At 60.5% G+C, this 57671-nt stretch carries 47 protein-coding genes (2 of these 47 only partly in view); 31 read left to right on the forward strand and 16 right to left on the reverse strand.

Annotated elements, in window-relative coordinates; translation table 11 throughout:
* Both HCG46_RS14760 and HCG46_RS14765 read right to left on the reverse strand, forming a co-directional pair.
* Nucleotides 1-1933, reverse strand: partial view of an EAL domain-containing protein gene (locus HCG46_RS14760; protein WP_168686609.1) — the 5' portion only. It extends 359 nt beyond the left edge of the window; only the first 1933 of its 2292 coding nucleotides appear in the window; it begins with the start codon at nucleotides 1931-1933; its stop codon lies off the left edge, out of view.
* Between the two features lie 127 nt (nucleotides 1934-2060).
* Nucleotides 2061-3056, reverse strand: coding sequence for an ABC transporter substrate-binding protein (locus tag HCG46_RS14765; RefSeq protein ID WP_023014426.1), 996 nt, complete (start codon nucleotides 3054-3056; stop codon nucleotides 2061-2063).
* A 414-nt stretch (nucleotides 3057-3470) separates the two neighbouring features.
* Between HCG46_RS14765 and HCG46_RS14770 the strand changes: the two genes are divergently transcribed.
* Nucleotides 3471-4172 (forward strand): nitroreductase family protein, encoded by a 702-nt coding sequence (locus HCG46_RS14770; protein ID WP_022999268.1) that lies wholly within the window; start codon nucleotides 3471-3473, stop codon nucleotides 4170-4172.
* Between the two features lie 84 nt (nucleotides 4173-4256).
* On the opposite strand, the gene HCG46_RS14775 is transcribed toward HCG46_RS14770, so the two are convergent.
* Genes HCG46_RS14775 through HCG46_RS14805 form a run of 7 tightly spaced genes read right to left on the reverse strand, consistent with a single transcriptional unit; the run spans nucleotide 4257 to nucleotide 11789 of the window.
* Nucleotides 4257-6092, reverse strand: coding sequence for a V-type ATP synthase subunit A (locus HCG46_RS14775; protein WP_168686610.1), 1836 nt, complete (start codon nucleotides 6090-6092; stop codon nucleotides 4257-4259).
* On the reverse strand, nucleotides 6089-6835 hold the full coding sequence (locus HCG46_RS14780; RefSeq protein WP_168686611.1) for a hypothetical protein: 747 nt from the start codon (nucleotides 6833-6835) through the stop codon (nucleotides 6089-6091). The genes HCG46_RS14775 and HCG46_RS14780 overlap by 4 nt, the downstream gene beginning before the upstream one ends.
* A gap of 1 nt (nucleotide 6836) precedes the next feature.
* Nucleotides 6837-7538 (reverse strand): hypothetical protein, encoded by a 702-nt coding sequence (locus tag HCG46_RS14785; protein ID WP_075283396.1) that lies wholly within the window; start codon nucleotides 7536-7538, stop codon nucleotides 6837-6839.
* A 24-nt stretch (nucleotides 7539-7562) separates the two neighbouring features.
* Nucleotides 7563-8012 (reverse strand): ATP synthase subunit C, encoded by a 450-nt coding sequence (locus tag HCG46_RS14790; protein ID WP_006939055.1) that lies wholly within the window; start codon nucleotides 8010-8012, stop codon nucleotides 7563-7565.
* A complete protein-coding gene (locus HCG46_RS14795; protein ID WP_168686612.1) occupies nucleotides 8009-9802 on the reverse strand; it encodes a V-type ATP synthase subunit I in 1794 nt (597 codons plus the stop codon). The genes HCG46_RS14790 and HCG46_RS14795 overlap by 4 nt, the downstream gene beginning before the upstream one ends.
* Complete coding sequence (locus tag HCG46_RS14800) at nucleotides 9799-10422, reverse strand: V-type ATP synthase subunit D (RefSeq protein WP_022999273.1); 624 nt, start codon at nucleotides 10420-10422, stop codon at nucleotides 9799-9801. The genes HCG46_RS14795 and HCG46_RS14800 overlap by 4 nt, the downstream gene beginning before the upstream one ends.
* Nucleotides 10422-11789 (reverse strand): V-type ATP synthase subunit B, encoded by a 1368-nt coding sequence (locus HCG46_RS14805; RefSeq protein WP_168686613.1) that lies wholly within the window; start codon nucleotides 11787-11789, stop codon nucleotides 10422-10424. The genes HCG46_RS14800 and HCG46_RS14805 overlap by 1 nt, the downstream gene beginning before the upstream one ends.
* A gap of 675 nt (nucleotides 11790-12464) precedes the next feature.
* Between HCG46_RS14805 and HCG46_RS14810 the strand changes: the two genes are divergently transcribed.
* Both HCG46_RS14810 and HCG46_RS14815 read left to right on the forward strand, forming a co-directional pair.
* Nucleotides 12465-14252: an ethylbenzene dehydrogenase-related protein gene (locus HCG46_RS14810; protein ID WP_286185348.1), complete on the forward strand. Its 1788-nt coding sequence runs from the start codon at nucleotides 12465-12467 to the stop codon at nucleotides 14250-14252.
* 62 nt (nucleotides 14253-14314) lie between these two features.
* Entirely contained in the window at nucleotides 14315-15331 is a 1017-nt protein-coding gene (locus HCG46_RS14815; protein WP_168686615.1) for a 2Fe-2S iron-sulfur cluster-binding protein, read from the forward strand.
* A 50-nt stretch (nucleotides 15332-15381) separates the two neighbouring features.
* Here HCG46_RS14815 and HCG46_RS14820 read toward each other — a convergent pair whose 3' ends face one another.
* The 3 genes from HCG46_RS14820 to HCG46_RS14830 form a co-directional block, all read right to left on the reverse strand.
* A complete protein-coding gene (locus HCG46_RS14820) occupies nucleotides 15382-18162 on the reverse strand; it encodes an EAL domain-containing protein (protein ID WP_209009461.1) in 2781 nt (926 codons plus the stop codon).
* A gap of 125 nt (nucleotides 18163-18287) precedes the next feature.
* Nucleotides 18288-19082 (reverse strand): substrate-binding domain-containing protein, encoded by a 795-nt coding sequence (locus HCG46_RS14825; protein ID WP_228870388.1) that lies wholly within the window; start codon nucleotides 19080-19082, stop codon nucleotides 18288-18290.
* A gap of 453 nt (nucleotides 19083-19535) precedes the next feature.
* The gene (locus HCG46_RS14830; protein ID WP_168686616.1) at nucleotides 19536-20570 is read right to left on the reverse strand and encodes a LacI family DNA-binding transcriptional regulator; all 1035 of its coding nucleotides are present in this window, start codon (nucleotides 20568-20570) and stop codon (nucleotides 19536-19538) included.
* Between the two features lie 228 nt (nucleotides 20571-20798).
* Between HCG46_RS14830 and HCG46_RS14835 the strand changes: the two genes are divergently transcribed.
* The 9 genes from HCG46_RS14835 (at nucleotide 20799) to HCG46_RS14875 (ending at nucleotide 30811) form a co-directional block, all read left to right on the forward strand.
* The gene (locus tag HCG46_RS14835) at nucleotides 20799-22034 is read left to right on the forward strand and encodes an ABC transporter substrate-binding protein (protein ID WP_022999280.1); all 1236 of its coding nucleotides are present in this window, start codon (nucleotides 20799-20801) and stop codon (nucleotides 22032-22034) included.
* Nucleotides 22035-22178: 144 nt separating this feature from the next.
* Complete coding sequence (locus HCG46_RS14840; RefSeq protein ID WP_022999281.1) at nucleotides 22179-23069, forward strand: sugar ABC transporter permease; 891 nt, start codon at nucleotides 22179-22181, stop codon at nucleotides 23067-23069.
* A 110-nt stretch (nucleotides 23070-23179) separates the two neighbouring features.
* Nucleotides 23180-24064: a carbohydrate ABC transporter permease gene (locus HCG46_RS14845; protein ID WP_031268755.1), complete on the forward strand. Its 885-nt coding sequence runs from the start codon at nucleotides 23180-23182 to the stop codon at nucleotides 24062-24064.
* An 11-nt stretch (nucleotides 24065-24075) separates the two neighbouring features.
* Nucleotides 24076-25167, forward strand: a complete 1092-nt coding sequence (locus HCG46_RS14850; protein ID WP_055656889.1) for an ABC transporter ATP-binding protein — start codon at nucleotides 24076-24078, stop codon at nucleotides 25165-25167.
* Nucleotides 25168-25198: 31 nt separating this feature from the next.
* Complete coding sequence (locus tag HCG46_RS14855) at nucleotides 25199-25945, forward strand: sugar phosphate isomerase/epimerase (protein WP_168686617.1); 747 nt, start codon at nucleotides 25199-25201, stop codon at nucleotides 25943-25945.
* A 9-nt stretch (nucleotides 25946-25954) separates the two neighbouring features.
* On the forward strand, nucleotides 25955-27076 hold the full coding sequence (locus HCG46_RS14860; RefSeq protein ID WP_168686618.1) for a Gfo/Idh/MocA family oxidoreductase: 1122 nt from the start codon (nucleotides 25955-25957) through the stop codon (nucleotides 27074-27076).
* 11 nt (nucleotides 27077-27087) lie between these two features.
* Nucleotides 27088-28134, forward strand: a complete 1047-nt coding sequence (gene mgrA / locus HCG46_RS14865; RefSeq protein ID WP_022999286.1) for an L-glyceraldehyde 3-phosphate reductase — start codon at nucleotides 27088-27090, stop codon at nucleotides 28132-28134.
* Entirely contained in the window at nucleotides 28131-29729 is a 1599-nt protein-coding gene (locus tag HCG46_RS14870; RefSeq protein ID WP_168686619.1) for a glycoside hydrolase family 43 protein, read from the forward strand. Before mgrA ends, HCG46_RS14870 begins: the two co-directional genes overlap by 4 nt.
* A 23-nt stretch (nucleotides 29730-29752) precedes the next feature.
* On the forward strand, nucleotides 29753-30811 hold the full coding sequence (locus HCG46_RS14875; RefSeq protein ID WP_168686620.1) for a sugar phosphate isomerase/epimerase: 1059 nt from the start codon (nucleotides 29753-29755) through the stop codon (nucleotides 30809-30811).
* A 441-nt stretch (nucleotides 30812-31252) separates the two neighbouring features.
* Here the strand turns inward: HCG46_RS14875 and HCG46_RS14880 are convergent, their stop codons facing one another.
* Nucleotides 31253-32467 carry an ROK family transcriptional regulator gene (locus tag HCG46_RS14880; RefSeq protein ID WP_168686621.1) on the reverse strand — a complete coding sequence of 405 codons (1215 nt, stop codon included), beginning with the start codon at nucleotides 32465-32467 and terminating at the stop codon, nucleotides 31253-31255.
* A gap of 114 nt (nucleotides 32468-32581) precedes the next feature.
* Between HCG46_RS14880 and HCG46_RS14885 the strand changes: the two genes are divergently transcribed.
* From HCG46_RS14885 to HCG46_RS14905, 5 genes are read left to right on the forward strand one after another with little or no spacing between them, the layout of a single operon-like run.
* Entirely contained in the window at nucleotides 32582-33808 is a 1227-nt protein-coding gene (locus HCG46_RS14885; RefSeq protein WP_228148121.1) for an extracellular solute-binding protein, read from the forward strand.
* A gap of 25 nt (nucleotides 33809-33833) precedes the next feature.
* Complete coding sequence (locus HCG46_RS14890; protein WP_205838500.1) at nucleotides 33834-34727, forward strand: sugar ABC transporter permease; 894 nt, start codon at nucleotides 33834-33836, stop codon at nucleotides 34725-34727.
* Entirely contained in the window at nucleotides 34724-35563 is an 840-nt protein-coding gene (locus tag HCG46_RS14895) for a carbohydrate ABC transporter permease (RefSeq protein WP_168686622.1), read from the forward strand. Before HCG46_RS14890 ends, HCG46_RS14895 begins: the two co-directional genes overlap by 4 nt.
* A gap of 23 nt (nucleotides 35564-35586) precedes the next feature.
* Nucleotides 35587-36729 (forward strand): sn-glycerol-3-phosphate ABC transporter ATP-binding protein UgpC, encoded by a 1143-nt coding sequence (gene ugpC / locus HCG46_RS14900; RefSeq protein ID WP_152504959.1) that lies wholly within the window; start codon nucleotides 35587-35589, stop codon nucleotides 36727-36729.
* On the forward strand, nucleotides 36726-37679 hold the full coding sequence (locus tag HCG46_RS14905) for an ROK family protein (RefSeq protein WP_168686623.1): 954 nt from the start codon (nucleotides 36726-36728) through the stop codon (nucleotides 37677-37679). The genes ugpC and HCG46_RS14905 overlap by 4 nt, the downstream gene beginning before the upstream one ends.
* 14 nt (nucleotides 37680-37693) lie before the next feature.
* On the opposite strand, the gene pcaQ is transcribed toward HCG46_RS14905, so the two are convergent.
* Entirely contained in the window at nucleotides 37694-38614 is a 921-nt protein-coding gene (pcaQ, locus tag HCG46_RS14910) for a pca operon transcription factor PcaQ (RefSeq protein ID WP_055656875.1), read from the reverse strand.
* A 92-nt stretch (nucleotides 38615-38706) separates the two neighbouring features.
* Here pcaQ and pobA point away from each other — a divergent pair, with 92 nt between their 5' ends.
* The 7 genes from pobA (at nucleotide 38707) to HCG46_RS14945 (ending at nucleotide 44830) form a co-directional block, all read left to right on the forward strand.
* Nucleotides 38707-39876, forward strand: a complete 1170-nt coding sequence (gene pobA / locus HCG46_RS14915) for a 4-hydroxybenzoate 3-monooxygenase (RefSeq protein ID WP_077291255.1) — start codon at nucleotides 38707-38709, stop codon at nucleotides 39874-39876.
* Nucleotides 39876-40667, forward strand: coding sequence for a 3-oxoadipate enol-lactonase (gene pcaD / locus HCG46_RS14920; RefSeq protein ID WP_055656872.1), 792 nt, complete (start codon nucleotides 39876-39878; stop codon nucleotides 40665-40667). The genes pobA and pcaD overlap by 1 nt, the downstream gene beginning before the upstream one ends.
* A complete protein-coding gene (gene pcaC / locus HCG46_RS14925) occupies nucleotides 40660-41064 on the forward strand; it encodes a 4-carboxymuconolactone decarboxylase (protein ID WP_022999298.1) in 405 nt (134 codons plus the stop codon). The genes pcaD and pcaC overlap by 8 nt, the downstream gene beginning before the upstream one ends.
* Before the next feature lie 13 nt (nucleotides 41065-41077).
* A complete protein-coding gene (pcaH, locus tag HCG46_RS14930) occupies nucleotides 41078-41806 on the forward strand; it encodes a protocatechuate 3,4-dioxygenase subunit beta (protein ID WP_055656871.1) in 729 nt (242 codons plus the stop codon).
* Nucleotides 41807-41808: 2 nt separating this feature from the next.
* Nucleotides 41809-42429 (forward strand): protocatechuate 3,4-dioxygenase subunit alpha, encoded by a 621-nt coding sequence (gene pcaG, locus HCG46_RS14935; RefSeq protein WP_168686624.1) that lies wholly within the window; start codon nucleotides 41809-41811, stop codon nucleotides 42427-42429.
* Nucleotides 42430-42625: 196 nt separating this feature from the next.
* The gene (locus HCG46_RS14940) at nucleotides 42626-43462 is read left to right on the forward strand and encodes a 3-keto-5-aminohexanoate cleavage protein (protein WP_168686625.1); all 837 of its coding nucleotides are present in this window, start codon (nucleotides 42626-42628) and stop codon (nucleotides 43460-43462) included.
* A 54-nt stretch (nucleotides 43463-43516) separates the two neighbouring features.
* Entirely contained in the window at nucleotides 43517-44830 is a 1314-nt protein-coding gene (locus HCG46_RS14945; RefSeq protein WP_168686626.1) for a lyase family protein, read from the forward strand.
* A 13-nt stretch (nucleotides 44831-44843) separates the two neighbouring features.
* On the opposite strand, the gene HCG46_RS14950 is transcribed toward HCG46_RS14945, so the two are convergent.
* Nucleotides 44844-45743 carry a LysR family transcriptional regulator gene (locus HCG46_RS14950; protein WP_168686627.1) on the reverse strand — a complete coding sequence of 300 codons (900 nt, stop codon included), beginning with the start codon at nucleotides 45741-45743 and terminating at the stop codon, nucleotides 44844-44846.
* A gap of 202 nt (nucleotides 45744-45945) precedes the next feature.
* Between HCG46_RS14950 and xdhA the strand changes: the two genes are divergently transcribed.
* The 6 genes from xdhA (at nucleotide 45946) to maiA (ending at nucleotide 54579) form a co-directional block, all read left to right on the forward strand.
* Nucleotides 45946-47409 carry a xanthine dehydrogenase small subunit gene (xdhA, locus tag HCG46_RS14955; protein WP_168686628.1) on the forward strand — a complete coding sequence of 488 codons (1464 nt, stop codon included), beginning with the start codon at nucleotides 45946-45948 and terminating at the stop codon, nucleotides 47407-47409.
* Between the two features lie 17 nt (nucleotides 47410-47426).
* Nucleotides 47427-49769, forward strand: a complete 2343-nt coding sequence (xdhB, locus tag HCG46_RS14960; RefSeq protein WP_168686629.1) for a xanthine dehydrogenase molybdopterin binding subunit — start codon at nucleotides 47427-47429, stop codon at nucleotides 49767-49769.
* Between the two features lie 3 nt (nucleotides 49770-49772).
* Entirely contained in the window at nucleotides 49773-50627 is an 855-nt protein-coding gene (xdhC, locus tag HCG46_RS14965) for a xanthine dehydrogenase accessory protein XdhC (protein WP_205838501.1), read from the forward strand.
* A gap of 68 nt (nucleotides 50628-50695) precedes the next feature.
* Nucleotides 50696-52279 carry a xanthine/uracil/vitamin C permease gene (locus HCG46_RS14970; protein WP_168686630.1) on the forward strand — a complete coding sequence of 528 codons (1584 nt, stop codon included), beginning with the start codon at nucleotides 50696-50698 and terminating at the stop codon, nucleotides 52277-52279.
* Between the two features lie 66 nt (nucleotides 52280-52345).
* Nucleotides 52346-53725 carry a guanine deaminase gene (gene guaD / locus HCG46_RS14975; protein WP_168686631.1) on the forward strand — a complete coding sequence of 460 codons (1380 nt, stop codon included), beginning with the start codon at nucleotides 52346-52348 and terminating at the stop codon, nucleotides 53723-53725.
* A 209-nt stretch (nucleotides 53726-53934) separates the two neighbouring features.
* Nucleotides 53935-54579 carry a maleylacetoacetate isomerase gene (maiA, locus tag HCG46_RS14980; RefSeq protein WP_055656853.1) on the forward strand — a complete coding sequence of 215 codons (645 nt, stop codon included), beginning with the start codon at nucleotides 53935-53937 and terminating at the stop codon, nucleotides 54577-54579.
* A gap of 7 nt (nucleotides 54580-54586) precedes the next feature.
* On the opposite strand, the gene HCG46_RS14985 is transcribed toward maiA, so the two are convergent.
* The gene (locus HCG46_RS14985; RefSeq protein ID WP_168686632.1) at nucleotides 54587-55633 is read right to left on the reverse strand and encodes a FecR domain-containing protein; all 1047 of its coding nucleotides are present in this window, start codon (nucleotides 55631-55633) and stop codon (nucleotides 54587-54589) included.
* Nucleotides 55634-55834: 201 nt separating this feature from the next.
* On the opposite strand from HCG46_RS14985, the gene HCG46_RS14990 reads away from it, so the two are divergent.
* Nucleotides 55835-57671, forward strand: the 5' portion of a protein-coding gene (locus HCG46_RS14990; protein ID WP_168686633.1) for an adenylate/guanylate cyclase domain-containing protein. It continues 383 nt past the right edge of the window; only the first 1837 of its 2220 coding nucleotides appear in the window; it begins with the start codon at nucleotides 55835-55837; the stop codon falls past the right edge of the window.

Consider the following 57671-nt stretch of genomic DNA (forward strand, 5'->3'; position numbering starts at 1 on the left):
TGAGAATGGTGTTCCGCGTCTGCGCGCTTTCCTCCAGCATCAGGTCCTCGGTGATTTCGAGAACAAGCCTTTCCGGAGGAAAGTCGTATTTCCGCAGCAGTGCCTCGACCTTGTCCGCGAAACCTGTGGCCTGGATCTGGCTTGTGCAGACATTGACCGACACGCCGGTCTGCATCCAGCTGCAGGCATCGTGAAGCGCCCGCTCCAGCACCCAGGCACCGATCACAGGCATCAGTCCAGCATCCTGGGCAACCGGCAGGAACATCGCCGGCGGCACCAGGCCGCGGCTTGGATGCCGCCAGCGGATCAGGGCTTCATAGAAGGCCAGTTCGCCCGACCGGGCGTCGACGATCGGCTGATAGAACAGGTCGAATTGCTCTTCGCGCAGGGCTGAATCGAGATCCACACGGATCTCGCGCCGTTCGCGCAGAAGGTCGTCCATCCGCTCGTCGTAAATCCGGAACGAGCTTTTCTGCTCCATCTTGCAGCGCTGCAGGGCGATATCGGCAGCGCGAACAAGGCCTGTCAGTGTCTGGCCGTGCTCCGGGAAGCGGGCAATGCCCGCGCTTACGGACGTTTCAATACGCTTGCCTTCATAGTCGAACGGCTGCCGCAGCTTTTCAAACAGCTTGCCTGCTTCCTCAACGGCCTGCTCCGGTGTTTCCCAACGCTCCGTCAGGATCAGGAATTCATCGCCACCGCTGCGCGCGACCAGGTCGAACGGGCCGAGCACCGATCTGATGCGTTCGGCCTGAGCGACCACCAGGCTGTCGCCCACGGTGTGCCCGTAGATGTCGTTCACCTGCTTGAGGTTGTCGACGTCGAGATAGATGATCCAGGCGCCACGCTGCTGATCCTTGCGCAAGGCCAGCCTTTTCGTTGCTGTGGCGTGGAAATATCCGCGTGTGACGAAGCCTGTCAGGGAATCGTGATTGGCGGCGTAACGGGCTTCCTGTTCACGGGCTGCCAGCCGTGCCCTGGCGTTGGCATTCTGCCGGAGGGCAATCAGGGCCACCGTCAGAATGACCCCGAGTGACAGCAGGAGAACGGGTATCGAAGACAGGATGATCCCCGACGACTGGCTCATCGGATACCATGCGAGATAACCAAGCAGCGTGCCGGCCCCGTTCTGAACCGGGGTACCGATCATGCCGTCGGGAATTTCCGAAGCGAATTTCAGATTGTCGAGGGCGAGGCTGGACAGAAGATTGCTGAGATGCGCCGCATCGATCTCGAATGCGTTGACGAGAACGTTCGGCGGCCCGAAGGACATTTCGATCCCACCCGGATCCGGTACGATCGCAAAGGCCGCGACGATGAAGGGGTGATCGTTGATCTCGACGATGTCGATGGCCGAAATGTCGGCCAAAGCCCCGGTGAAGCGGACTTCGCCTGGTTCTGACCGGACCAGGGCTTTGACGTAATTGCCGCGTATGCTGTCCAGCGTGCCGGTAATGCCCGTCTGGATACTCTTGGAAAAGTCTTCCGCTCTCTCCTTGCCGTGGAAGTTGGAAGAAAAGAGGACCTTGCTGTCCGGACCGAAAAGCACTGTGTAGTCGTGGGCAAAATCCAGGGCCATGTCGACGCCGAACCTGGCCTCGATCCAGTCAGGCGACAGATTGGTATCGATATTCTGATAGGCGGCGTTGGAAGCGGCGTAGCGCTCCATTTCACGCAACAGCAACTGCTTGTGGTTCTGGAAGACACGCGCGACTGATTTGGTCTCCCGCATCGCAGCTTCGCGCTCCGCGACCAGCACCTTGAACAGCACGGCGCCGAAAGAAAAAATCACCGCGCAGAACATCAAAATGATGACGAGGCTGGAAGAAATGCCGAAAACGCCCGCGGTCATCCGGCGCGGTTCGTCGGATACTGTCTCCGCCGCGGAATGAACCAGGTCGAATTTGTCTGTTTTTCCAGACAGATCGCGCATTTCGCTTTCAAAATCCCAAGCTTTTGTCAGCGAAGCAGTCTGGGTTCAAACCTTTAATTTTTAGTGCCTTGGCAGGCATCAGGCAAAGGCAGCCGGAATGATTTCCGCCCCGGCTGCCCGATTGACGTTACATCTTGTCGGTGACGACCGTTGTTGTAGCGCCTTCCGGCTCCTTGGTGATGACCGGGTCGGACCCGCCGGACAGGAGGGACTTCACGGTGCGCTCATAGGCAGACATGTCCAGTTTGCCGTCAGATCCATCAACCAGCTTGTTGATTTCGCCGACCATGCGGATCTGATGCTTTTCTGTCTGCGCGCCAGTGGCGTCGTTTTCCAGAACGATTTCAGCAGCTTCTTCCGGGTTTTCGGCGGAATAGGCCCAGCCCTTCATGGAGGCTTTCACGAAGCGGGCGAGCTTGTCGACCATTGCCGGGTCGTCCAGGCTGGATTCCAGAACGTAGAGACCGTCTTCCAGCGTGGCGACACCCTGGTCTTCGTATTTGAAGACGATCAGGTCTTCTTCCGGAATGCCGGCATCGATGACCTGCCAATATTCGTTGTAGGTCATGGTGGAGATGCAGTCGGCCTGCTTCTGCAGCAGCGGATCGACGTTGAAGCCCTGTTTCAGGACGGTCACGCCTTCGTCGCCACCGTCGGTCGGAATGCCGAGCTGGCTCATCCAGGACAGGAACGGATATTCGTTACCGAAGAACCAGACGCCGAGTGTCCGGCCCTTGAAGTCTTCCGGCGAGGTGATGCCGGTTTCCTTCAGGCAGGTCAGCATCATGCCGGATTTCTTGAACGGCTGTGCGATGTTGACAAGCGGCACACCCTTTTCGCGCGATGCAAGGGCGGACGGCATCCAGTCGATGATCACGTCGGCTCCGCCACCGGCGATAACCTGCGGCGGCGCAATGTCCGGACCGCCCGGCTTGATCGTTACGTCCAGGCCTTCTTCGTCGTAAAAGCCCTTGTCCTTGGCCACGTAATAGCCGGCAAACTGGCCCTGTGTGACCCACTTAAGCTGCAGTGTCAGCTCGTCCGCGGCGTTGGCCGCACCTGACACCAGGCTTGCGCCCAGGACAGACGCGAGCGCCAGACTTTTCAATGCCTTCATTGCCATTCCCCTACTGGTTATGGGCGAGCCGCTGTCGGACTCACCCTTCTCTGGAACTTCAAACCCTAACCGGTGCGGACCTCGGAGCGGTTCCCGGCCGCCTGATCCTCTTCCGGTTGTTTGGCCGCATCCGGACGCCGGGGCATTTTGCCTTCTCAACGAACAGTGCTGACCAATTGGTCAAGAAAATCTAGAAAGGTGCCATGTCACTGGTCAAGGTTATTTTTTCATCAAGGCCATTTGGCGTTTCAAAGACGAGCATAGGCGGGCTTGGTTCAAGTTGTGAAGCCGGTGGATCGGATTTTTAGTTGCCTGACGCCCGGTCAGTCGATCCATACTTAACGGTGCATAGTGGGAGGAGATTGCGCGGCCCGGATTCCTTGCGAATCCGCCGGTCGGCAATGCAAATGGACAAAAAACATGATTTCCAAATCAGCCCTGGATTACCAACCGTTGCCGCTGCCGGACCGGCGAATTTACGACGACAAGGAAATGCTGGCCCGTGCACAGGACTTTTATGACGATGTGCGGACCCGCCATACGGTTCGCCATTTCTCGGACCGTCCTGTGGACCGTTCCATCATCGAAGCCTGCATCCGCGCTGCCGGAACCGCCCCGAGCGGCGCCAATCACCAGCCATGGCATTTCGTGGCGATTTCCAATGCCGACCTGAAGCACAAGATCCGCCTGGCTGCCGAGGAAGAGGAACGCAAGTTCTATGATGGCGGCGCGGGCGACGAATGGATCAAGGCACTGGAGCCCATCGGCACCGACGCGGACAAGCCGCATCTGGACATCGCCCCCTGGCTGATCGTGATTTTCGCGCAGCGCTGGGGCACCTTCGACGACGGCACCCGCTACAAGCACTACTACGTGCCCGAAAGTGTCGGTATCGCCACCGGCCTCCTGATCACCGCACTTCACCATGCGGGGCTTTCAACCCTGACGCACACGCCCAACCCGATGAAATTCCTCAACGGGATCCTGAACCGCCCGGAAGCGGAAAAGCCGGTCATGATCCTGGCCGTCGGCCATCCCGCGGAAGACGCCACGGTACCGGCTGTCGCCAAGATCAAGAAGCCGCTGGAAGAGATCCTGAGCGTGTTCGAGGACCAGGAATAGCTTCAGAACCAAGTGCGTTTCCAGAGTGTCACCCCGGGCGGACAACGCGAAGCCCGGGGCTTACTCGCCCACAATACACGGCGATCACCCCGTCACATGTGTCGGGGCAGCGCTGACATTGGCCTTTATCTTCTCCAGCAGTTCCTTGCGGTCCGGGCTGCCGTCGGCGGCGTAGTTGAGGTTCTTGAAGAGCGATGTCTGTTCGGTGAAGAACTTGCGGACGGCTTCCTTGTCGTCAAAGGCAAAGTCGGTGCGGGCGATCCGGTAGACGAGATCGAAGGTTTCCTGCTGGCGCTTGAGCGGCGCCGACACGTCGACATCGTCAAAGGCATCCTGCTGCAGGTAGACCATGTCGAGGAACAGCGCCTTCTGCTGAAGGATGAAATCGTCTGTCGAGACGCCCTCTTCACCTGTCACCTGCATCATGCGGGTGATCTCGTCACCCTTGCGCAGGAGTTCAATCATCTCCGAAACGCGGGGAACCCAGTCCGGGCCGATATTGTTCTGGTACCAGTCGTTGAGCTGAATGTGATACCGAGACCAGGACAGCAGCGGGTCGACCGCCGGATAGAAGCGCTTGTAGGCCCGTTCGGACGAGAGGCCCAGGAAGGTCTTGACCGTGCCGAGGGTCGACTGGGTGACCGGTTCCTCAAAATTGCCGCCGGCCGGTGACACCGTGCCGATCATTGTGAGACTGCCGGTTTCGCCGCTGGTGGTCCGCAGGACCCCCGCGCGTTCGTAGATGCCCTTGATGGCGCTGTCGAGATAGGCGGGAAACGCTTCCTCTCCCGGAATTTCCTCCAGCCGGCCGGAGGTCTCACGCATGGCCTGTGCCCAGCGGGAGGTACTGTCGGCGATCAAAAGCACGTCATAGCCCATCTGCCGGTAATATTCGCCAAGGGTAATGCCGGTGTAGATCGAGGCCTCGCGCGCCGCCACAGGCATTGAAGACGTGTTGCAGATGATGACCGTACGATCCATGAGCGTGCCATCTCCGGAGGGGTCCGGCTGGTGCGGGAACTCGGTGATCGTTTCGACCACCTCGCCGGCACGCTCGCCGCAGGCAACCACGATCACGATATTGACCGCCGAGAAACGCGAAATCAGCGATTGCAGCACCGTCTTGCCCGCGCCGAAGGGACCCGGAATGCAGCCCATACCGCCACGGGCGATGGGAAAGAACGTGTCGATCAGGCGCAAGGTGGTGATCAGCGGCTCGCTTGGATAAAGCCGCTCGCTCTGACCGGCCTTGACCAGCCCTTCCGGGATCGCCCGGCGAACCGGCCAATGCTGGACCATGGTCAGGTCGCGGGTTTCGCCACGATCGTTCTTGAGCGTTGCCACCACCTCGTTGATGGTGAACGTACCTTCGCGTATCCGGTCCACTGTCCAGGAACCCGTCGTGACGAAGGGAACCATGATCCGGTGCTCGAACCTGCCTTCCGGAACCGTGCCGAGCGTTTCCCCGGCTTTGACCACATCACCGGATTTCACCTTGGGTTCAAACGACCATTTGCGGTTCTGGTCGAGAGCGTTGGTGAGCACCCCGCGTGGCAGGAAGAAGCCGTGCTCGGCCGCAATATCGGCCAGCGGGTTCTGCAAGCCGTCAAAAACCGTGCTGAGCAGGCCCGGTCCGAGAGCAACCGACAGCATCTCGCCGCTCTGGATCACCTTGTCACCGACGCGCACGCCCGCAGTGCTTTCGAACACCTGTGCTTCGGCGGACTTTCCGCGCACGCGCAGCACTTCGGCCTTCAGGTATTCCCGCGGCTTGCCATCACGTTCGGGACCATGGGGGATAATATAGACCACCTCGTTCTTGATGAGAGGGGCAGAGCCGAGAGGCGACAGTGTGACGAGATCGTCCTGCACGGCGACGATTTCCGCGGTCGGTTCGGGCAACTGAACATGGCTCGTCATGAAGGGGCTCCCTCAAGGGCAGAAGTGAAGTCTGAGAAAAGATCCGGCCGGCCGGCTTGACTGCCGTCATCCGTCTTGCCGTCAAGGGCTGACGCCACGAGCGTGGCCAGCCGGGCACGTGCATCGGCCTCGTTGTAGCGCGACCAGCGTTCCACGATCACCCAGCGCAGCACGTAGATCGCAACGGCCTCGAAATCGAATTCATGCAGGTTGCCGTAATGGCCCATCTGTCGGAAGACCTGGGTGAGGACAAGACGTTCCATGGCGATGTGATCGCCCGCCCGCATCCGTTGGTGAGCCTCGCCCACCCACGGCATGAAATGGCCGAGCCCAAAGGCCGGGTCGCTCCAGTTGGCCTTGACCTGTGCGCACCAGCGGCCGAAGCCCCAGTTCTCGATATCTCCGGCGCTTTCCTGTCCATCCCGGCGTCGACGCAGCGCTGCAATCAGCGTCCGCGTTTCCATGCGTGCCCCGACAAGATGTTGCAGATCCGGATAGGCAGCCAGATCGGCAAGAACCTTGTTTGCCCGCCGGATCACATCGATGTCGCGATCATAACCGGCAACACCGGCCCAGGCCGTCACCTCAACCATCTCGCGCAGCAGGCTCGCATGCGCGGGCTCCAGCATTGACAGCCGCTGCTTCAAGCGGAACCCCGAGATCGGCACGTCCTTGCGCGAGAACAGCTTGCCAAGATGGGGCAGGCTGGACACCAGCGCGATATATTGGTGCGGCCGGCTCATGTCAGCGCAGCACCCCTTCCATCACCGCTCTGAGGCGCGGTTGCAGGTGCCGCTTCAACAGTGTCGCGATCGCTTCTTCGGTCAGATCGATGGAAACGTCCCTGTCGGTCAACTTCACCTTGATGCCGTCAAAGCCCGGTGCAGTGGAGAAGGTGACCCCTTGCCGCAACGCTTCGCCCGCAAGCGCAATCACGAAGTGGGTGAGGGTTCCCGGCTCGACCGCCTCGGGCGATTGCTTCAACTCCTCGAAGGTGACGACCTTCTCAGGCAGGACGATCTCCATCGGTTCAGCGTCGCTGACCGACGCATTGTCCTTTGCGTTGGCGGCCATCGCCAGAATGAGGTTTTTCAGGAATTCCTGGTCGGCAAGTGTGGTTGCCACCAGCCGGCCGGCTTCCTGCTGAATGCGGTCGCCCAGCTCATTGCGCAGGCTGAGGACAAGATCGCGCGCGGCAACCTTCAGCCCGTCTTCCGTCGCCGCCTTTTCCCTGGCCGCTTCCGCTCTTGCATCAGCCAGCAGGCTGTCCGCCTTCTGCCTTGCTTCCTCAACGATCGTTTCCGCCTTTTCCCTGGCCTTGGCCAGGATGGCATCCCCCTCCGACTGGCCCGCGGCCACGCCTTCGGACTTCAGCCGTTCGATAAGCGCCTGGACACCGGCACCAGCGGCGTTCTCCAGGTCGTCTGCTGCGTCATGTTTGGACATTGCCGCCTCCTGTTCCTTCTGGCCCTAAGCGGGGATCGAGCCGGACAGGACCAGCGCGAAGACGAGAGCAAAGACCGAAAAGCCTTCCAGCACCGCCGCCGGTGCGAGGGAAATGCCGAAGATTTCCGGCTTGGCCTTTGAGGCATGAATGGCCGAGGCGAGCACCTCGCCCTGGCGAATGCCGGTGTAGAGCATGGTGACGCCGGACAGGAGGCCGATTCCGAAAAGCGCGGCGCCATTGGCTGCATCAATGGTGGGCTGCTGCAACGAGAACATGATCACGATGCCGTAGATCACCTGGGACGACGGCATCAGCGAAACACCGATGAACCGGCCATAACCACCGTCGCTGTCCAGCATGGCGCCGATCGCGGCACTGCCGCCAAGGGCGCAGCCCCAGGCGCTGCCGATGGCGCCGAGGGCGACCGGCGCGAACAGCCCAAACCAGCCGAGAGCCACAACGAATTCGTTCACAGGCGTGTCTCCTCTTTCTTGAACGGACGGAAAGGCGTGCCCTCGTCCTTCAAACCCCAATTGAAAAATTCAATGACATTCAGACGCAGGCCATGCACGCAGCCGGCGATCAGCCCCAGCCCGATATTGATGGCGTGCCCGAGCACGAGAACCGCGATGGCGATCAGCAGACCGACGCCAGGAACCGCGTGGTTGAGCTGGCCCGAGAGCGAATTGATGGTTTCGGCAAGCGACGCTGCCGCAAGCCCCAGCGCAAACAGGCGCATGTAGCTGAGAACATCAGAGAAAATGTTGACGATACGGGCCAGCGAGGCGAGGCCATCGAAGACCCTGAGGCCGCCGGTCTTGAGCGATGTCACCTTGCGGTCGCTGCCGAAGATGCCGACCAGCAGAAGCCCAGCAACCACCGCGACCGGGCCGGCAACCGCAATGGAAGTGCCCTGCCCCAGAAACGTTGCCAGGCCACCGAGTGCCACCAGACACCAGCCGACAGGCTGCAGGCGACCGCTCAGGCTCGGTTCGTGCCAGGCGCGCATCAGGTTGGCGATGACGATATGGGTCACGCCGATGGTCAGCGTGATCTTCATCATCGTGTCGACGTCCTTCAGATGCAGCACCTTCAGGCGCGCGAGAAACGTGCCTTCGGGAGGCGCGACACCGAAGTAGCTGCCCGTTGCCACGCCAAAGGCCGCCGTCGAGATCATGAGCCAGACGGACATGCGGAACATGCGCCGGCCCAACGCCGAACCTTTGAAGCGCGCCCGGAACAGGTACAACAGCAGAAGAAGAAGCAGGCCATAGCCCGCGTCCGTCATGATCATGCCGAAGAAGATCACGAAGGAAACATAGACGATTGCCGAAGGGTCCCACCCCCTGTAGCCGGGGGTCTGATAGAATTCGACCAGATCCTCCCCCGCTTCCAGCGCCGGGCTGTTGTCGAGAAGCGTGGGCGGCGCATCGGCCTCTTCGACATCCGTCACCAGCAGGGCGATGCCGAGACTGTCCGAAAGCGTGCGGACTTCCGCGACCTGGTCCTGCCGCGCCCAGGCCTGAAGCACGAAGACCTGTTCGGTGTCCGCTGTTTCGAGCGACGCCCTGTGGCGGGCGGAATGGTCGCGGGCGGCGGCAAGGTTCTGCGCCAGCACGAACCGCCATTTGGTGAGAGCCTGACGCTGCAGTTCCAGCTCTTCCAGTTGGATGGTCGCATCTTCATGTTGACGCCGAAGCACCGAGAGCGCCTCGGCCCCCACGTGAACGCGCGGCACCGGCATGGCATTTGCCGCCGGTTCTTCCGGAGAAAGCAACACGATGTAGCTGCGGTACTTGTCGCGGTGGACGATCTCCAGGATCTTGTCGGAAGGATCGATCAGCTTGATCTTGGCGTTGGGCACCACGTAGAACCACAGCCGGTGCTCGCCGATTTCGGCCAGGTCGGAAAAGCTGAATTCGCCCCAGGGCTCCACATCCTGAATGCGCTGGTCAAGGCGCGCCACCCGGTCTTCGCAGTCACGGAGTGCCTTGCGGTTGGCAAGCGTCTTTTCGACCACCGTTTCCAGGTCGAAGTCGTCAAGATGGGTGACCGGACGACGCTGCGCCTTGCTGTCCATGAGCCAGCGCAGGGCTTCGCTCGCCTCGCGCCCCCGGCCTGCGGGAACGGCTTCCAGTTCCTTTTGTGCCGAAGTCAGGGGGATCAGATGCAGGGCACCGAATTCCTGCGTGGCTTCCAGCACCTTGTCCTTGTCCTCAAGGATGCCGACCAGATTCACCTTGACGAGCGGGACGATGGTCATAGTTCGGCCACCGAGGTTTCAGCGCCGCGCGCTGCCGTCTTGCGTTTGGAGATCTTGGCACGGACCACGGCATCGCGTTCCGCGTCCGCCAGGGCCATGCGGATTTTCTTGATGTTGCGTTCCGCCTGCGGGATCAGTACCTTTTCGAACAAGTTGACCCGGCGAGAGATAACCGCTTCTGCCTCGATAAGCCGGGCAATACGCTCCTTGGCGATCTCCCGTTCCTTGTTGAGCCGCAACAGTTCCTGCATGCCTGCGACATAGGGGTCGACCCAATGCGGGCGCGCCAGACGGGAATAGGGTTTCGTCTCGACCTCGATATCCTCCAGGACCGGCAACCGGGTGCCGGAGAGGTTCTGCTCGCCGACGACGGCCTGCTTCAGCACCACGAGCCCTTCCAGCGGGACATGCTTGTTGGCCATCATCGGAAGGGACCGCGCAAGAGCGTTGAAACGCTCCTCATACTCCGCCTCGAGGCGGACGGCTGCTTCCTTGGCCTTGGCGCGCTCGGCCATGATCTGGAGCCTCTTCAGCTCAAGAGACGGCAGGAAGCGCTTGTATTCCGAGAGCTGTCCGCTTTCCCGGGCCAGAGACGACTTGTTGAGGGCCAGCCTTGCCATCAGGCAGCCTCCTCGTCAGACGCTCCGCCGGCAGGTTTGCTTTTCGGGAAATACTTGTCGATCAGCCCCTGTTTCATCAGCAGCTGTTCCGGCTGGAAGCATTCGGCAAGCGTCTGCCAGCACAGGTCGAGCGCCTCCTCCAGGGGCATTGCGACATTGATATCCATGAAACGCCGCCGGAAAAGGCCGCCAAACTTCAGAAGCTGGTGGTCGTATTCCGACAATTCGAACGCCATGGACTGCTTCTGCTCCGCATCGCGTGCGCCGGAATAGAAGCGGATCATGGTGTTCATGATCTGGTTGTGATCCTCACGCGTCACTTTGCCGATCACATGCTGTTTCAAACGGGACAGCGAGCCGAAGGGATCCAGAACGCCGCTGTGCAGATAGAACTGGCCCTCGGTGATGTAGCCGGTGTTGTCCGGCACCGGATGGGTGACGTCATTGCCCGGCATTGTCGTGACCGTAAGGATGGTGACCGAGCCTGAGCCCTTGAAATCGCAGGCCTTTTCATAACGGCGGGCCAGCTGGGAATAAAGATCGCCCGGATAGCCCCGGTTGGCGGGCACCCGCTCCATCGCGATGGAGACTTCCTTCATGGCATCTGCGAAGGCGGTCATGTCGGTGAGCAGCACCAGCACGCGCTTGCCTTCCTCAACGGCGAATTTTTCCGCAACCGCAAGGGCCATGTCCGGAACCTGCAAGCGCTCGACCACCGGATCCGACGCCTGGTTGATGAACATGACCGTGCGCGGGAAAACGCCCGCATCCTCGAACTGCTGCCGGAAAAAGGCATAGTCATCGAAGATCAGCCCGAGGCCGCCGAACACCACGATATCGGCATCTGCCTGGATGCCGATACGCGCCAGAAACGGGTTATAGGGTTCGCCGGAAACCGAGAAGATCGGGATCTTCTGACTTTCCACGAGGCAGTTGAAGATATCGATCATCGGCACATCTGTGCGGATCATGCGCGAAGCAAGCACGCGTTTCATCGGGTTGGCCGACGGTCCGCCGATCGGGACGGAAGGGTCGCTGGACAGATCCGGGCCCCGGTCAATCGGCTGCCCCGCACCGTCGAATACACGGCCCAGGATATTGTCCGAATAGGTGACCTTGGCCGGCTCACCCAGAAAGCGTACGGACGAATTGTTGGCGAGGCCCTTGGTACCGGAATTGACCTGCAACGAAACCATGTCCCGGTCGATGTTGATGACCTGTGCGAGAGACGTCGCACCATTGCCTGAATCGACCAGTGCCAGATCACCCAGGCACGGGCGCCCCTCCGACTCGCTCTTCGAAGAAGACACCTGAATGCGAATGATATCGCCAACGATATCGACAATCCGTGTGTGGGAGACCAGCATTAACGCCCCCTTGGGAAGGAAATTAACTCACATCGGGCCAAACCCGTTCTGCTGCAACGCAAACCATCTTAGGCGGGTTTTTCGATCCCACACAACCTGAACTGTTGCCCGGCACCCAACTTGCTTCAACCAAAATGAAGTTAAGAGAGAAATGATTGCGTTCGTATGACTTGCATCAAAGTGCTCATGCCAGAGGCAGCAGGCTTACTCCCGCATTGCCGCAACCCCATTTCTCTTGCGTTAACGGCGGACCGACTTCGCTGTTCCGCTTAATTCCGGCATAAGCCCAGGGAAAAGCAGCATTCAGGAAGACGTGTTGTTGCGCTGCACAAATTTAAAGCAACGTTCAAACGATCCACTTGATATTCTACCTATATATTGGAATATCAATTCTCCAATTTCCCGATCATTCTTCATGATCGTTTCTTTTTCACGATCACGCGCCTTCCCGCCAATATTGTTCTTCAGTCATCTGATTTTTTTCCCAAGAGGAAGATTTTTAAGCATGCGCAAAACCACCCGGATAGGTTTAAGGCCAGTTGTATTCGCCATTTTTTCTTCACTTTTGTTAAAATGTGATATTTTTTAGGCAAAGCGCTTTGAAATTTCCCGACATCCGGTTGCACAACCTATGCCGGTAACCCGGTCGCATTGCTGGCGGCCTTGGAGGAAAAGTTGACGGACCAAGTGACTGATCACGCCCTGGAACTGCCTTCATCGTCCAATTCATCCAAGAAATCCCAAACAGGCCGGCACGCCAATGGCGCGGATAGCGCGGCGAAAAGACCCGAGGACCGCAGCCCTCCGGTACGCAGCGACATCGGCACGATCCTCCTGCACTGGACACTGGTTGTTGCAATCGTCACCAGCCTGCTGACCGGCATGCGCCTGTCGGCGGATGCGGAACACGCCTGGTTCTCCAAGCTTTTCGAACCGATCCTGCCACAGGGTGAAATCTGGACCTGGCACTATGTGTCGGCGATATTCGTTCTGGCGGTTATCTTTGCCTATGCGGCCTACATGACGCTTGGCCGCCTGAAACGGCGCATTTCCTCCAAGAAGATCGTTGTGCTGACGCTTCCCGCCAGCACCAAGCTGCGCCTGGCCGCGGTCAACGTCATCGCCTACTGGATCCTGTTCGGGGCCGTGCTCACCCTGTCGGCAACAGGTGTCCTGCTTTACATCGGTCATGGTGGCATCTGGGTGACGGTGCATTACACGGCCGCCCTCGTGGTGCTGACCTATATCGTTGCCCATGTGGTGCTGCATTATTGCTATGGCGGTGTTGCCCAGCTGCTGCGGCTGTTCCGACCGCAGGCGCTGCGCCGCTTCCCGGGCATGAGCCGTCACCCACTGGCCCTGGCGACTGCCCTGGGCGCAATCGTGCTTGTTGGCGCCGTCAGCCTCGATTTCGGCACACGCGACAGTCTTGTCGTTGCCAAGGGCACTACCCTGCCGGAGCTGGACGGCACTCTGGACGATCCGGTCTGGCAGGACGCGGCCCCTGTTTTCATCCGAACACAGCAAGGCTCGAACCTGGACGGAACGGGAGAATCAACCGTCGAAGTACGTGCCGTCCAGGTGGGGGACAAGATCGCGTTTGCCTTCCGCTGGGAAGACAAGAACCGGTCGTTGAAGCGGCATCCGCTGATCAAGCGTGAAGACGGCTGGCACATGCTGAACAACCGGGCCGATATTTCCGACGAGACCGCATACTACGAGGACAAGTTCTCGGTTGCCTTTTCCACCACTGACACCTTTGGTGGCGGTGGCGCCACCCACATGGGTCCGAAGCCCCTAAGTGACAAACCAGGCGCTTTCAACTACCGCGGCCTGCACTACACGACCGACGGCAGTCTGGTAGACGTGTGGCAATGGAAAGCGGCGCGCGGCGGCATGCTGGGACGCGTCGATGACATGCACTTCGCAACACCGGTGGAACCGAACGAAGCCCAGGCTGCCGGCAAGAGCCGCTACAGCGCCGGCTACAATCCCGACGAAGGCAAGGCTTTCTACGTCTACAACTACATCGGCGATCCCGTGACCCACTACCACGGGACCGTCGGCGTGCGCCGGCTTCCGGCTGACTATCAGAAAATGACATCACTGATGGGCACCATCGATCTTTCCACCGAAGCGAGCGAAGACGAGGGGTCGCAATGGTGGATGTTCGAAAACGAAAGCGTGCCGTACTCGCCGGAAAAAGATGCGGAGATCCCGGTCGGGACGGTTATTCCGGGGGTTCTCATCGAGGGTGAATACTCCGGCAGCCGGGCAGATTTGCTGGGTGGGTCCAGGTGGCAGGACGACCATTGGACGCTTGAAGTCGTCCGGGACATGGATACCGGCCAGAGCCAGGACCTTGCCATGACGGACGGTCTCTTCATGTGGGTCTCGGCGTTTGACCACAACCAGACCCGCCACACCCGCCATTCCCGTCCCGTGCGGCTGACCTTCAATTGAGGCCTGCCCTTCCCGCCTTTCCTGTCTTTTCCGGACGTTTCTTTCATCGGATGTAATCACCCATGTCGAAAAGCACCTGTACGGTCACTATCAACGGGAAGGCCATCAAGGCCAATGTCGGCGACACGCTGATCGACGCCGGGCTGGGCGGACGCCTCGTCATCCCGCACGACTGCTGTTCCGGCCAATGTGAAACCTGCCGGGTCCGCGTTTTGAGCGGGCAGATCGATGACATGGGCACCCGGGAAAAGGAAACCGTGCTCGGATGCCTTTCCGTTCTGGAAGGCGATGCCGAGATCGCCTATGACCCGGTGCCGCTGGTGAAGACCACAAAGGGAACGGTGGAAAGCATTCGGCCGATCAAGGACGGATACCTGGAAGTTCGGGTCAGGACGGCGCGACCCGTGCCCTGGCTGCCGGGGCAGTATCTGCGCGCGACCTTTGCAGGATATCCGCCACGTGACTACAGCCCGACGACCCCGCTCAACCTGGATGCGGAAGAGAATGTCCTTGTGTTTCACATCAAGGTCTACCCGGACAGCATCGTATCGTCGAAGCTGGGCAAGGAAATTGCCAAGGGACATGCCGTCAAGCTGCGAGGCCCGTTCGGCAATGCGTTTTTGCGGCGGCAGCAGAACCCGATCCTGCTCACCTCGACCGGCACCGGGTTCGCACCGATCTGGTCGATCGCCGTTGCCGCAAGCCTGGGCCAGACCGGCCGTGAAATCCGCATCATTGCCGGGTCGAGAACCCGGGACGGGATCTACATGCGCGACGCGGTACGCTGGCTGCAAGGCCGGGGCATTCCGATCACGCTGACGGCAGGCGATGGCGACGACGAGACGGTGAGCAAGGCGCGCCCGCATGAACTGGTCGGACAACTTACGCCCGATCACGTCGTCTATTCGGCCGGTGCACCGTCACATGTCGACGCCATGCGGGAGATAGCACTAGGCGCAGGGGCAACCTTCTACGCCGATCCGTTTTTTGTGGCGGAAGAAGAGAGCGGCCTGCTGGCCCTTGCTGGAAACCTTATCCGAAAGGCATCCGCACCGTTCACCTCGGCTTCCGCCGGCTGACGCCAGGGCGCTACACCTGCCTCTCCTGAAAGTGAGTGGGTGTTGCCGGACTATTGCGCGGCGGTTGTCAGAGACCGTTCGCCCGCATAGATCAGCTCTTCGGTGCTGGCGACAGGCATGGGTCTGCCCAGATAGTAGCCCTGCGCTTCCGTGCAGCCGATTTCGGTCAGCATGTCGAGAAGCTGCTTGGTCTCCACACCTTCGGCGGTGGTGGTCATGTTGAGATTGTTGGCGAGTTCGATGACCGCTTTCACGATGGAAATGGAGTCGTCCGAATAGGCCATCGAGCGGACGAAGGACTGGTCGATCTTGATCTTGTCGAACGGGAAGCGGCGCAGGTAGCTGAGAGAGGAATAGCCGGTTCCGAAATCGTCCATGGACACCTTCACGCCAAGCGACTTGGCCTGGTGCAGCGAATCCAGAACGTCTTCGGAATCGGTCAGAAGCACGCTTTCGGTCACTTCCAGTTCAAGACGGTCGGCCTTGAGACCCGTTTGCGTCAGGGCATCGATCAGCACCGGACCAAATGCATGGCCACGCAGCTGCCGGGGTGACAGGTTGACGGCGATCCTGAGGTGGTCCGGCCAATTGGATGCGATCCGGCACGCTTCCTTCAACACCCATTCGCCCAGCTGGGTGATCAGGCCGGTATCTTCGGCAAGCGGAATGAAATCGGCCGGAGAAACCATGCCCCTTGTCGGGTGGTTCCAGCGCACCAGCGCCTCGAAACCGGACACCCGGTCGTCCACGAGCGTGTATTGCGGCTGGAAATAAAGCTCCAGTTCGTCATTGGCGACCGCGGTTCTGAGATCGGTTATGAGCTCTCGCCGGTCGTTCACGGCCGTGCCCATGTCCTTTTCAAAGAAACGGTAGGTATTGCGGCCGTCTTCCTTGGCCCGGTAGAGCGCAAGGTCCGCCTGCTTGAACAGTTCGTCGCCTGCGGTGCCGTCTGCCCGCGCAATTGTGATGCCGATGCTGACGCCGATTACGAGTTCATGGTCGGTGATCTGGAACGGCTGGGAAATCTCCCAGATGACCGACTGCGCCAGTTCCTCGACATCAGCAAGCCTGCAGGGCAGACCGGTGAGGATCGCAAATTCGTCGCCGCCAAGGCGGACGACAACGTCCTTTCGGCCGATGAGGGCGCGCAGACGCTCCGCGACCTGCCGCAAGAGTTCGTCGCCAATCGGGTGCCCAAGGCTGTCGTTGACCGTTTTGAACTCGTCCAGGTCGAGGCACAGAATGGCGAACTCGCCCCCCTTGACCAGTTGCTGGTTCAACAGCATGTCCAGCTGGTCCCGGAATTCGATGCGGTTCGGCAGCTGTGTCAGAAGGTCGTGACGCGCCAGGAACGCCAGCCGGTCACGGGCTTCCTGCCGCTCGGTGATGTCTTCGGATATCGCCACCCAACCACCTTCCGCCAGCGGCTGGCGGGTGGTCAGGACGATACGGCCCGAGCGGATCTTCACCATTTCGGTGCTTTGCGAGCCACCTGAATACCTGTGATCCCCGATCCGGGAATCGTGCAGAGCCATGTCACCGGTTTCAACGGCATCAACTTTCTGCAGCGTTGCGAGCTGAGCAGCCGTCATACCCGACTTTATCCTGCCCGGCTCGACTTCGAACAATTCGGCGTAGCGCTGGTTCGAAACAATCAACCTGCCATCGACGTCGAACATGCACAGACCGTGCGACATGTTGTTGAGAGCAGCATCAAAGAGGACGTTCTGCTCGCGCAACTGGGCTTCCTGAGAGCGCAGGATGGAGTTCTTTTCGTGCACGCGTTCGCGCAAGGCGTCGCGCTCCTTGACGGATCGCTGCAAGGAAACGACCGATCTGGCGATGTCACCGACTTCGTCCAGCCGCTCGGTTCCAACCACCTTGCTTTCGAAGTCGCCCGCTGCAATGCCGGTCAATACGCGTGTGATCTTGGTCAGCGGCCGGGTAATCTGCCGCGACATGAGAAAGGCGACTGCAGCAAAAGCCACCAGCGCGATCAGTCCGAACAGGAACAGCCGCCGGAGCAGCTTGGCTTCTTCTTCGGTGCCGATGCGGGTCAGTTTGTTCTGGATTTCGGTCAGCGCCGCGATAGGCGTCAGCGCACAGACAGTCATGGGAACGACAGGGACACCGCATTCGATGACATGCCCACCGTCCAGGGTGATGTTCGGCGTTTCCTTCGAGCGGGTGAGATCCGAATAGTTTCCGGTGAAATTCGCCGTGGAAATGATCTGACCGTCGAAAACGATCGCCATTTCGAAGGAATTGATTTTTGCCAGATCCGCCAGGAGTGGCTCTTCCGGCCGCAGCCAACGTTGCGCGACAAGTCCGCCGATCACATAGCCGAAATCATCGAAAACCGGGACAAACGCGATCTGAGACACTTCATTGACCCGGTCGCCCGGCACGAAGACACCCGTTTCGGATTTGGGCAAGACGCCGGAATAGGTCAGCTTCTCTCCCGGAAAGCTGTCTTTGAGCGACTTGGCGACCTCGTTGAAGAAGCTCAGCCCCTGCATCTTGGACCCCAGTTCGACGAGGTCCGCAGAATAGGAGGAGGCGCCGATCACATGGCCTTCTTCATCCAGAACGACGATGCCGTCCACATCCGCCAGTTTCGCCGCCGGGCCAAGCAGTTCCGACATGGCCACGACATTGCGCGACTCAACGGCCTTGGCGGTATCCACCCTCTCCGACAACGCATTTATGCGCCGAAGCCTGTCCTGAAACAGGAACTCCATACGGGTCCCGGCAAGCTTCACGTCGGCGGACAGGGTTTCCACGAGACGCGCGCGGGAAAGCTCGAGAAGCTCGGCTTCCTGACGTTGCATGCTGTCTTCAAGCTGGAAAGCCACCAGTCCGATAAGACCGGCAAATGCACACACCGCCGTGAAAACGGCGCCGTATGTATAATGCCAGAGAAGGGACGAGTGACGCATCATGTGGACCAATTGGGTTATCTACCGACGGGTACGCCACCGTAGTTGCTGATCAATGTGTGGGCCTGACCCGACTGGGCGTAGTCGATGAAGGCCTTCATCTCCTCGTCCAGCGTGCCTTCCTTGTAGATCAAGGCGAGGGTCACGGAACTCGGATAGCCCGGCTCGGTTGGATGGTGGCCGTCGATCTTGAGCACCGACAGTCCGTCTTCAAGCGGCTTCGAATAAGGACCGAAAGCAATCGCGCCTTCGACTTCGCGCGCGCTGGAAATTGCTTCCTGGGTGGTAAGGGCCGTTTTCGAGCGCGGCGAGAATTCCATTTCCGCCCAGCCCGGCATCGACGATTTCAAAACCTGTAAAGTGCTGTCCGCATCTTCACGGCGGACGAGGCGAACACGCAGATCGGCACCGCCCAGTTCAGACCAGTTGGCTATTTCACCGGTATACAATTTGACGAGTTCTTCACTGGTCAAAGCATCGATACCGGTGGACGGATGCGTGAAGATTGCGCTGGGGATTTTTGCAATCGGCAGGTAAACGAGGCCATATTCCACCTCGCTGTCCTTCAAGGGACGCGCGACCCGGCCCAGGCGCTCCGTGCCGGAGCTGACGGCGGCGATACCGCCGCCCGAGCCAATGCTCGGTGGAATTTCAAGATTGATATCGGGACGATTTTCGACAAAGCCCGCACCAATTTCCTGAAGCATTTCAAGGCCGTCACCGGTACCCACGACTTTTAGCGGGCCCTGTGCCGACGACACGTCAGTGTGTAAGAAAAAAGTGCAAAGGGACAATGCCAAGGCAAAAGCCAAACTACGCATTTTTATCACCCAAAAATTGACGGTACTATCTAGAGTGACATATTCAAGTTAACTAAACGCTAAACCACCGCGATAAATTACAATAAATATGTAGTCTAATTTGATCTTGGAAATAAAAATAAAATAACGCCGAAATTAAACTGAAATCGGTTTTGGGCAATATTTGCCTAGTAGGAACAATTTACCGACTTAGCAAATTCGTTCACCCAATAAATTGACAGGTACACATGACCTGACTGCGAGCAAGAAAGATGTATTCGATTCAACCTTAGATTTTCTTTTCACACCGACGTTAAGTTGCATGATTTATGCTGCAGGCTAGATTCACTGCTGATCGACGCCTACATCGAATTCGCGAAGCCTGCAGAAATACAACCGCATGCATGCCTGAACCTTGCGGGCTCGATTTTCGACCCCACAAGCGGTGGGCAACAGGGCTGCCATTCAACAAACCAGCGGCGCGGCGCTGGCCCTCACTACCAGCTCTACATCAACCATTACCGGTTCCATCACGACGTCTGGCTTGGTGTGCGCAACGTCAATACAATCCAGCAGGAGGGAAACTGCCCTGGCACCAAGCGCTCGCCGGTCCTGCCGAATGGTTGTAAGTGCAGGGACATAAAACTCCGACAGCTCGATATCATCGAACCCGACGACGGAAATATCCTCCGGAACGCGGACACCATTTGCGGTCAGGGTCGAGATCAGCCCGAAGGCAACCTGGTCAGACGCACAGAAAACCGCCGTTGGCCGATCATTCATCGCCAGGATCCTCTCACCGGCCATCCGGCCGGATTCCAGGGAAAAGTCGCCCCGGATGATCCATTCCTCACGGGCAGGCAGCTCCAGCCTTGCACGTTCCGCCAGCATGCCTTCGCGCCGGGCATGCGTCAGAACATTTTCCTGCGGACCCGTGATATGGGCAATCTTGCGATGGCCAAGGTCATACAGGTGCCGGACGGCCAGTTGCGCCCCGCGAACGTTGTCACTGCGCACGGAAGGCAACGCCACGTCGTGCGCCCATTCACACGCAAAGACGATCTTGCCGGAGACGCCGTTGTCTTCGAACAGCTGCAATTCCTGGTGGGAAATCGCGCCGTCCAGACAGATCATGCCGTCGATCTGGGCGTCCAGAAAGTAGTCGACCACGTGTTTGCCACTGGTCGCATGGTCCTTGGTATCGGCGATCAGGACCGAATAGTCACGGTTGCCGAAGGATGCACTTATCCCGGCCAGGATCTGGGAAAAGAACGGATTGCCGAGGTTTGGCACCAGAACCAGGATGGCTCCTGCCTGCTGGGTACGCAGGTTACGCGCTGCCCGGTTGACCCGGTAACCGGTAGAGCGGATCGCCGCGAAGACGATGTCGCGGGTTGCCTCTGTCAAAAGTTCAGGATTGCTCAGCGCACGGCTGACTGTTGCGGTCGATACGCCCGCCTCTTTGGCAACATCTTGAATTCGCGCTATTTTCTGGGCCAAGGCCTTCTCCGGTATTTCTCTTTTTTGAGCCTGGGCGCCTGCCGCCATGACGGCGGGTTCGTCCTCGAAACTGTCTGATCCGACATTCCGGGTTGACACAAGTCCGTTTCCCGAGAATGATGAATGTAATCGATTACATATAGCATACAATAAAATGTAATCGATTACAAAATGCGGTGGAGGCCGCATGGTGAGGACAATCGGACAATTCAGGTTCGATGGGAGGAAATGATGAAAGCACTACGTGCAGTTTTTGCAGCAACGACCGCCCTTTGTGCAGCAACGGCCGCGAATGCGACCGACCTGGAAGTTACCCACTGGTGGACTTCAGGCGGTGAAGCGGCTGCGGTTGCCGAATTCGCAAAGGCATTTGACGCGACCGGCAACAAGTGGGTTGACGGTGCGATTGCCGGTTCCGGCGGCACAGCCCGCCCGATCATGATCAGCCGTATCACCGGTGGCGATCCGATGGGCGCAACACAGTTCAACCATGGCCGCCAGGCAGAGGAACTGGTGGAAGCCGGCCTGATGCGCGACCTCACGGACATTGCAGAGGAAGGTAACTGGAAAGAAGTCATCCATCCCTCCAGTCTGCTCGACAGCTGCACGCTGGATGGCCGCATCTATTGCGTTCCGGTCAACATTCATTCGCAGCAGTGGCTCTGGCTGAACAACAAGGTGTTCGAGGACAACGGCCTGGCGGTTCCGACCAACTGGGACGAATACGCTGCCGCAGCGCCCAAGCTTCAGGAAGCGGGCATCGTGCCGCTGGCCATGGGGCAGCAGCCCTGGCAGACGACACTGGCGTTCCAGGTGCTTCTCACCGCGCTCGCCGGACCTGAAGCCTATACGAAGATCTTCGGCGAGAAGGATGCAGAGCTTGCCGGCAGCGAGGAAATGGCAAAGGTCTTCCAGGCCGCCGCGACTGCTCGCGACATGTCCAAGGACTCCAACGTCCAGGGCTGGAACGATGCCACCACCATGGTCATCACCGGCAAGGCCGCAGGCCAGATCATGGGTGACTGGGCGCAGGGTGAGTTCCAGGTCGCCAACCAGGTTGCCGGCGAGGACTACACCTGCCTGCCCGGCCTTGGCGTCAACGAGGTCATCATGACCGGTGGCGACGCGTTCTACTTCCCGAAAGTGGACGACCCGGCCATCACCGAAGCCCAGGGCGAACTGGCAAAGGTCATGCTTTCCCCGGAAGCCCAGGTTGCCTTCAACCTGAAGAAAGGCTCGCTGCCAGTGCGTGGCGACGTCGATCTGGCGGCTGCAAACGACTGCATGAAGAAGGGCCTCGACATCCTGGCCAAAGGCAATGTCATCCAGTCTCCGGACCAGCTGATGTCTGCCGACAGCCTGACTCAGGTGAACGACCTCTTCGTCGAGTTCTTCAACAACCCGTCCATGACCGCTGAAGACGCACAGTCGATGTTCGCGTCGATCGTCGGCAACGCCGACTAACAGCGGAAAAAGGCCCGCCGCCCGCGCCGCACGGTCCCAAGTTTACCGGGACAGCGGCCAGGCGGCGTCCTCCAGCCCTGCGCGCTCCGGCGCGCAGGGAGCGCCCGACATCACCCTGGACGTCTCGACAAGGAAGTTTTCGGCATGGCCGCAGCTACGCGCCCCGCGAGGTGGCATCGGAACATCAGCGCCAAGGTGGCCGCGGTTCCGATGATCATCACCGCCGTGGTGGTCTTCATCGGCGGAACCGCCTGGACGGTTCTTTATTCCTTCACCAACTCCAAGCTCCTGCCGCGTGAGAAATTCGTCGGTCTTGCCCAGTACGACCGGCTGTGGAGCAGCAGCAAGTGGCTGATCTCCATCGAGAACCTGGCCATCTACGGAGCTTTCTCGCTGATTTTCTCGCTGCTGATCGGCTTCATGCTGGCGGCCCTGCTCGACCAGAAGATCCGGTTCGAGGACACGTTCAGAACAATCCTGCTCTATCCCTTCGCGCTCAGCTTCATTGTCACGGGTCTTGCCTGGCAGTGGATTCTCAATCCCGACTTCGGCATCCAGCACGTGGTGCGCAGCCTCGGCTGGGAGAGTTTCAATTTCGACCCGCTCTACAATCCCGAGATCGTCATCTATGGCATCCTCATCGCCGGCCTTTGGCAGGGAACCGGGCTGATCATGTGCCTGATGCTGGCGGGTCTTCGGGGGATTGACGAGGACATCTGGAAGGCCGCCAAGATCGACGGCATCCCGATGTGGAAGACCTATATCTTCATCGTCATTCCGATGATGCGCGGCATCTTCATCACCGCAATCGTGCTGATCGCCTCCGGCATCATCAAGGTCTACGACCTGGTCGTCGCCCAGACCGGCGGGGGGCCCGGCATCTCCTCCGAAGTTCCGGCCAAATACGTCTATGACGCCATGTTCCTGTCGCAGAACCTCGGCCAGGGCTTTGCCGCTTCCACCATGATGCTGCTGACGGTCGTCATCATCGTTGTGCCCTGGGCCTATCTCGAATTCGGAGGCAAGCGCAAATGACCAAGACGCCCCACCTCCTCAATGGCTCAATGAAATACGATGCCGGCCCGGCCGAAGCCGGTCCCGACCGGGCACTCCGCCACGGCGACGGCACGCCATCCGGCAGCCGGATGGTCGAAGGCCCCGCCGGCCGCAAGCCACGCAAGGCGCTGTCCCGCAGGAACATCCTGATCTACGGCACGCTGATCGTCGTCTGCCTCTATTACCTGCTGCCGCTCTACGTGATGATCGTCACCTCGCTGAAGGGCATGCCGGAGATCCGGCTTGGCAACATCTTCTCACCACCGGTGGAGATCACCTTCCAGCCCTGGGTGAAGGCTTGGGCGGAAGCCTGCACCGGCCTCAACTGCGATGGCCTGTCACGCGGCTTCTTCAATTCGGTCAAGATCCTGATCCCGTCCGTGATCCTGTCGATCGCGATTGCCTCGGTAAACGGATATGCGCTTGCCAACTGGCGCTTCAAGGGCTCGGAAACCTTCTTCACGATCCTGATCGTCGGGGCCTTCATTCCCTACCAGGTGATGATCTATCCGATCGTGATCATGCTGCGGGAAATCGGCCTTTACGGCAGCCTGACCGGGCTGGTGATCGTGCACACAATCTTCGGCATGCCGATCCTGACGCTGCTGTTCCGCAACTATTTCGCCTCCGTGCCGCAGGAGCTGTTCAAGGCGGCGCGTGTGGACGGGGCCGGGTTCTGGGCGATCTACTTCCAGATCATGGTGCCGATGAGCCTGCCAATCTTCGTTGTCGCCATGATCCTGCAGGTGACCGGCATCTGGAACGACTTCCTGTTCGGCGTGATCTACACCAAGCCGGACCTTTATCCGATGACGGTGCAGCTCAACAACATCGTCAATTCCACGCAAGGGGTGAAGGAATACAACGTCAACATGGCCGCGACCATTCTGACCGGCCTCGTTCCCCTCACCATCTACTTCATCTCCGGAAAACTCTTCGTGCGCGGCATCGCCGCCGGTGCGGTGAAAGGCTAACGAGACGACCCATGGAACCAAGTATCTCCATCAATAACCTTTCCCTGAGTTTCGGAAGCCTGGATGTTCTGAAGGATCTCAACCTCGATGTCGGCCAGGGTGAATTTCTCGTGCTGCTCGGCTCTTCGGGCTGCGGAAAATCAACCCTTTTGAACTGCATTGCCGGGCTGCTGGACGTGACCGGCGGGCAGATCTTCATCGGCGGGCGCAACGTGACCTGGGAGGAGCCTTCCCAGCGCGGCATCGGCATGGTGTTCCAGTCCTATGCGCTCTACCCGCAGATGACCGTTGCCGGGAATCTGAGCTTCGGCCTGAAGAACGCGGGCCTGCCCAAGGCGGAAATCCAGGAGCGGGTGAACCGGGCTGCAAAGGTCCTGCAGATCGAACCGCTGCTCAACCGCAAGCCGGCCGCCCTTTCCGGCGGCCAGCGCCAGCGTGCCGCCATCGGCCGGGCTCTGGTGCGCGATGCCGACGTTTTCCTGTTCGACGAACCGCTGTCGAACCTGGACGCCAAGCTGCGGGCGGACCTGCGGGTCGAGATCAAGCAGCTGCACCAGAAGCTGTCCAACACCATGATCTACGTCACCCACGACCAGATCGAGGCCATGACGCTGGCCGACCGGATTGCCATCATGCGTGGTGGCCAGATCCTGCAGCTGGCCTCGCCCAACGAGATCTATAACCGGCCGGCCAACAAGTATGTGGCCGAGTTCATCGGTTCGCCGACCATGAATTTCTTTGAAGGAGAGCTGGAAGAAGCCGGCGGAAACTACCGGTTCACATCAGGCGGAAAGACCTTCTCGCTTGACGGATACACCTTCCAGAACGGCCCACCTGCAGCAGGCGCTGCCTGGTTCGGCATCCGTCCGGAACACATGGTCAGCGGCGCGGAAGCAGACACCGCGCTCGTTCGGTTGGACGGGCAGGTGGAACTTGTGGAGCCGCTCGGTTCGGACACGCTTGTCCGCTTCACCACCGGCGACCAGACGCTGTGGGTGCGCATGGACGGCCAGGCAAACATCCGGCACGGCGACGCAATCACGGTCGGGTTCGATCCCGCCCGCGCCAATCTTTTCGACAAAACCTCGGAATCCCGGCTCTAGGCCGGTCCCTAACCACTTCAGGACAATCAAGATGGATATTTCATTCCAGCTCTATTCAGCCCGCGAATTCACCCCATGGGACGGCGTTCTCAAGCGGCTTGCGGACCTCGGCTATACCCAGGTCGAGGGGTTCGGCGGAAACTACGAGAACCCGGCGGCCTTTCGCGACATGCTCGACGCCCAGGGCCTCAAGATGCCGTCGGGCCATTTCTTTCCGATGGAGCAGTTCGAAGACGACCTTGCCAAGGTGATCAGCACTGCTCAGACCCTTGGTATGGAAAGGATCTTCGTTCCCGCCGTGCCGCCCGAGCAACGCATTCCGGATGCGGCCATGTGGCAGTCCATCGCCGAGCGGCTGGAAGCCATCGGTCAAAAGGTCCGCGATGCCGGCCTGCGGTTCGGTTGGCATAACCACGATTTCGAATTCAATGCCTGCGCCGATGGCCGCCTGCCGATGGACATCCTGATGGAGGCCGCCCCTTCCATCGAATGGGAAGCCGATATTGCCTGGATCGTGCGCGGCAATCAGGACCCGCTCGACTGGATCGAGAAATACGCCAGCCGCATCACCACGGCCCACGTGAAGGACATCGCACCGGAGGGCGAATGTGCCGACGAGGATGGCTGGGCGGACGTCGGCCAGGGCACCATGGACTGGAAAGGCATCATGTCGGCGCTTCGCGGCGTCGGAGTCGATCTCTTCGTCATGGAACACGACAAGCCTTCCGACTTCGACCGTTTCGCCACCCGCTCCGTCGCGGCCTTCCGCACCTACTGAGGTAACCCCATGAGCAAGACACTTGGCATCGGCATCCTCGGATGCGGAAACATTTCGGCCGCCTACATGCGCCTCTCTCCGCTCTTCAAGGGCATCGAGGTGCGCGCCTGCGCCGACATCAATGAAGCTGCCGCAAAAGCACGTGCCGAGGAATTCGGCCTGAGAGCCGAAACCGTCGACGGCCTGTTGGCGGCAAGCGATATCGACATTATCGTCAACCTGACGGTTCCGGCCGTTCACTACGAAGTCTCCAGACGCGTTCTGGAAGCCGGCAAGCATGTCTATTCGGAAAAGCCATTCGTGCTCAGCCTGGAAGAGGGCGAATCCCTTGCCGCGATTGCGAAGGAAAAAGGCCTCAGGGTCGGGTCGGCCCCCGACACCTTCCTGGGCGGAGCACACCAGCTTGCCCGGCACCTGATCGATAGTGACGCCATCGGCAAGGTGACGTCAGGCACCTGTTTCGTACAGAGCCCGGGCATGGAAATGTGGCACCCGAACCCGGACTTCTTCTTCCAGGCGGGTGGTGGCCCGATCCTCGATCTCGGGCCTTACTACGTTTCCAACCTGGTGCAGCTACTTGGACCGGTGAAGCGGGTCTGTGCAATGAGTTCCGCCGGATCTGAATATCGCACCATCACCTCCGAGCCGCGCAACGGCGAAAAGATCAAGGTGGAAACACCGACGACGATCCACGCGGTGATGCAGTTCCAGTCCGGTGCCCAGATCACCTATTGCGCCAGCTGGGACGTGTGGCAGCATGGCCATTCCAACATGGAGCTTTACGGCCGTTCCGGCACGCTGCATGTGCCGGATCCGAATTTCTTCGGTGGTGAAGTGCGCATGACGGACAAGGGCAGTTTCGTAACCCTGTCGGAAGCCTGGAACCATCCGTTCTCCAAATCAAACGACCGTGGCCACGCCAATTACCGCACGGCAGGCCTGGCCGACATGGCCCTCGCCATCCTGGAAAATCGGCCGCACCGTTGCTCTTTGGAATTTGCTCTGCATGTTGTCGATGTGATGACGTCGATTCTCGCTTCTGGCGAGAGTAGGACTTTCATTGACATCAAAACCACCTGCGAGCGCCCAGAACCCCTGGACCCGCAGGCGGCAAAAGGCCTTTTAATATAACGGGATAGCCTATGACCTGGACAGCAGCGGAAACGCGCTACGACACCATGGAATACCGCCGATGCGGGAAATCCGGCCTGAAACTGCCGGTGATCTCGCTCGGCCTTTGGCACAATTTCGGCGACGACACGCCGCTCGACAAGAAACGGGAGATTGCCCGGACTGCCTTCGATCTCGGCATCACCCATTTCGATCTTGCCAACAATTACGGCCCCAAGCCGGGTTCGGCGGAAACCGCCTTTGGTGAACTGCTGCGGACGGATTTTGCGCCTTACCGGGACGAGATGATCATTTCGTCCAAGGCCGGTTATGAGATGTGGCCCGGGCCTTATGGCGAGTGGGGCAGCCGCAAATACCTGATCGCGTCCTGTGACCAGTCCTTGAAGCGGATGGGCCTCGACTATGTCGATATCTTCTATTCGCACCGCTTCGACCCGGACACACCGCTGGAAGAGACCATGATGGCCCTCGACCACATCGTGCGGTCCGGACGGGCGCTTTATGTCGGCATCTCGTCCTATAATTCCAAGCGGACACGGGAAGCCGCCGCCATCCTGAAGGAGCTGGGCACACCGTGCCTGATCCATCAGCCCAGCTATTCCATGATCAACCGCTGGGTCGAGGAAGACGGCCTTCTGGATACGCTCGACGACCTCGGCATCGGTTCCATTGCCTTCTCGCCGCTGGCCCAGGGCATGCTGACCAGCAAATATCTGAAGGGCATTCCGGAAGACAGCCGGGCGAACCAGGGCAAATCGCTGAAGACCCAGTTCCTGAGCGAAGACAACCTCGCCACCATCCGGGCACTCAACGACATTGCCGAAAAGCGCGGCCAGACACTGGCGCAGATGGCCCTTGCCTGGGTACTGCGCAAAGGCCGGGTCACGACGGCCCTGATCGGTGCGAGCCGGGGCAGCCAGGTAAAGGACTGCGTCGGGGCAGTCGCCAATCTCCAGTTTTCCGACGAGGAGCTGAAGCTGATCGAGGAAACCACCCGCGAGGCGGATATCAACCTGTGGGCGGCCTCGGCTGAACGGAAAGGACCCAGCCGGAAATGATCCGAAATCCCATCCTGCCGGGGTTCAACCCGGATCCCTCGATCTGCCGTGTGGGCGATGACTATTTCATCGCCACCTCGACCTTCGAATGGTATCCGGGCGTCCAGATTCACCGGTCGAAAGACCTGGTCAACTGGGATCTGGCCTGCCGGCCCCTCAGCCGGGCAAGCCAGCTTGACATGCGCGGCAATCCGGACAGCGGCGGCATCTGGGCACCGTGTCTTTCCTACGCGGACGGACGGTTCTGGCTGGTCTATACGGACGTCAAACGGCTGGATGGGAATTTCAAGGACGCACATAACTACATCGTCACGGCCCCTTCCATCGAGGGGCCGTGGAGCGACCCGATCTACGTCAGCTCACACGGGTTCGATCCGTCGCTGTTTCATGACGACGATGGCCGCAAATGGTTCCTGGTTCTGCAATGGAACCACATTTCAAATTCCGTCGGCGGGCATCCGCGCCATCCGGCCTTCGACGGCATCCTGCTGCAGGAATGGTCGGAAACGGAAGGCCTGAAAGGCGAGATCCGCAAGATCTTTTCCGGAAGCCCGCACGGTCTGACTGAAGGTCCACATCTTCACAAGCGCGGCGGCTGGTACTACCTGACGGTCGCCGAAGGCGGCACCGGCTACGGGCACGCCGTTACCATGGCCCGGTCACGGTCCATCGACGGGCCGTACGAGCTTCACCCGCAAACCCACCTCATCACCGCCAAAGACGATCCGGACGCGCCGCTGCAACGGGCAGGCCATGGCCAGATTGTCGAAACGCCGGATGGCGACGTCTACCACACCCATCTGTGTTCCCGGCCCCTGCCCGGACGGTTCTCGCCTCTGGGACGGGAGACCGCGATCCAGAAATGCGTCTGGCGGGAGGACGGCTGGCTTTACCTGGAAGACGGCGGCATGGTTCCGAAGGTTGAGGTGTCGGGTCTGACGGCGACAGAACCTCGCCCCGCTCAACGCGTGGAGCGCGTTTTCACTGGGGAAATCCTGCCGCCGGAGTTCCAGTGGCTGCGCACGCCTTACCCGGAGCGGCTGTTCACCCTGACGGGAACGGCCCTGCGCCTCATCGGGCGGGAAAGCATCGGCAGCTGGTACGAGCAGTCGCTGGTTGCCCGGCGCCAGGAGCACCTCGGCTACCGGGTAGAAACCACGCTCACCGACTTTGCGCCAACGACCTACCAGCAGGCGGCCGGACTGACGACCTATTACAACCGTCACAAGTTCCATTTTCTGTCCGTGAGCTGGACGGAACAGCTCGGCCGCTGCCTGACGCTGCTTTCCTGCCCCGGCGACTGGCCGGATGGACGCATGTCATTTCCGGCAGACCCTGTCGCGCTTGGCGGCGGACCGGTCGAGCTTGCCGTTGAGGTTGATGGTGCCCGCCAGCAATTCTTCTGGCGCCAGCAAGGCCGCGACTGGACGCCTTTCGGACCGGATCTCGATGCCAGCGTAATCTCGGATGAAGGCGGGCGCGGTGAGCACGGCTCCTTTACCGGTGCCTTTGTCGGTATGCTGGCCTTCGACATAACCGGGCAAGGCAAGACCGCCGATTTCAGCAGGTTTTCATACGCACCGGAAGGCACGTGAGCTCACACTCTAAGGAGATATTCATGGCTGGACTGATCAAGGGGCCCGCAATTTTCCTGGCCCAGTTTGCCGGAGACGACGCTCCGTTCAATTCACTTCCCGCAATCGCCAAATGGGCTGCGGATCTCGGCTACAAGGGCATTCAGATCCCGACCTTCGACAGTCGCCTGTTCGACCTCGACAAGGCCGCCGAAAGCGAAACCTATTGCGACGAGGTCAAAGGCATCTGCGCGGACGCCGGCGTCGAGATTACCGAGCTTTCGACCCATCTGCAGGGCCAGCTCGTGGCGGTTCACCCGGCCTATGACCTGGCCTTTGACGGCTTTGCACCATCCCAAGTGCACGGCAATCCGAAAGCCCGGCAGGCCTGGGCGGTCGACCAGATGAAAAAGGCGGCGATCGCCAGCAAGCGGCTCGGCCTCACTGCTTCCGTCAGCTTCACCGGTTCGCTGGCGTTTCCCTATCTCTACCCCTGGCCGCAACGGCCTGCGGGGCTGATCGAAGAAGCCTTCAAGGAACTGGCGGCACGCTGGAAACCGATCCTCGATGTCTATGACGAAAACGGTGTCGATGTCGGCTATGAAATCCATCCCGGCGAGGACGTCTTCGACGGCGCCACCTTCGAGATGTTCCTGGAGGCGCTCGGCGGCCATACGCGCTGCCAGATCAACTACGATCCGTCGCACTTCCTGCTGCAGCAGCTCGACTATCTGGCGTTCATCGATATCTACCACGAGCGCATCTGCGCCTATCACGTGAAGGATGCCGAGTTCAATCCGGACGGACGCCAGGGCGTCTATTCCGGCTATCAGGGCTGGGTCAACCGCGCGGGCCGGTTCCGGTCCCTGGGGGATGGCCAGGTGGATTTTTCCGGCATCTTCTCCAAGCTCGCCCAACATGGCTATGACAGCTGGGCCGTCCTGGAATGGGAATGCTCCCTGAAGTCTCCCGAACAGGGCGCCGCGGAAGGGGCACCCTTTATCGAGCACCACATCATCGAAGTCACCGACAAGGCCTTCGACGACTTCGCCGGCGGCGAGACCGACCAGGAGCAGATCCGCAAGATGCTGGGGCTGAGTTAGGGGCGAACCCACCGCGCATCCCGTTCCGGCATCCTAACCGGTCCTGATTGACGCAGCTTTGCCGCTATCCCGGTTGTCACCCCGGGTGACCGAAGGGTTACCCGGAGCCTGCTCATATCCAGAGATATGGTTGGGAGCGAAGGCTTTTGTAGACATCCGCCGCTTCGGCAAGCGGCCCAGAGAGTGGGCCCTGGATCTGCGCTGCGCTTGTCCGGGGTGACCGCTTTCGCAGTGGCTTCAATGGATCCGTTAACTGCAGTTTCTTGCCACTTGAGCGACAACCTCTCTCCGATTCAGCCTCCCTTTCCCACCAACCTCATCCTGAGGAGCCGCTCTGGCGGCGACTCGAAGGATGGGCCGCCTGTTCGGGATTTGCCGCCCATGCTTCGAGACGGACCTGACGGTCCTCCTCAGCATGAGGGTTTCCATAGAGGCTTGCTCTCACAGCAGCAGGTGCGAAACCGAGGGGGCGTAGAGCGCATCGACAGCGGCAGCCGTCGCACCGAGGGCGACCGCTGTTGCGCCGGACGTACCGATACGGATCCTGTCTTCTTCAAGCGAACCGTCGAGACGGCGGGGAAGCGGGGAGGCACTGTCGAGCAGCGCCTGGAGGAAGTCCGGACAAATGATGCCACCCAGGATCAGCGCTTCCGGGTCGAGCATCATCTCGATCATGTTGATCATCTGGCGCATGAGCGGCGCGACTTCGGCTATCCAGCCGAGGACTGCCGGATCTCCTTCGGCGAACAAGGCTTCGATCCGTCCAACGGAGCCTGGTTCCGTCGGCTCCAGACCAAGCCTTTCGCACAGCGCGTTGAGTGACAGATACCGCTCCAGGCAGCCGGTGTTGCCGCAGGAACAGGCCGGGCCTGTCGGGTCGATCACAACGTGCCCGATTTCGCCGGCGTTTTTCGTCGCACCCGGATAGAGCGCCCCGTTCAGGACGAAGCCGGCGCCAAGCCCCATGCCGAACTGGATGAAGGCAAAGCTGTTGAAGCTGCGGCCGATCCCGTAGACATGCTCGCCCAGCGCGGCGGCCGACGCGTCGTTCTGAAGGACCACCGGCAAGCCGATCGCCGACTGAAGCTGCTCGAGATTTTCCGGCGAGCCGAAATCCGAAAATGTGGTGGCATCGGTGCCGCTGGAGGTCTGCGATCCGGTTTCAAATGGGCCGGGAGCAGCAAGACCGACGCCGAACAGACATTTGGCCATACCGGGATGCGCCGCGCGGAACTCTTCTGCCATCGACAGGATCCGGCTGTTGGCTGCCTCGGGCGTGGCAGCGGCCATGGGAGCGGCCGACTGCCAGACGATGCTGCCCAGAAGATCGCAGGCAATCGCCGTCACAGAAAGACGATCGACATGAAACCCGAGACTGTAGGCATGATCGGGCTTGAGCTGCACCGTCATGCCCGGATGGCCACGCCCCCTGGCCTTCTGGGCGTGCATCTCGACAATGCCGCGGCTTTCCAGCTCACCGACGATGTTCTGCACCGTCTGGCGGGAAAGCGACGTGATTTCAGATATTTCCGTGCGACCGATCGGACCGCGCGTGCGGATGACTTCCAACACAACGCGGTGATTATGCGTCTTGGCGCGGGTCAGGTTTGTGCCGCTGGTCCGGAAGGATGCGGGGATCGGAGCACTGTCGTTCATGGCGCCAATAGACCAGAAATTATTTTTTCTATCAATTTGACAAAATAAAAAAACCGAACATAGGATGCTTTGCCTACACAAAAACCGGAGGGCGAGATGAACACGTTTGGAAAGATGATTTTGGGGTCCGCCTTCGCGACCCTGGCCATGACCACGACGGCATTGGCCGACACCACACTGAATGCACTTTTCATGAGCCAGGCGGCTTATAGCGAAGACGACATCAAGTCGATGACCGCCAAGTTCGAGGAAGCAAATCCCGGCGTCACGGTTGCGCTCGAATTCGTTCCCTATGAAGCCCTGCACGACAAGATCATTGCAGCGGCAGGTGCGGGCGATGACGGCTATGACGTTGTCCTGTTCGACGTGATCTGGCCGGCCGAATTCGCAACGCGCGGCTTCCTGCAGGATGTCACCGACCGCATTCCGGCCGACTACACCGACAAGGTTTTCGATGGTGCCTGGACGACGGTCGAATATGACGGCAAGCGCTATGGCATGCCCTGGATCCTCGATACGAAATACCTCTTCTACAATGCCGACATGCTGGCAGAGGCTGGCATTTCCGCCCCGCCCAAGACCTGGGCCGAACTGGCGGAACAGGCCAAGCAGATCAAGGACAAGGGCATTGTCGAATATCCGCTGGTCTGGAGCTGGTCCCAGTCCGAAGCGATGATCTGCGACTTCACCACCCTGACGGCGGCCAATGACGGCGCGTTCTTCGATGAAGGCCAGCCGGCCTTTACCGCAGGCGGTGCCAAGGATGCCGTTTCCTTCATGAAGGCAACGCTGGACGAAGGCCTGAGCAACCCATCTTCACGCGAATATTTCGAAGAAGACGTCCGCCGGGTGTTCTCCAACGGCGAAGCGGCGTTCGCCCTCAACTGGACCTACATGAATGCCCTGGCCAACGATCCGAAGGAAAGCAAGGTCGCCGGCAAGGTGAAGGTAGCTCCGGCACCAGGCGTCGAAGGCAAGTCAACCGCCTCCAGCGTCAACGGCTCCATGGGTCTCGGCATTCCCGCCAACAGCCCGCATGCAGATGAAGCTTGGGCCTATATCTCCTTCCTGACCCAGAAGGACGTTCAGGACAACTATGCCAAGCTCAGCCTGCCGATCTGGAAGGCGTCCTATTCCGAACCGAAGGTGATCGAAGGCCAGGAAGACCTGATCGCGGCGGCAAAAGAATCCATCGCTGTCATGTATCCGCGTCCGCTGGTGCCGTCCTACACCGAAGTCTCCGACATTCTCCAGAAGAACATCCATCAGGTCCTGCTCGGCCAGGCAAGTGTGGATGAAGCGCTGGAAGCTGCCGCAGACCGCGTCAAGCGCATCCGCTAAGTTTGCGACTGACGGGAGACTGACCATGCTTGGCCGACGCCAGAAACGTGAAAAATGGATCCTTCTGGTGCCGGCCCTGGCTTTGCTTGCGCTGGTCACGCTGATACCGCTTGCCAACACACTGTGGCTGAGCTTCACCGACACGCGCATTTCCGCTCTTCCCGAGCCGGTGCATTTCATCGGCCTGGAAAACTACGTCTACGCGCTTACCGACCCGGATTTTCAGGACGCCCTCTTCAGGACGCTTTACTTCACCATCGTCTCAGTGGGTCTGGAAGGCGTTCTCGGTGTCGCGGTTGCCGTGCTGCTCAACCAGGAATTCCGTGGCCGGACGCTGCTTCGGGCTCTGATCATCCTGCCCTGGGCGGTGCCGACCATCGTCAACGCCGTTGCCTGGCGCTTGATCTATCACCCTGATTATGGCGCGCTGAACTCCCTGCTGTTCCAGCTGGGCCTCATTTCCGATTACCGCAGCTGGATCGGCGATCCGGCGACCGCCATGAACATGGTCATCCTGGCAGATGTCTGGAAGAACTTTCCGCTGGTTGCCTATGTGGCACTGGCCGCCCTGCAGACAGTGCCCGGTGACCTCAACAAGGCGGCAGCCATCGAAGGCGCCGGGCCCTGGAAACGGTTCCGCTCGATCACCCTGCCCTGGATCGCCGGTCCATTAATGGTCGTCATGGTGCTGCGAACCATCGAGGCCTTCCGCGTCTTCGACATCATCTACGTCATGACCGGCGGAGGCCCCGCGGACAGCACCAAGACCGCGAGCTTTTACGTCTACCAGGAATATTTCAACTACCTCAGAAGCGGCAGCGGGGCCTCCTATGCAGTGCTGGTCGCCGGCATCAGTGCCGTTCTGATCGTGTTCTATTATTCCGCGACCAAGCGGCAGACGGCGGGAGGCGCGGCATGAAACGCTCGCTCGTTCAATCCATCCTGCTTTATGGCTGCGCCCTGTTGCTGGCAGCCTTCACAACAGGCCCGCTGCTCTGGCTTGCCGTCATGAGCATCAGCGCGCCGACCGACCTGACCGAGGTGCCGCTGCGCTGGATCCCCTCCGAACTTGACTTCAGCCGCTACACGAGCCTGCTCAGCCTTGAAGGCGGCAACGGCGAGCGGTTTTTGAGCGCACTCCGGAATTCCCTCCTGACAGCGGGCGGGTCAACCGTCATCGCGCTTCTGCTCGCCATTCCGGCTGCCTATGCCTTTTCCAGAAGACAGGCGTCGATGGTCCTGTTGTTCGCCTTTCTCGCAACGATCATGATGCCGCCGATCACCTATGTGCTGCCGCTCTATTCGACCTTCAGCAGCTTCGGCATGCTGAACCACACGGTGACGCTGATCATCGTCTATACGGCCATGCTGCTGCCTTTCGCCACCTGGCTGATGAAGGCCAATATCGACGTGCTGCCGGTGGAAGTGGAGCAGGCCGCCTTCATGGAAGGTGCCGGAACCGCCTACACCATCCGGCAAGTGGTGCTGCCACTGGCCCTTCCGGCCATTGCCGCCACCGCCATGCTGTCCTTCCTGGTGGCCTGGGACGAGTTCTTCTACGCCCTGATCTTCACCAACGATCTCAGCGCGAAGACCCTGCCTGTGGCGATCGCGGATTTCTCCGCCGGACGCGTTACCGACTACGGCGTCATCGCCTCGGTTGGCGTTCTGGCGACATTGCCGCCAGCCATCCTCGCCATCGCCTTCCAGAAATTCATCGTCTCCGGACTGGTCGCCGGATCCGTCAAGGGCTGACCTCAGCAGGAGACCGACAAGGAATGAACGCCGCAATGCCGCAAGACCCCATCCTCCAAATCAGCCGCCTGCAGAAGAGATACGGGGACGTGAATGTCCTCAAGGACATCGACATCTCCATGGCGCCCGGCGAGTTTCTTGTCCTGGTCGGACCGTCCGGTTGCGGCAAGTCGACCCTGCTGAGCTGCATTTCCGGACTGACCGACATTTCCTCCGGCACCATCCGTATTGCCGGCAAGGACCGCACCAACGACGAACCGGCCGACCGGGATATCGCCATGGTGTTCCAGTCCTATGCCCTGTTCCCCAACATGAGCGTGGAACGCAACATCGGCTTCGGCCTTGAAGTCCGAAAGGTCGAAGAGGCCGAGAAGAAACGGAAGGTGGCCGAGGTCGCGGATCTTCTGAAGATCGAACACCTGCTGCACCGCCGCCCGGCGGAACTTTCCGGCGGACAGCGCCAGCGTGTTGCCATGGGCCGGGCTCTTGTGCGCGAACCGAAACTGTTCCTGTTCGACGAACCGCTGTCCAATCTCGATGCCAAGCTGCGCGTGACCATGCGCACGGAAATCAAGCGCATCCATCAGACAACAGGCGCGTCCATCGTCTACGTCACCCATGACCAGATCGAAGCCATGACGCTGGCCAGCCGGATCGTGGTGATGAAAGACGGCGTGGTCCAGCAGATCGGTACACCGCAGGAGATCTATAACAAGCCGGTGAATGCCTTTGTCGCGGACTTCATGGGCGCACCGTCCATGAACCTGATGACCGGCACCGCTACACGCGAGGGCGACCATCTCCGGCTGCAGATCCCGACGCCGGAAGGACCGCCGCTGGAACTGTTCGACTATGGTCCGGGGCCGGAAACGCTGTCCGCCGGCGGTACGGCAGAGCTCACCATCGGCCTTCGCCCGGAGGCGATGACGGATCTTGGCTTGCGGTCCGGTGGCATCGACGGCCGCAGCCTGCAAAGCGCCGATTGCCTTCTGGACGTGGTCGAACCGGCCGGCGCCGACACCTATGCGGTCATTCAACTTGGCGGAACGGAAGCCGTTGCCCGGCTGTCGGCGGATGCGCCGGTCACCGCCGGACAGCGCGTCCCGATCGCTTTCGACCTTTCCAAGATTTCCTATTTCGACATTGCATCGGGTAATCGCCTATGAGCATTCAACGAGGCCTTGCCGCCGACATCGGCGGCACCAACACCCGGCTGGCACTGGTCGAAAACGGCCGCGTTCTGGAAAACACCATCGCGCGGTTCCGCAATGCGGATTTCGAAACACCGGAAGCGGCCATCGGCACCTATCTTTCGGAAGCCGGGCGACCGGCCTGTGCTTCTGCCGTCATCGCCATCGCGGCCCCCATCGATGGCCCCGCGATCCGCATGACAAACCATCCCTGGACCTTCAGTGCCGACTGCATCGGCAAGGTTCTGGGCGGAGCGAACATTACCTTCCTGAACGATTTCGAGGCGCTCGCCTATTCGCTGGACAAGGTCCCAACGGAGCGGCTTCAGCCCGTCTATGAACCGAGCCAGAAACTGCGCAGCAACGCCACGCGCCTCGTCGTTGGCGCGGGAACCGGTTTCAATGCTGCCGCGCTGTTTCAGACACCTGCCGGATTTCATGTCGGCACCGGTGAATGCGGCCACTCGACTTTGCCGGTCGAAACCGAAGACGAACTTCGGCTCTGGAACTACCTCGCTCTCAACCGCGGACGCGCCTCCGTCGAACGGGCGCTGTCGGGAAGCGGCCTCAAGGAAATTCACGAGTGGTATTGCCTGGAGCAGGGCCTGTCGCCGCGCGACCTGTCACCGGCTGAGATAGCGGAGCGCGCCAATTCCGGGTCCGATCCGCTTTGTGTTTCCGCTGCCCGGCAATGGGTGACATTTCTTGGCCGGGTCATTGGCGACCTCTCGCTGGTGTTCCTGTCCCTTGGCGGTATCGTGCTGACAGGCGGTGTCACCCGAAGCCTGGCGAGGTTCCTGGCAGAACCGGAATTCATCAATGCCTTTTGCGCGAAGGGCCGCCAGCAAAAGCTGGTTTCCGGCATTCCGGTTCATCTGCTTGATGACGATTTCGCAGCTCTGGCGGGGTGTGCGTCGCGCATGTAAACGACCCAAGACGGTCAGGAACTCAGCCCCAGCTCCTCGATCACGGTCTGAACCGCCAGCCGGAAGACCTGTTCCTCGGCTCCCGGCTGGGTGTCCGGACGGGTCATCAGCCCGACCGGCCCCTTTGTCATGTCGGTGTCGAACGGCAGGCGGACCAGGTGGCCGTCGGCGGTTTCGTTCTGCACCACGCCGGACGAAATGATCCAGACCGCGTCGGTCCGGCGGGTATAGACCCTGCCGAAAGCACCCGAGACCGTTTCGATCTTGTTCGGGATCTCGCCGACCCCATTGGCGATCATGAAGCGCTCGACCAGAGGCCGAATCGCCGCGCCTTCCGGCGGATAGAGCACGGGCCATTCGACGATACGCTTGATGTCCGGTCTTTCCAGTAGCGGGTGCCCGACTCGGACGATCACATCGACCCGCTCGGAATAAAGCTGGGTGAAGGAAACGCCTTCCATGGACACCGGCCTGCCGAGCCGGCCGATCACCAGGTCGAGTTCACCCATCTTCAGCCGTTCGATCAGGTAGCCGTGCGGGCCGTCCATGATCTGGACCATGACATGAGGTGCCAGTTCGGAAAACTCCTTGATGACCGGGGGCATGAAGCTGGCCGCGACACTCGGCAGAACGCCCACCTTCAAGGTCGCACGGGCGTGTTCGCCTTCCTTCTCGACCCCGTCCAGGCCTTGCTGCAGGCTCGCCAGCGAGATCTGCGCGAAATGCAGAAACACCTTGCCCTGTTTGGTCAGCGCGATGCCGGCCCGGTTTCGCGTCATCAGGCTGGCGCCGATGATATCTTCCAGTTCCTTGAGCGTTTTGGAGATCGCCGGCTGGGTGAGATTCAACTTGTCGGCAGCCAGTTTCAGGCTGCGTTCCTGCGCAATCTCCACGAAGCACTGGATGTGCCGGAACTTGATGCGTCGGTCGATCATTTAATTTCTCATTTTGGAAAGAAAGAAGCCGAATATCTCATTTTACTTCCCAATTTCGATCATTCAATATCAATTCAACAAGGGAGGATCGGATGCGAACTCAGGTTGTCATTGTCGGCGGTGGACCGTCCGGCCTGCTGCTCGGGCAGCTTCTTCATCTGAAGGGCATCGAGACCATCATTCTGGAGCGCAAGACGCGCGAATATGTGCTTGGCCGCATCAGGGCCGGCATTCTGGAAACGGGTCTCGTCAACATGATGCGCGAGGCAGGTGTGGCCGAGCGGATGGACAAGGAATGCTTCGTCCATGACGGCACCTGCATCTCGTACGAAAACGAGATGTTCGACATCAACTTCCAGAAGCTGATCGGCCAGAATGTCGTCGTCTACGGCCAGACGGAAGTCACGCGTGATCTTTATGACGCCCGTGATGCAGTTGGCGGTCAGACGATTTTCGAGGTCGAGGGGGTCGAAATCCGCGATGCGGACACCGACGCGCCCTATGTCACCTTTACCGTGGACGGCAGCGCGCGGCGCATCGATTGCGATTTCGTGGCGGGCTGTGACGGGTTCCACGGCGTCAGCCGCAAGACCATTCCCGACACCGTGCGCAAGGACTACGAGAAGGTGTTTCCCTTCGGCTGGCTGGGCGTTCTGTCCGAGACGCCGCCGGTGCATGAAGAACTGATCTATGCCAATTCGGCACGCGGCTTCGCGCTTTGCTCCATGCGTAACGAAAACCTGTCGCGCTACTACGTCCAGTGCAATGTCAGCGACGACATTTTCGAATGGACCGACGAGAAGTTCTGGGACGAACTGAGACGCCGGCTACCGGAAGCGGTTGCCGACAAGCTGGTGACCGGACCCTCTATCGAGAAATCCATTGCCCCACTCAGGTCCTTCGTGTGCGAGCCGATGCGCTGGGGCCGTCTGTTCCTGTGCGGCGATGCCGCCCATATCGTGCCGCCAACAGGCGCCAAGGGCCTCAACACCGCTGCCTCCGACGTGCATTACCTCTATGAGGGGCTGGTGCATTACTATCAGAACAAGGACAGCCACGGCATCGATACCTATTCGGAGAAAGCCCTGGCACGGATCTGGAAAGCGGAGCGTTTCAGCTGGGCGACCACCAACATGCTGCACCGGTTCCCGGATCAGTCTGATTTCGATCTGAAGATGCAGCGGGCGGAAATCGAGTCTCTGCATCACAATGAAACCGCGCAGAAGTGGTTTGCGCAGAACTATGTGGGACTGCCCTACTGATGAAGATCGCGCGACTGCCTTCTGCCGACATTCACTGGCGCCAAGATGGCGACCCGGACGGCACGCCTGTCGTCTTCGCCAATTCGCTCGGCACGGAATTGCGGCTCTGGGACAAGGTCATCGACCTTCTGCCGGAAACAGGCCTCCGGCTGATCCGCTTCGACAAGCGCGGTCACGGGCTGTCCTCCTGTCCCGAGAGCCCCTACTCCATGGACGATCTCGCCAGCGACACGCAACAGCTGCTCGATCACCTTCAGATCGGCTCCTGTGTTTTTGTCGGGCTTTCCATCGGCGGCATGATCGGTCAGCTCCTTTCGCACCGGCAGCCGGAACGCATCAAGGGTCTGGTGCTGTCCAACACCGGCGCGAAAATGGGCGAAGCCGCCATGTGGCAAGACCGGATTGCCCGGATCCGTGCAGGCGGTATCGAGAGCCTTGCCGATGCCATTCTGGAGCGCTGGTTTTCGGAAGATTTCCGCCAGACGGCCGAATGTCTGGCCTGGCGCCACATGCTGGTTCGCACCCCGACGGAAGGTTACATCGGCTGCTGCGAAGCAATAGCCGGTGCAGATCTGACGGACAGCACGTCCGGGCTTCGCCTGCCGGTGCTGGGTATCGGCGGCAGCGAGGACCTCGCCAGCCCACCCGCCATGGTGCGCGGCACGGCGGACCTCATCGCCGGCAGCCGCTACGTTGAAATTTCCGGTGCGGGTCATCTGCCCTGCGTCGAAAAGCCGGATGTCTTTGCCGGCCATCTCATGACTTTCCTGAAGGAGGACCTCCATGTCTGAGCGTTTTGAAACCGGCATGAAGGTCAGGCGATCCGTGCTTGGCGATGAACATGTCGACCGGGCAGAAGCCGCCAAGACGCCACTTGACGAACCATTCCAGACCCTGATCACCGAGGGTGCCTGGGGCACGGTTTGGGCGTCGGACGGCATCAGTCCGCGGGAGCGTTCGATGCTGACGCTCGCCCTTCTGGCGGCACTCGGCAATTTCGAGGAGATTGCCATGCATATCCGGGCAACCGCCCGCACCGGCGCCAGCAAGCAGGACGTGCTCGAGGCGTTTCAGCATGTGGCGGTCTATGCGGGCGTGCCACGTGCCAACCAGGCGCTCAAGATCGCCAAGGAAACTTACGCCGAAATGGAACGCAGCGGCCAGAAGCTGACCGCGACAGGCGGTTAACGGAGGAAAATCGATGTTGAAACCCGGACCTTTCTATCAGCGGGACCGCGAGTGGCATCCGCCTGCACATACGCCGGATTACAAGACCAGCGTGTCGCGCTCGCCGCAATATTCGATGATCAGCCTGGAAAACAACGTCAGCGAGATCACCGGGCCGACCTTCGGCCATAACGATATCGACCCGCTCGACAAGGACCTGATCTACAACTACGCGAAGGCGGGTGAAAGCGCGATCGGCGAGCGGATCATCCTGCATGGCCGGGTGCTGGACGAGAACGCGAAGCCGATCCCGAACACCCTGGTGGAGATCTGGCAGGCCAATGCGGGCGGACGCTACCGGCACAAGAAGGACACCTATCTTGCGCCCATCGACCCGAATTTCGGCGGCTGCGGCCGCACCCTGACCGACGAGAACGGCTACTACTATTTCCGCACGATCAAACCGGGCGCCTACCCCTGGCGCAACTGGGTGAACAACTGGCGGCCCGCCCATATCCACATGTCGATCTTCGGCACTGCCTTCTGTCAGCGTCTGATCACCCAATGCTACTTCGAGGGCGATCCGCTCATTCCGAAATGCCCGATCGTGAACACCATTCCCGATCCGGCGGCCATTGAGCAACTGGTCGCCAAGCTCGACCTCAATGCCACCATCCCGCTCGACACGATCGCCTACAAGTTCGACATCGTCCTGCGCGGGCGCCGCTCGACCCTGTTTGAAAACCGGCCGGAGGGGAACTGATCATGACGCAGCAACTCGACTATCTGAAGGAAACGCCTTCCCAGACGGCCGGACCTTACGTTCATATCGGCCTCGCGCCAGGCGCCGCCGGTTTCGACATCTATCGGCAGGAACTGGGCTGGGATATCGCAGGCCCCAATGCCAAGGGTGAGCGCATTCGTGTGGAAGGTGTCGTCATCGATGGCATGGGCTCGCCGATCAAGGACGTGATGCTGGAAACCTGGCAGGCCAACAGCGAGGGCATTTACGCCCATCCTGAACATGCCGGCAACGTGGAAGACGGGTTTCGCGGCTGGGGCCGGGTCATCACTGATTTCGACACCGGCGAATGGGGGTTCGACACGGTCAAGCCAGGCCCGGTCAAGCTGCCGGACGGCAAGGTTTCCGCACCCCATATCAGCCTCTGGATCGTCGCACGCGGCATCAATGTCGGGCTTCAGACCCGCCTTTACTTCGAGGACGAGACCGAAGCCAACGCGGCCGACCCGGTGATCAACCTGATCGAATGGGAAAAGCGCCGCCAGACCCTGATCGCCCGGAAGACCGAGCGCGACGGCAAGACGGTCTATCGTTTCGAGGTCAAGCTGCAAGGCCCGGACGAAACGGTGTTCTTCGATATCTGAGAAGGCACAAACCACTCTTCCTCATCCTGAGGAGCTTGGCCAAGCCAAGCGTCTCGAAGGATGGGCGGCGCACTCAAAGTATGCGGCCCATCCTTCGAGACAGCGCTTAAGCGCTTCCTCAGGATGAGGGAGGCTTATGCAACGATCGCCGCTCCTTGTTGGGACAGGCGCAAGCGAAACCGGAGCGGCGTGAAACATGTCCAAGCCCTGCATCATCTGCGTCGCGATTACCGGATCGCTGCCGAAGAAGGAAAACAATCCGGCGGTGCCGATCACCGTTACGGAGCAGGTGGAAAGCACGCAGGCTGCCTTCGAGGCCGGTGCAACCATCGTCCACGCCCATGTGCGCAACGACGATGAGACGCCATCCTCGGATCCGGAGAAGTTCGCGCGGCTCAAGGAAGGGCTGGAAAAACACTGCCCGGGCATGATCATCCAGTTTTCGACCGGAGGCCGTTCGGGTGCCGGGAAGGAACGCGGCGGCATGATTGCCCTTCAGCCCGACATGGCGTCGCTGTCCGTCGGCTCCAACAATTTTCCGACCCGGGTCTATGAGAACCCGCCGGATCTGGTCGACTGGCTTGCCAGCGAGATGCGCACCCATCATGTGAAACCGGAGATCGAGGCGTTCGACCTGAGCCACATTCATCAGGCGGCTGCCATGAACCGGGACGGGCGTATTCCGGGCAAGCTTTATGTGCAGTTCGTCATGGGTGTGAAGAATGCCATGCCGGTCGACCGGGACGTCTTCGACTATTACATCAAGACCGTTGAACGGCTGGTACCGGACGCCGAATGGTGTGCCGCCGGGATTGGTCAACACCAGTTCACCCTCAACGAGTGGTGCATTTCCTCAGGCGGGCATACCCGCACCGGCCTGGAAGACAACATCCGCCTCGACCGGGACACGCTTGCCCCTTCCAATGCGGCGCTTGTAAAACGGGCGGCGGATCTTTGCGAGAAATATGAGCGTCCCGTCGCGACCTGGCAGCAGGCGCGCGAGATCCTGGGTCTGCCGCCGAAGGCGGCTTGACCCGCCTTTCCACTTGGCTCTCAATAAGGGCCCATCCAGAGACCCTGCCGAGCCATGCCTCTTTCTCTATTTTCCAGCCAGATCCATTCCTCCCTCTTTGCTGACGGTGACCTGACCAAGCTTCTCGCTGATGGCAGCGATGTCGCGCATATGATCGCCTTCGAGCGCGCCCTTGCCATCGTACAGGGGCGCCTGGAGATCATTCCGGCGCAGGCCGCGCGGGAGATATCAGAGAAGCTCGCCGACGCTAAGATCGAGCCCGCAAACCTTGCGGCCGGCACAAGATCCGCCGGCGTGCCCGTTCCAGCGCTTGTGGCGGAACTGCGCAAGCAGCTCAGCGCCGACGCCGGGGCCTGGCTGCACTGGGGCGCGACCAGTCAGGACGTGATCGACACGGCGCTGGTCCTTCAGGCGAAAGTGGCGCTGGAGATCCTGGGCGCTCAACTGGAAAAACTGGTCGATACGCTGGAACGGCAGAGCGAGCGCCATGCGGATCAGCTCATGGCGGGGCGTACGCGCAGCCAGGTTTCGACACCGATCACCCTCGGCTACCGGATCGCGCAATGGGCGCATCCGCTGATAGATGCGGAAAATGCCCTGCCCGCACTCAGGTCCGCCGTGCTGCGCGTCCAGTTTGGCGGCGCCTCAGGCATCAACAGCGCAATCGCTCCGGACGGAACCGCTGTCTCGGCGGCGCTCGCACTGGAACTCGGCCTTGAGGACAGCCCGTCGTGGCACGTCAACCGGACGCCCATTCTGGCGCTTGCGGGCTGGCTGCAACAGGTCACCTCCGCCCTTGCGAAGATGGCTGGAGACCTGGCGCTTTCCGGGCGCACGGACATTGCGGAGCTTTCCAGCGGAACGGGTGGCGGATCCTCGACCATGCCGCAAAAGGCCAACCCGGTGCAGGCCGAGACCATTCAGGTGCTCAACAGCATTGCGATTGCCGCCCAGGCCGGGCTTGCCGCTGCCGCCAGCCCGCTGGAGGAGCGCGACGGGACAGCGTGGCCGTTGGAATGGCATTTCCTGCCACAAATGCTGCTGGCCGCGGGCGCTGCGCTGGTGCACGCAGAAGAGCTTGCCACCAGCCTGCAGGCGCATGAGGCCAACCTCGCCGCTACACTGGCCTCAAACCCGGAAATCATGGCCGAAACCGCCAGTTTCGTTCTCGCCCGGAACGGCGTTTCCCGCGCTGAGGCAAAGGATCTTGTCGCGGCGGCAGCAAAGGACCCGGCCCCCTTTGCCGAAGCCCTAGCAAGGATTTCGCCGGTCAGCCTTGACTGGCAGAAGGAACTGGACCCGCAACAGGTCATCGCACCGGCAAGGAACATGTCGGCGCGGATCTTTCAGACCCGCCGCAGAGGCTGAACAGGGTCGGGCCCTACCCGGCCACATCCGCGTTGCTGATCACGAAATCCACGAAGTGGCGGATCTTCGGGTCCTGAAGGCGCCTGTGCGGATAGAGGCAACCGAAGATGGTGGGGGGAGGCGGCGTATGCTTCAGGATCTCCACCAGACGGCCGCTTTCCAGATGCTGGGCTACGTCGAACCTCGGCTTGTTGACGATGCCGTATCCTGACAAGGCCCAGTCGGTGAGAACGTCGCCATGGTCGGCATCCATCTTGCCGGAAACCTGAAGCTTGCGCGGCCCGGCCGGTGTCTGCAGAACCCAGTAATATTCCGGCGAGCGCGGGTAGCGCAGCAGCAGGCAATTATGCTCGTCGCTCAGGAGATCATCCGGGGTACGGGGCGTACCGTGCTTTTCCAGATACTCCGGAGCCGCGCAGAGCACCCGGGGGCAATCGGATATCTTGCGCAGCTTCAGATTGGAGTCCTGCGGAGTGCCAATGAAAAAAGCGACGTCCAGCCCGTCGGACAGGATGTCGACCTTGCGGTCGGACAGGCGCATATGCACTTCCGTTGCCGGGAATTTTTCAACGAAACGCGGCACCAGCGGAGCGATGATGCGCCGACCGGCACCGAGCGGTGCCGTGACCCGGATGACCCCGCGCGGCGTATCGGAAAAACTGGCGACGGCGGCTTCCGCGTCTTCGATGGATTCCAGCGCCTTCACCGCATAATCGTAGAACACCTTGCCGACCTCGGTCGGCGTGAGGGACCTTGTGGTGCGGTTGAAGAGCCGCACGCCGAGATGCTTTTCCAGCTCCTTTATGCGCTTGCTGGCAACCGCCGGTGTCAGGCGCAAGTCGCGTCCGCCGGATGTGATGCTGCCCAGTTCGACCACGCGGGTGAAGACGCGCAGGGATTCCAGATAGGACATGGCCTCTTGCCTCGGATTTGAATTCTCGTGCGATTACAGAGCGCTCGTTCTCATGATCGACTTTGGTCGCATTTCCCGAGCCACAGTATCGCACGGCCATTTTCAATGATCTGTTGAAAGAATTTCCGGAATCACCGGATTTTTTGCAAGTGTCCTGAAGCGTACCGTCCTCGGCTGAGAGAAGACTTTGCCCGAGGACGCGATGACCCACCGCACAGAAATCCGGTTTCTGCTGAACGGCGCCGACGTGATTGTCACGGATGCGCCTGCCGACAAGACCCTGCTCGACTACCTGCGCCTGGAGCGCCGGCTGACGGGTTCGAAGGAAGGCTGTGCGGAAGGCGACTGCGGCGCCTGCACGGTGTTGGTCGGCCGGCTGGCCGGCGGCGTTCTGAAATATGAGACCGTCAATGCCTGCATCCGGTTTCTCGCGTCGCTTGATGGGTGCCACGTGGTCACCATCGAGCATCTGCGGGGAGAAAACGGCGGTCTGCATCCGATCCAGCAGGCGATGGTCGATTTCCACGGCAGCCAGTGCGGCTTCTGTACCCCTGGCTTCGTCATGTCGCTCTACGCGCTGTGGATGGGCAATCCGGAACCGACAGAAACGGAAGTCGAAAGCGCGATCCAGGGCAATCTCTGCCGCTGCACCGGCTACCAGCCGATCATAGCCGCCGCCATGGCCGCCAACCGCTACGGCTCGCCGGCACAGGATTTCCTGGAAACGGAACGGGCAACCATCACCGAACGTTTGACAGCGCTTTCCGACGGCCGCCGTGTCGTCACCGGCCCTGACGACAACCAGGCGATCCTTCCGGCGGATGTCGCCGACTTCGCAGCCGTTCTGGAAGACTTTCCGCAGGCGACCATCGTTGCGGGTTCCACCGATGTCGGTCTCTGGGTCACCAAGTTCATGCGCCCCATCGGCCCGGCCGTCTTCGTCAGCCACCTTCAAGAGCTGAAATCGGTCACCTTGAGCGACACAGCACTGGAGATCGGCGCAGGCGTCACCTACTCGGAAGCGCAGGAAACCATCTGCGAGATTTTCCCGCATCTGAAAAGCTACTGGGACCGGATCGCCGGCCAACAGGTGCGCAACATGGGTACCATCGGCGGCAACATCGCCAATGGATCGCCGATCGGCGATACGCCGCCCGTGCTGATCGCGCTCGGGGCCCAAATCGTTCTGCGCAAGGGAGCCACGCAGCGCAGCCTGCCACTGGAGCAGTTCTTCATCGAATACGGCAAACAGGACCGGGCGCCCTCCGAATTCGTCGAGAGCATCCTGATCCCGCGGCCCCGTTCCGGCCAGTTTCACGCTGCCTACAAGATTTCCAAGCGCCGGGACGAGGATATCTCGTCTGTCGCCGCCGGTTTCTGCGTGACCGTTTCCGAAGGCCGCATCACCGATTGCCGCCTGGCATTCGGCGGCATGGCCGGCACGCCGAAGCGGGCCGCCAAGGCAGAAGCCGCGCTGCGCGACCAGCCCTGGGGGGAAGCTGCGTTCGTGGCTGCCGGCAAGGCGCTGGAAGCCGATTTCACACCGCTTTCCGACTGGCGCGCCTCGGCCGAGTATCGGGCGACTGCCGCGCGCAACCTGCTGCAGCGCTTCTTCCTGACCCATGACGAAACGACCACGGAAGCGGTCGATCTGCTGTCTGCTTGAGTTTTGAGGCGAACCACATGAAACACGACATCATCACGGACGCCAAGAAGTCGATCAGCGGCGCTGTTCATACCGACCGCCGCCACGACAGCGCGGAAAAACACGTTACCGGCCGGGCAGAATATTGCGACGACATTGCCGAGCCGCAGGGCACCCTGCATGCCTATCTCGGCACGTCCACGGTTGCCCACGGCCTGATCAAGTCAATGGATCTGGAGGCGGTTCTGGCAGCTCCCGGTGTCATCGGAGTGCTTACGGCGGACGACGTTCCAGGCTGCAACGACATCAGCCCCACGGGCCAGAACGACGAACCGGTGTTTCCGGTCGACAAGACGGAATTCCATGGTCAGCCGCTGTTCGCCGTCATCGCAACAAGCCGCGACGCTGCCCGGCGGGCCACCGAGCTGGCAAAGATCGACTATGAGGTCCTGCCGCATGCGCTTGATCCCGTCAGTGCGATGGATGCCGGCTATCCGCATGTCACCGCGCCGCTGAAGCTGGAACGCGGCGAGATCGCCCCTGCCTTCGACAGCGCGAAGAACCGCATCCAGGGCCGGATGACGATCGGCGGCCAGGACCACATGTACCTGGAAGGCCAGATCGCCTTTGCCATTCCGGGTGAGGACGACGACGTCGCCGTCCACTGTTCGACCCAGCACCCGAGCGAGGCGCAGCACATGGTTGCCCATGTGCTCGGCGTGCCGTCGAACGCGGTCACGGTCAACGTCCGCCGCATGGGCGGTGGCTTCGGCGGCAAGGAAAGCCAGATGAACCTCTTCTGCGCGGTGGCAGCCATTGCCGCGAAGAAGTGGAACTGCCCGGTAAAGATCCGCCCGGACCGCGACCAGGACATGACCGCCACCGGCAAGCGGCACGACTTCGTGGTCGATTACGACGTTGCCTTCGACGACAGCGGCCGGATCGAGGCTGTCGACGGCACCTTCGCAGCCCGCTGCGGTTATTCCTCCGACCTTTCCGGTCCGGTGACCGACCGCGCGCTGTTCCACGCGGACAATGCCTATTTCTATCCGAATGTCCGGCTCACCAGCCGGCCGATGAAAACCAACACGGTCTCGAACACCGCTTTCCGAGGGTTCGGCGGGCCGCAGGGCGTGGTTGCCGCCGAACGCATGATCGAGGAGATCGCCTATGCGCTCGGCAAGGACCCGCTGGAGATCCGCAAGGCCAATTTCTATGGCGACCGCAACGACGGCCGTCTCCTCACCCCCTATCATCAGGAGGTCGAGGACAACATCTTGCCGCGCTTGATCGGAGAACTTGAAAGCTCCTCTGACTACCAGGCCCGCCGTGAGGCGATCCTGCAGCACAATGCCCGTTCCTCCATACTAAAACGGGGTATTGCGCTGACACCGGTCAAGTTCGGCATTTCTTTTACAGCCACCTGGTACAACCAGGCCGGCGCGCTGATCCACATCTACAATGACGGATCGATCCACCTGAACCATGGCGGCACCGAAATGGGCCAGGGCCTGAACACCAAGGTGGCCCAGGTCGTGGCAGATGCCTTCCAGGTGGATTTCGAGCGCATCAAGATCACCAAGACGACGACCGAAAAGGTGCCGAACACATCGGCAACCGCCGCCTCATCGGGTTCCGACCTCAACGGCATGGCTGCCCTGAACGCGGCCGAACAGCTGAAGGAACGGCTGGTCGCCTTTGCCGCCGAGCGCTGGAACACGGAACCGGAAACCATCCGCTTCCACAACAACATGGTCGAGATCGGGTCCGAACTTGTGTCCTTCAATGATCTTGTCCGCAGGGCCTATATGGCCCGTGTGCACCTGTCGGCCGCCGGCTTCTACAAGACCCCGAAGATCCACTGGGACCGCGCCGCCGGAAAGGGCCGTCCGTTCTACTATTTCGCCTATGGCGCATCCTGCTCGGAAGTTTCCGTCGACACGCTCACCGGTGAATACCGGGTGGAGCGGACCGATATCCTGCATGACGTCGGCAAGTCGCTGAACCCGATCCTCGACAAGGGTCAGGTGGAAGGCGCCTTCATTCAAGGAATGGGCTGGCTGACGACGGAAGAACTGTGGTGGGACCAGGCCGGACGCCTCAGGACCCACGCGCCGTCGACCTACAAGATCCCGCTCGCCTCCGACCGGCCACGCCAGTTCACCGTGAAGCTTGCCGAATGGTCGGAAAACAAGGAACGCACCATCAAGCGCTCCAAGGCCGTGGGCGAACCGCCCTTCATGCTGGGGGTGTCCGTCTTCGAGGCGCTTTCCATGGCCGTTGCCAGTGTCGCCGATTACCGCGAATGCCCGCGCCTTGATGCCCCGGCAACGCCGGAGCGGGTGCTGATGGCCATCGAGCGGCTGAAAACCCGGGAGTAAATCATGACAATGCGCTCCAGCCAGACCGAAAGCTTCTTCGGCTCAGCCCACCCGATCGTCCGTGTCGTGCTGACGCGGGTTCAAGGATCGTCCCCCCGGGAAACCGGCACGGAGATGTTCGTTGCCCCGAACAGCCTCTTCGGCACCATCGGCGGCGGCCAACTGGAGCACATCGTCATTACCCAGGCCCGTTCGATGCTGGCCGAAGGCACGCTTTCCTCCAGGCTCGACTTGCCGCTCGGCCCGGAAATCGGCCAGTGCTGCGGCGGACGGGTGGAAGTATCACTTGCACGCATGCGCAAAGCCGAACGGCAGGCAGTCATCAGCCGCCTGCGGAACGAGGACGATGCGCTGCCGCATGTCTATGTGATGGGCGCAGGCCATGTCGGCCGGGCGATTGCCAATCTGCTGCAGCATGCGCCGGTTCACTGCGTACTGATCGACATGCGCAAGGAAGAGCTGGCGCAATGCCAGGCGCGTGTCGACATGCGCCTGCGGGCCATTCCGGAAGTCGAAATCTACAATGCGCCCGCGGGCAGCGCCTTTATCGTGCTGACCCATGACCACGGCCTGGACTTCCTGCTGACGTCGGCCGCGCTGGAGATCGGCCATGCGTCCTACGTCGGCATGATCGGGTCGGCCACAAAACGCGCCAAGCTGCGCTCCTGGTGCAACAGCCATTGCAATGGCCTTTCCATCGACCAGCTGACTTGCCCGATCGGCGCAACCGCCAGCCGGGACAAGCGCCCCGAGATCATCGCCGCTTTTGTCGCCGCAGAAGTCCTGACCGCCCTGACCTCGGGCGCAAGAGCTGCCGGCGATACGGAGGAGGCTGCGCTGCTGGAGGCCGCGCAGTGAAACAACGGCTGACCTGTCCTTTGGGAGATGGAACAGGACGGCTGTCTTACCCTGAAAGGAGACCCGACATGCGGGTTGGGAGGAACGACTACACTTTGTTTTCGAGGGGGGATTTCAGCGCCTTCTGGGCCCTGTTCACCGACAACCTCGTGAACCTCATGGTCCTGGCAGGCATCTGCCAGTTCGTATTCCAGATGCCGGCGGACATTGTCTACGGCAAGATCGTGCCGGGTGCCGCCATCGCGATCCTCGCCGGTGTCGCCGCCTATGTCCTGCTGGCCAAACGCGCCGCCGCACAACATGGCCGGGACGTGACCGCGCTGCCTTACGGCATTTCGACACCGGTGATGTTCGTCTATCTCTTCGGCGTCATCGGACCGATCTACTGGGCGACCAATGATCCGGTTCTTGCCTGGCAGGTCGGCATCGGCGCGGGCTTCATGGGCGGCATCGTCGCGGCCCTTGGTGCGCTTGTCGGTCCCTGGCTGAAAAAGGTGACCCCGCGTGCAGGCATGCTCGGCACCTTGTGCGGCATCGCCCTGGTGTTCATCGGCACCGTGCCGCTGGCAACGGTGTTCGAGAACCCGTTCATTGGCTTTGCCTCGATGATCATCATCCTGTGGGGTCTCGTCGGCCGGTTCCGCCTGCCGTTCAACATTCCGGCCGGCCTGCTGGCCCTGATGGTCGGCACCGGGGTCGCGCTGGCCACCGGTCAATCGACGATCAGCTTCGAGGGCGTCGGCTTCTATCCGCCCGTTCCCTACCTTGGCGACCTGATGGCCGGGATCCAGCACCTGTTCAACCATCCGGAGCTGTTCCTGGTGCTGGTGCCGGTGCAGATCTACAATTTCATCGAAACGATGAACAACGTGGAGAGCGCGGAAGCCGCAGGCGACCACTATCCGGTGGCAACCTGCCAGATCACCGACGGTGTCGGCACCATGATCGGCGCGCTGTTCGGTTCGCCCTTCCCGACGACCGCCTATATCGGCCATCCGGCCTACAAGCGCATGGGTGCTCATGCAGGATACGTGATCGGCGTCGGCGCGGTCATTCCGCTGGCGGCCTTTTTCGGATTGCTTGCCTTCCTGAACAACCTGATCCCGGTGGCCGCTGCCGCCCCCGTCCTGGTGTTCGTCGCGCTCAGCCTCATCACCAACACCGCCCATGCCGTGCGTACCGACCATATGGCCGCCGTCACCATCGCAATGATGCCGCACGTCTCCAGCTTCCTCATCATCAAGTGGGGCTCGCTGATCGGCGCGCTCGGCGCGACCGGGGCCACAGGCATGCTGGCCCTTGGCGATCCGAAACTGACCGCAGCGCTGCTGCAGCAGGGCGCCCATTACGAAGGTCACCTCGCCCTCAGCCAGGGTGCCATCCTGACGGGTCTCATCTGGGGCGCCATCGTTGCCAGCGTCATTGACGGCAAGTTCCGCAATGCCGGCGGCTTCGCCTTTGCCGCTTTTGCAATGGCCTCGGTCGGGATCATCCATTCCGCAACGCTTCACTGGCCAGAGCTTACCACCGTCAGCCTCGGCTACCTGATCGCCGCCGCCTTCCTGTTCATCTACCCGATCTTCCATCGTGAAGACGAGGCAGAGCCGGAAGCCGAACCGATTGCCATTGCCCAGGTCAGCCCGGGCGAATGAACCAGACCTAAAACCACTTCGGGGCGGATCTTCCGCCCCGAACTCCGACAAACGGAACCTTTCTCGATGCCTTCCGACCGTCTCTTGCTTCGTGGCCGCCTGCTGACTTTTTCAGCCGAGCCACAATCCCCGGACGACACCTCCGCCTTCGATTACATCGAGGATGGTGCGCTTCTGATCGAAAATGGCCTCATCCTGCGGCGTGGCAGCTATTGCGAAGTGGTTGCCTGGGCGGGTGATGCGGAAATCATCGATCACCGGCCGAAACTGCTGATGGCGGGGTTCATCGATACCCATATCCATTTTCCGCAGGTGCAGATCGTCGCCTCCTGGGGGGCACAGCTTCTCGACTGGCTGAGCACCTACACGTTCCCCGAAGAAACCCGCTTTGCGGATGAAGGCCATGCTGCCGCCATGGCCTGCCGCTTTTTCGACCTGCTGACCGACCATGGCACCACGACGGCCGTTGCCTATTGTTCGGTCCACAAGGCCTCGGCAGAGGCCTATTTCGAGGAAGCCGAGCAGCGCAACATGCGGATGATCGGCGGCAAGGTGCTGATGGACCGCAACGCCCCGGACGGGCTGCGCGACACGCCGCAATCCGGCTACGACGACACGAAGGACCTGATCGCCAAATGGCATGGACGAGGGCGTGCGAGCTACGCCATTACGCCGCGCTTCGCGATCACCTCAACTCCGGAACAGATGGAGATGGCCGGCGCGCTGGTTGCCGAGCATCCGGACTGCTTCGTCCAGACCCATCTGTCCGAAAACAGAAACGAGATCGCCTACACGCTGGAGCTTTACCCGGAAGCCCGCGACTATCTCGATGTCTACCAGCGCTACGGCCTCCTGTCGGACAAGATGCTGCTCGGCCACTCGATCCACCTGGAACAGCGCGAGATTGATGCGTTGGCCGAAACCGGCGCCCGACCGGTGTTCTGCCCGACGTCGAACCTCTTCCTCGGCAGCGGTCTTTTCGATGATGCAGGCTTGCGCTCGAAGGGCATCGTCAACGCCATTGCCACCGACATCGGTGCCGGCACCAGCTATTCCATGCTGCAGACACTGAACGAGGGTTACAAGATCCTGCAGCTGCAGGACCAGAAACTGCATCCCTTCCGCGCCTTCCACTGGATCACCCGCGGCAATTCCGTCGCGCTCGGCCTGGAAGACAGGATCGGCACGCTGGACGAAGGCACGGAAGCGGACATCGTGGTGCTGGACAGCCGTGCGACCGAGGCAATGGCTCTGCGCATGGAGCGGGCGTCGACCCTTGCGGAAGAGCTTTTCGTTCTGCAGATGCTGGGCGACGACCGGGCCATAGATGAGGTCTATGTCGCCGGCAAACCGCAGAAGGGCAAGGCACCAGCGGTACCGCAGCCCGCGCCAGCAAGGACACGCAAAACGCCTGCTTTCCGAGAAAGGGACCTCGTCCTGTCCTGACCTGAGAACCTGGCCGCAAACTTCGAAGTCACCCCGGGCGAGCATCGCGAGACCCGGGATGACCTCCAGAAGAAGAGAAAAGATAACGGCAAGGGCTTCTTCACCGGCTCAGCAAAAAATCGGCTTTTGATGCCGTTCCGCGCACACGGACTTGCCAATTCATGGCCAAATAAGTGTATCAATGCACACCGTGTTGCTGGGAGGGATTCGTGGCGAAAGATATTGTTTTATATGACTACTGGCGGTCCTCGGCGAGCTATCGCGTTCGCATTGCGCTCAATCTGCTGAAGCTCGATGTTGACTACCGGCCGGTGAACCTTCTGACCCGCGCCCATCTGGAAGATGACTATCTCGCTCTCAACCCTCAGGGCCTGTTGCCCGCGCTGATCGTTGACGGCAAGACGCTGACCCAGTCGCTGGCTATCATCGAATATCTGCATGCGACCACACCCGGTTCGACCTTGATGCCGGACGATGTCGACGGCCAGTACCGGGTGCGCCAGCTCTCCTATGCCATTGCCATGGAAATCCACCCGGTCTGCAATCTCGGCATTGTTGGTCATGTGGCGGAGCTGACCGGCGGTGGCGATGATGCCAAGAAAGCCTGGATGCAGCGCTTTATCGGCAAGGGTCTTGCCGCCTTCGAGAACCTACTGGATGACAACGGTCCGTTCTGCCACGGCGAAACGCCGAGCATGGCCGACTGCTGCCTGATGCCTCAGCTCTACAACGCCAATCGCTGGGGCGTGGATGTTTCCGGATTTCCGAAAATTCTGCGCGCGGCAGCTGCCGCCGAAGCGCTCGACGCGTTCAAGGACGCCCACCCGGATGCCATCGGCGCGCCGCCCGCCTGATAAAAGGCTAATTGTTGCGGCGTTCAGCCTGGTTGCGGGCCTGTCTGTTTTCTCCCGGTGTGCCGCCGCTCCTGCCCGGTGAATCGCTGCTCTGGCCGGGTGCGTTTGCACTGTTTCCGCGAGAGCCGCCGGAAAATCTTTCTCCCGCGTTGCCGACAGCATTGCTGTTGCCCGGATTGTTGGGAACACCCGCACTCGCAGGCGCACCGCCAGATTGTGCCGCCGGTTCTGGCGAACTGGAATCGGAATTGCTCGGCTCTGGGCTGTTCGAACCTGGGCTGTTCGGCTCGGGGCTGTTCGGGTTCTCGGTTGGTTGTCGCGGACTGAAGAGGGCGCGGAAAATGTTCCTGGGCTGCTGCTCGGGAACCCGATCGGGTGCCAGTCTTGCATTTTTCACGGTGCATCCAGACCCCCGCTGCCTGAATTGTCGGTTCAGGTTCGACTCATTTACGAGTAGCGGAAAGAGTGACTTCGACCGATTTCTGAGCGAATCCGAATTCAGCCGATCCTGTTTCACCCCGCGCCGGCCGATAAGGACATAGTCGCACCGGTTTCGGACCAACTGGCAGCGCCCGCTCCTGTCGCATGCGTTGATCGCACCGCGCAACAGGGCGACATTGGTTCCCTGAGGCGTGATTGTCACATCGAAAGCCGTGCCCCGCACGCCGATCGTGCCATTCGGCGTCCGGATGCTGTAGGCGGAAGACTTGCTGCGCCCGCTGATGAAGCGGAAGGCGCCGCGCGTTGCACTAACAGTAAGCTTGCTAACAGTCTGACCCGTGATCACGAAGTCATCGATCTTCACATCCGCATTGGGACCGACAACAATCTTGGTGCCGTCGATCAGCCGGATCTGTGCGTTTCCGCTGGAATTGGCACGCAACCGGTCGTCCCTGAAAATGGATGTGTTTGATGCCAAGATGCGGGGGGCACCTCCCCCCGTCGCTTTGACGGTCTTTCTTGCATCAACGGTTATGCCAACCTTGTCGGCCAAGGACACCGACGAATAAAAGATGGATAACGATAAAACTATTAAAACCGGGGCAAACCTCATAGCTCCCACTCCGGCCCGACCGATGAGATCTTACCACATCCTTAACCAATAGACGAATCGTTTCCGATTTCTCGGATCAAACCCTGTTCTTTTTGTCAAGGTATATTTTTCTCAGAAACGCGTATTCTAGCGTAGAGTGGACACCAGACATGGGAACGGTGTCGCGGCTCCCGAACAGCACTGTCGGTCAGGGGCATGCCGGTGGGAAAGACGCTTTTCAACTTGCTACGCAACAGGCACGTTTTCGTCCTGGGTCTGACGCTGATCCTCCTTTTCGGCGCCCGTGAACTACGCCTGTCTGATCCCCCGTTCATAGCGTCCCTGCGCTGGATAACCTTCGACACCTATCAGCGTTTCAAACCGAGGGAGGCTTTGGGGCAACCGATCCGGATAATCGACATCGACGAGAAGTCGATAGCGCAGCTAGGCCAATGGCCGTGGCCGCGTACGCAGATTGCCAAACTTCTGGAGCGTATCCAGAACCTGGGAGCTGCCTGCGCCGCCTTTGACATGGTGTTTTCCGAGCCCGACCGGACGGGACCGGCGGGGTTCTTGCGGGAGCTGGAAGAACGCGGTTGGCCCGGCCGCGACGAGATCAAGCCACTGCTCTCGGGAATACCCGACAATGATGCCGTTTTCGTTCAGTCAATGGCCGGGCTGCCAACGATCCTCGGGTTTTTCAACGAACCGAGATCGGCAATGGGACTGCCCGATGCCAAGGCTGCCTACGTCGTCCTCGGAGAAGATCCGACACCGCTCCTCGACCCGATCAGAGGCAGCGTGATGAGCCTGCCGCCCTATCAGGCTGTCGCGGAGGGAAGTGGTACGATTTCCCTTGGGCAGGCGGATTCCGATGGGGTGGTGCGCCAGGTTCCAATGTTCATCGCCGGTACGAACGGTGAAATATATCCGGCCCTTGCACTTGAGACGCTTCGTGTCGCACTTGGCGACAAAACCTTTGTTCTCAAGACTTCGGAAGCGAGCGGCGAGTTCAGTGCAGGAACACTCGCCATGACAGAATTCAAGGTTGGAGAGTTCCAGGTTCCGGTCACGGCAAATGGCCATCTGCTGATCTATTATTCGCGCAATGACCCGTCTCTCTATCTTTCTGCGCGGGATCTTCTGAACCTGTCCGACGAGGAGCTGGCCCCCCTGATCGAGGGCCACATCATCCTCTTCGGATCGTCGGCCGCCGGATTGCGAGACATCAGGCTCACGGCTCTCGGCGAGAGCGTTCCGGGTGTTTTCATGCATCATCAGATCATTGATCAGATCCTGTCGAATACGTTTCTCAACCGTCCCGACTGGGCGACCGGAGCCGAAATCGCGGCGTTGTTCATCGTGACGCTCATTATCGGTGCCATATTGCCGTCAACGGGCGCGATCCCATCGGCTGCCGTTGGCGCCGTCTTGAGCGCGGCAGTTAGCGGCGGAAGCTGGTTTGCCTTTTCCAGCTATGGCCTCCTTCTGGATCCGGTCTTCCCCATGCTGGTTTCCGGGCTTATTTTTCTTCTGACCACAATCTTGATGTTCGCCTTCGCGGAGCGGGAAAAGCGGTTTGTCCGAAGGGCGTTCCAGCGCTATCTCGCACCGGACTTGCTCAGAAAGCTGGAGGAACAGCCTCACACGCTGCGTCTCGGAGGCGAAATTCGCGACATGACGATGATGTTCATGGACGTGAGGGGGTTTACGCCGATATCCGAGAAACTGCCTCCCGAAGACGTGGTCGCATTCCTGAACCGTCTGCTGTCTCCACTATCGGAATGCATCCAGAAACGGGAAGGCGCAATTGACAAATATATTGGCGATTCAATCATGGCGTTCTGGAACGCGCCGCTTGACGTTGCCGATCATCCGGTCAAGGCCGCCCATGCTGCGCTGGACATGATAAAAATCGTCAAGGAACTCAACGACCGGGATGCCTTCGGCTTCAAGTCCGGACCCCATAAATTGGGCGACATCCGCATTGGCATCGGCCTGAACAGTGGACCTGGTTGCGTTGGCAACATGGGCTCGAGTTCGCGGTTCAACTACTCGG

It is taken from the genome of Labrenzia sp. PO1, from assembly GCF_012273635.1.
GTDB lineage: Bacteria > Pseudomonadota > Alphaproteobacteria > Rhizobiales > Stappiaceae > Roseibium > Roseibium algicola.

Coding starts and splice junctions, on each gene's coding strand:
- HCG46_RS14815 (WP_168686615.1), top strand. CDS start 14,315: ATGTCGAAAAGCACCTGTACGGTCACTATCAACGGGAAGGCCATCAAG.
- HCG46_RS14780 (WP_168686611.1), bottom strand. CDS start 6,835: ATGAGCCGGCCGCACCAATATATCGCGCTGGTGTCCAGCCTGCCCCAT.
- pobA (WP_077291255.1), top strand. CDS start 38,707: ATGCGAACTCAGGTTGTCATTGTCGGCGGTGGACCGTCCGGCCTGCTG.
- HCG46_RS14850 (WP_055656889.1), top strand. CDS start 24,076: ATGGAACCAAGTATCTCCATCAATAACCTTTCCCTGAGTTTCGGAAGC.
- HCG46_RS14785 (WP_075283396.1), bottom strand. CDS start 7,538: ATGTCCAAACATGACGCAGCAGACGACCTGGAGAACGCCGCTGGTGCC.
- HCG46_RS14945 (WP_168686626.1), top strand. CDS start 43,517: ATGCCTCTTTCTCTATTTTCCAGCCAGATCCATTCCTCCCTCTTTGCT.
- HCG46_RS14950 (WP_168686627.1), bottom strand. CDS start 45,743: ATGTCCTATCTGGAATCCCTGCGCGTCTTCACCCGCGTGGTCGAACTG.
- HCG46_RS14970 (WP_168686630.1), top strand. CDS start 50,696: ATGCGGGTTGGGAGGAACGACTACACTTTGTTTTCGAGGGGGGATTTC.
- HCG46_RS14895 (WP_168686622.1), top strand. CDS start 34,724: ATGAAACGCTCGCTCGTTCAATCCATCCTGCTTTATGGCTGCGCCCTG.
- pcaD (WP_055656872.1), top strand. CDS start 39,876: ATGAAGATCGCGCGACTGCCTTCTGCCGACATTCACTGGCGCCAAGAT.
- HCG46_RS14800 (WP_022999273.1), bottom strand. CDS start 10,422: ATGGCAAGGCTGGCCCTCAACAAGTCGTCTCTGGCCCGGGAAAGCGGA.
- ugpC (WP_152504959.1), top strand. CDS start 35,587: ATGAACGCCGCAATGCCGCAAGACCCCATCCTCCAAATCAGCCGCCTG.
- HCG46_RS14835 (WP_022999280.1), top strand. CDS start 20,799: ATGATGAAAGCACTACGTGCAGTTTTTGCAGCAACGACCGCCCTTTGT.
- HCG46_RS14845 (WP_031268755.1), top strand. CDS start 23,180: ATGGTCGAAGGCCCCGCCGGCCGCAAGCCACGCAAGGCGCTGTCCCGC.
- HCG46_RS14770 (WP_022999268.1), top strand. CDS start 3,471: ATGATTTCCAAATCAGCCCTGGATTACCAACCGTTGCCGCTGCCGGAC.
- HCG46_RS14885 (WP_228148121.1), top strand. CDS start 32,582: ATGATTTTGGGGTCCGCCTTCGCGACCCTGGCCATGACCACGACGGCA.
- HCG46_RS14840 (WP_022999281.1), top strand. CDS start 22,179: ATGGCCGCAGCTACGCGCCCCGCGAGGTGGCATCGGAACATCAGCGCC.
- xdhB (WP_168686629.1), top strand. CDS start 47,427: ATGAAACACGACATCATCACGGACGCCAAGAAGTCGATCAGCGGCGCT.
- xdhC (WP_205838501.1), top strand. CDS start 49,773: ATGACAATGCGCTCCAGCCAGACCGAAAGCTTCTTCGGCTCAGCCCAC.
- pcaC (WP_022999298.1), top strand. CDS start 40,660: ATGTCTGAGCGTTTTGAAACCGGCATGAAGGTCAGGCGATCCGTGCTT.
- HCG46_RS14765 (WP_023014426.1), bottom strand. CDS start 3,056: ATGGCAATGAAGGCATTGAAAAGTCTGGCGCTCGCGTCTGTCCTGGGC.
- HCG46_RS14855 (WP_168686617.1), top strand. CDS start 25,199: ATGGATATTTCATTCCAGCTCTATTCAGCCCGCGAATTCACCCCATGG.
- HCG46_RS14795 (WP_168686612.1), bottom strand. CDS start 9,802: ATGACCATCGTCCCGCTCGTCAAGGTGAATCTGGTCGGCATCCTTGAG.
- HCG46_RS14880 (WP_168686621.1), bottom strand. CDS start 32,467: ATGAACGACAGTGCTCCGATCCCCGCATCCTTCCGGACCAGCGGCACA.
- xdhA (WP_168686628.1), top strand. CDS start 45,946: ATGACCCACCGCACAGAAATCCGGTTTCTGCTGAACGGCGCCGACGTG.
- pcaH (WP_055656871.1), top strand. CDS start 41,078: ATGTTGAAACCCGGACCTTTCTATCAGCGGGACCGCGAGTGGCATCCG.
- HCG46_RS14820 (WP_209009461.1), bottom strand. CDS start 18,162: ATGCAACGTCAGGAAGCCGAGCTTCTCGAGCTTTCCCGCGCGCGTCTC.
- HCG46_RS14870 (WP_168686619.1), top strand. CDS start 28,131: ATGATCCGAAATCCCATCCTGCCGGGGTTCAACCCGGATCCCTCGATC.
- pcaQ (WP_055656875.1), bottom strand. CDS start 38,614: ATGATCGACCGACGCATCAAGTTCCGGCACATCCAGTGCTTCGTGGAG.
- HCG46_RS14875 (WP_168686620.1), top strand. CDS start 29,753: ATGGCTGGACTGATCAAGGGGCCCGCAATTTTCCTGGCCCAGTTTGCC.
- mgrA (WP_022999286.1), top strand. CDS start 27,088: ATGACCTGGACAGCAGCGGAAACGCGCTACGACACCATGGAATACCGC.
- HCG46_RS14890 (WP_205838500.1), top strand. CDS start 33,834: ATGCTTGGCCGACGCCAGAAACGTGAAAAATGGATCCTTCTGGTGCCG.
- HCG46_RS14940 (WP_168686625.1), top strand. CDS start 42,626: ATGTCCAAGCCCTGCATCATCTGCGTCGCGATTACCGGATCGCTGCCG.
- HCG46_RS14860 (WP_168686618.1), top strand. CDS start 25,955: ATGAGCAAGACACTTGGCATCGGCATCCTCGGATGCGGAAACATTTCG.
- HCG46_RS14985 (WP_168686632.1), bottom strand. CDS start 55,633: ATGAGGTTTGCCCCGGTTTTAATAGTTTTATCGTTATCCATCTTTTAT.
- guaD (WP_168686631.1), top strand. CDS start 52,346: ATGCCTTCCGACCGTCTCTTGCTTCGTGGCCGCCTGCTGACTTTTTCA.
- HCG46_RS14805 (WP_168686613.1), bottom strand. CDS start 11,789: ATGCTGGTCTCCCACACACGGATTGTCGATATCGTTGGCGATATCATT.
- HCG46_RS14905 (WP_168686623.1), top strand. CDS start 36,726: ATGAGCATTCAACGAGGCCTTGCCGCCGACATCGGCGGCACCAACACC.
- pcaG (WP_168686624.1), top strand. CDS start 41,809: ATGACGCAGCAACTCGACTATCTGAAGGAAACGCCTTCCCAGACGGCC.
- HCG46_RS14775 (WP_168686610.1), bottom strand. CDS start 6,092: ATGACGAGCCATGTTCAGTTGCCCGAACCGACCGCGGAAATCGTCGCC.